The organism is Massilia sp. CMS3.1 (genome assembly GCF_051262535.1).
GTDB lineage: Bacteria > Pseudomonadota > Gammaproteobacteria > Burkholderiales > Burkholderiaceae_D > Telluria.
This window is the reverse complement of sequence record NZ_JBIMES010000004.1, coordinates 230,686-288,356: the sequence shown is the minus strand read 5'-3', so window position 1 is coordinate 288,356 and position 57,671 is coordinate 230,686. Positions and strand designations below refer to the sequence as shown.

General features: G+C 63.6%; 49 protein-coding genes (2 of these 49 only partly in view). 32 read left to right on the top strand and 17 right to left on the bottom strand.

All coding sequences use genetic code 11. The annotated features are described in order from the left end of the window. The 9 genes from xdhB to ACHAC9_RS08975 form a co-directional block, all read left to right on the top strand. On the top strand, nucleotides 1-2,154 hold the 3' portion of the coding sequence (gene xdhB, locus ACHAC9_RS09015; RefSeq protein WP_435759264.1) for a xanthine dehydrogenase molybdopterin binding subunit. 186 nt of this gene lie to the left of the window's left edge; the window shows 2,154 of its 2,340 coding nt (coding positions 187-2,340); the start codon falls outside the window, past its left edge; the stop codon is at nucleotides 2,152-2,154. After that, nucleotides 2,154-3,191: a xanthine dehydrogenase accessory protein XdhC gene (gene xdhC, locus ACHAC9_RS09010; RefSeq protein ID WP_435759262.1), complete on the top strand. Its 1,038-nt coding sequence runs from the start codon at nucleotides 2,154-2,156 to the stop codon at nucleotides 3,189-3,191. The genes xdhB and xdhC overlap by 1 nt, the downstream gene beginning before the upstream one ends. Then, on the top strand, nucleotides 3,191-4,501 hold the full coding sequence (gene guaD, locus ACHAC9_RS09005) for a guanine deaminase (protein WP_435759260.1): 1,311 nt from the start codon (nucleotides 3,191-3,193) through the stop codon (nucleotides 4,499-4,501). Before xdhC ends, guaD begins: the two co-directional genes overlap by 1 nt. A 96-nt stretch (nucleotides 4,502-4,597) precedes the next feature. Continuing rightward, a complete protein-coding gene (locus tag ACHAC9_RS09000) occupies nucleotides 4,598-6,112 on the top strand; it encodes an adenosine deaminase (RefSeq protein ID WP_435759258.1) in 1,515 nt (504 codons plus the stop codon). Between the two features lie 479 nt (nucleotides 6,113-6,591). Further along, complete coding sequence (locus ACHAC9_RS08995; RefSeq protein ID WP_435759256.1) at nucleotides 6,592-8,967, top strand: TonB-dependent receptor; 2,376 nt, start codon at nucleotides 6,592-6,594, stop codon at nucleotides 8,965-8,967. 182 nt (nucleotides 8,968-9,149) lie between these two features. Next, the gene (locus tag ACHAC9_RS08990) at nucleotides 9,150-10,871 is read left to right on the top strand and encodes a bifunctional metallophosphatase/5'-nucleotidase (protein WP_435759255.1); all 1,722 of its coding nucleotides are present in this window, start codon (nucleotides 9,150-9,152) and stop codon (nucleotides 10,869-10,871) included. A gap of 28 nt (nucleotides 10,872-10,899) precedes the next feature. Further along, on the top strand, nucleotides 10,900-11,952 hold the full coding sequence (locus tag ACHAC9_RS08985) for a S1/P1 nuclease (RefSeq protein WP_435759253.1): 1,053 nt from the start codon (nucleotides 10,900-10,902) through the stop codon (nucleotides 11,950-11,952). A 174-nt stretch (nucleotides 11,953-12,126) separates the two neighbouring features. After that, nucleotides 12,127-12,960 carry a MipA/OmpV family protein gene (locus tag ACHAC9_RS08980; RefSeq protein WP_435759251.1) on the top strand — a complete coding sequence of 278 codons (834 nt, stop codon included), beginning with the start codon at nucleotides 12,127-12,129 and terminating at the stop codon, nucleotides 12,958-12,960. Between the two features lie 102 nt (nucleotides 12,961-13,062). Next, nucleotides 13,063-14,445, top strand: coding sequence for a hypothetical protein (locus ACHAC9_RS08975; protein ID WP_435759249.1), 1,383 nt, complete (start codon nucleotides 13,063-13,065; stop codon nucleotides 14,443-14,445). Nucleotides 14,446-14,517: 72 nt separating this feature from the next. Here the strand turns inward: ACHAC9_RS08975 and ACHAC9_RS08970 are convergent, their stop codons facing one another. From ACHAC9_RS08970 to ACHAC9_RS08950, 5 genes are all read right to left on the bottom strand, one after another. Then, nucleotides 14,518-15,483, bottom strand: coding sequence for an ABC transporter permease (locus ACHAC9_RS08970; RefSeq protein WP_435759247.1), 966 nt, complete (start codon nucleotides 15,481-15,483; stop codon nucleotides 14,518-14,520). Between the two features lie 3 nt (nucleotides 15,484-15,486). After that, a complete protein-coding gene (locus tag ACHAC9_RS08965; RefSeq protein ID WP_435759470.1) occupies nucleotides 15,487-16,572 on the bottom strand; it encodes an ABC transporter permease in 1,086 nt (361 codons plus the stop codon). Between the two features lie 5 nt (nucleotides 16,573-16,577). Continuing rightward, nucleotides 16,578-18,107, bottom strand: a complete 1,530-nt coding sequence (locus tag ACHAC9_RS08960) for an ABC transporter ATP-binding protein (protein WP_435759245.1) — start codon at nucleotides 18,105-18,107, stop codon at nucleotides 16,578-16,580. 92 nt (nucleotides 18,108-18,199) lie between these two features. Next, on the bottom strand, nucleotides 18,200-19,219 hold the full coding sequence (locus ACHAC9_RS08955; protein ID WP_435759243.1) for a BMP family lipoprotein: 1,020 nt from the start codon (nucleotides 19,217-19,219) through the stop codon (nucleotides 18,200-18,202). Between the two features lie 389 nt (nucleotides 19,220-19,608). Beyond that, nucleotides 19,609-20,478 carry an alpha/beta hydrolase gene (locus ACHAC9_RS08950; protein WP_435759241.1) on the bottom strand — a complete coding sequence of 290 codons (870 nt, stop codon included), beginning with the start codon at nucleotides 20,476-20,478 and terminating at the stop codon, nucleotides 19,609-19,611. Between the two features lie 166 nt (nucleotides 20,479-20,644). On the opposite strand from ACHAC9_RS08950, the gene ACHAC9_RS08945 reads away from it, so the two are divergent. Next, nucleotides 20,645-20,947, top strand: a complete 303-nt coding sequence (locus tag ACHAC9_RS08945) for a YciI-like protein (protein WP_435759239.1) — start codon at nucleotides 20,645-20,647, stop codon at nucleotides 20,945-20,947. A 101-nt stretch (nucleotides 20,948-21,048) separates the two neighbouring features. Here ACHAC9_RS08945 and ACHAC9_RS08940 read toward each other — a convergent pair whose 3' ends face one another. Next, nucleotides 21,049-22,221, bottom strand: a complete 1,173-nt coding sequence (locus ACHAC9_RS08940) for an SMP-30/gluconolactonase/LRE family protein (RefSeq protein WP_435759238.1) — start codon at nucleotides 22,219-22,221, stop codon at nucleotides 21,049-21,051. Nucleotides 22,222-22,451: 230 nt separating this feature from the next. On the opposite strand from ACHAC9_RS08940, the gene ACHAC9_RS08935 reads away from it, so the two are divergent. From ACHAC9_RS08935 to pcp, 3 genes are read left to right on the top strand one after another with little or no spacing between them, the layout of a single operon-like run. Continuing rightward, nucleotides 22,452-23,144: a DUF969 domain-containing protein gene (locus ACHAC9_RS08935; RefSeq protein WP_435759236.1), complete on the top strand. Its 693-nt coding sequence runs from the start codon at nucleotides 22,452-22,454 to the stop codon at nucleotides 23,142-23,144. Continuing rightward, entirely contained in the window at nucleotides 23,141-24,097 is a 957-nt protein-coding gene (locus ACHAC9_RS08930; protein ID WP_435759234.1) for a DUF979 domain-containing protein, read from the top strand. Before ACHAC9_RS08935 ends, ACHAC9_RS08930 begins: the two co-directional genes overlap by 4 nt. Before the next feature lie 2 nt (nucleotides 24,098-24,099). Beyond that, a complete protein-coding gene (pcp, locus tag ACHAC9_RS08925; RefSeq protein WP_435759232.1) occupies nucleotides 24,100-24,744 on the top strand; it encodes a pyroglutamyl-peptidase I in 645 nt (214 codons plus the stop codon). 3 nt (nucleotides 24,745-24,747) lie between these two features. Here the strand turns inward: pcp and ACHAC9_RS08920 are convergent, their stop codons facing one another. From ACHAC9_RS08920 to ACHAC9_RS08910, 3 genes are read right to left on the bottom strand one after another with little or no spacing between them, the layout of a single operon-like run. Beyond that, the gene (locus ACHAC9_RS08920; RefSeq protein ID WP_435759230.1) at nucleotides 24,748-25,662 is read right to left on the bottom strand and encodes a LysR family transcriptional regulator; all 915 of its coding nucleotides are present in this window, start codon (nucleotides 25,660-25,662) and stop codon (nucleotides 24,748-24,750) included. Between the two features lie 10 nt (nucleotides 25,663-25,672). Beyond that, nucleotides 25,673-26,590, bottom strand: a complete 918-nt coding sequence (locus ACHAC9_RS08915) for a pseudouridine-5'-phosphate glycosidase (protein WP_435759228.1) — start codon at nucleotides 26,588-26,590, stop codon at nucleotides 25,673-25,675. An 11-nt stretch (nucleotides 26,591-26,601) separates the two neighbouring features. After that, nucleotides 26,602-27,699 carry a carbohydrate kinase gene (locus tag ACHAC9_RS08910; RefSeq protein WP_435759226.1) on the bottom strand — a complete coding sequence of 366 codons (1,098 nt, stop codon included), beginning with the start codon at nucleotides 27,697-27,699 and terminating at the stop codon, nucleotides 26,602-26,604. Nucleotides 27,700-27,969: 270 nt separating this feature from the next. On the opposite strand from ACHAC9_RS08910, the gene xapA reads away from it, so the two are divergent. The 9 genes from xapA to ACHAC9_RS08865 all read left to right on the top strand — a co-directional run bounded on the left by xapA (nucleotide 27,970) and on the right by ACHAC9_RS08865 (nucleotide 40,779). Beyond that, nucleotides 27,970-28,812, top strand: coding sequence for a xanthosine phosphorylase (gene xapA / locus ACHAC9_RS08905; protein ID WP_435759224.1), 843 nt, complete (start codon nucleotides 27,970-27,972; stop codon nucleotides 28,810-28,812). Between the two features lie 12 nt (nucleotides 28,813-28,824). Continuing rightward, on the top strand, nucleotides 28,825-30,018 hold the full coding sequence (locus ACHAC9_RS08900) for a phosphopentomutase (protein WP_435759222.1): 1,194 nt from the start codon (nucleotides 28,825-28,827) through the stop codon (nucleotides 30,016-30,018). After that, on the top strand, nucleotides 30,015-30,971 hold the full coding sequence (gene deoC / locus ACHAC9_RS08895; RefSeq protein ID WP_435759220.1) for a deoxyribose-phosphate aldolase: 957 nt from the start codon (nucleotides 30,015-30,017) through the stop codon (nucleotides 30,969-30,971). Before ACHAC9_RS08900 ends, deoC begins: the two co-directional genes overlap by 4 nt. Nucleotides 30,972-30,989: 18 nt before the next feature. Next, nucleotides 30,990-33,368, top strand: coding sequence for an aldehyde dehydrogenase family protein (locus tag ACHAC9_RS08890; RefSeq protein ID WP_435759218.1), 2,379 nt, complete (start codon nucleotides 30,990-30,992; stop codon nucleotides 33,366-33,368). A gap of 220 nt (nucleotides 33,369-33,588) precedes the next feature. Further along, nucleotides 33,589-34,914 (top strand): thymidine phosphorylase, encoded by a 1,326-nt coding sequence (gene deoA / locus ACHAC9_RS08885; protein ID WP_435759216.1) that lies wholly within the window; start codon nucleotides 33,589-33,591, stop codon nucleotides 34,912-34,914. Between the two features lie 20 nt (nucleotides 34,915-34,934). Next, nucleotides 34,935-35,339, top strand: coding sequence for a cytidine deaminase (locus ACHAC9_RS08880; protein ID WP_435759214.1), 405 nt, complete (start codon nucleotides 34,935-34,937; stop codon nucleotides 35,337-35,339). A 267-nt stretch (nucleotides 35,340-35,606) separates the two neighbouring features. Beyond that, the gene (locus ACHAC9_RS08875; protein ID WP_435759212.1) at nucleotides 35,607-38,513 is read left to right on the top strand and encodes a type VI secretion system Vgr family protein; all 2,907 of its coding nucleotides are present in this window, start codon (nucleotides 35,607-35,609) and stop codon (nucleotides 38,511-38,513) included. Nucleotides 38,514-38,695: 182 nt separating this feature from the next. Further along, the gene (locus ACHAC9_RS08870) at nucleotides 38,696-39,976 is read left to right on the top strand and encodes a hypothetical protein (protein ID WP_435759210.1); all 1,281 of its coding nucleotides are present in this window, start codon (nucleotides 38,696-38,698) and stop codon (nucleotides 39,974-39,976) included. After that, complete coding sequence (locus ACHAC9_RS08865; protein WP_435759208.1) at nucleotides 39,973-40,779, top strand: hypothetical protein; 807 nt, start codon at nucleotides 39,973-39,975, stop codon at nucleotides 40,777-40,779. Before ACHAC9_RS08870 ends, ACHAC9_RS08865 begins: the two co-directional genes overlap by 4 nt. Nucleotides 40,780-40,900: 121 nt before the next feature. Here the strand turns inward: ACHAC9_RS08865 and ACHAC9_RS08860 are convergent, their stop codons facing one another. The 6 genes from ACHAC9_RS08860 to ACHAC9_RS08835 form a co-directional block, all read right to left on the bottom strand. Then, on the bottom strand, nucleotides 40,901-41,287 hold the full coding sequence (locus ACHAC9_RS08860) for a VOC family protein (RefSeq protein WP_435759206.1): 387 nt from the start codon (nucleotides 41,285-41,287) through the stop codon (nucleotides 40,901-40,903). Nucleotides 41,288-41,350: 63 nt separating this feature from the next. Then, nucleotides 41,351-41,788, bottom strand: coding sequence for a VOC family protein (locus tag ACHAC9_RS08855; protein WP_435759204.1), 438 nt, complete (start codon nucleotides 41,786-41,788; stop codon nucleotides 41,351-41,353). Nucleotides 41,789-41,845: 57 nt separating this feature from the next. Further along, the gene (locus tag ACHAC9_RS08850; protein ID WP_435759202.1) at nucleotides 41,846-42,613 is read right to left on the bottom strand and encodes a LytR/AlgR family response regulator transcription factor; all 768 of its coding nucleotides are present in this window, start codon (nucleotides 42,611-42,613) and stop codon (nucleotides 41,846-41,848) included. Beyond that, nucleotides 42,610-43,500 carry a sensor histidine kinase gene (locus tag ACHAC9_RS08845; RefSeq protein WP_435759200.1) on the bottom strand — a complete coding sequence of 297 codons (891 nt, stop codon included), beginning with the start codon at nucleotides 43,498-43,500 and terminating at the stop codon, nucleotides 42,610-42,612. Before ACHAC9_RS08845 ends, ACHAC9_RS08850 begins: the two co-directional genes overlap by 4 nt. 2 nt (nucleotides 43,501-43,502) lie before the next feature. Then, a complete protein-coding gene (locus ACHAC9_RS08840) occupies nucleotides 43,503-43,754 on the bottom strand; it encodes a hypothetical protein (RefSeq protein WP_435759198.1) in 252 nt (83 codons plus the stop codon). Nucleotides 43,755-43,848: 94 nt separating this feature from the next. Further along, complete coding sequence (locus tag ACHAC9_RS08835; RefSeq protein ID WP_435759196.1) at nucleotides 43,849-44,436, bottom strand: GNAT family N-acetyltransferase; 588 nt, start codon at nucleotides 44,434-44,436, stop codon at nucleotides 43,849-43,851. A 326-nt stretch (nucleotides 44,437-44,762) separates the two neighbouring features. Here ACHAC9_RS08835 and ACHAC9_RS08830 point away from each other — a divergent pair, with 326 nt between their 5' ends. From ACHAC9_RS08830 to ACHAC9_RS08790, 9 genes are all read left to right on the top strand, one after another. Continuing rightward, nucleotides 44,763-46,079, top strand: a complete 1,317-nt coding sequence (locus tag ACHAC9_RS08830) for an aspartate aminotransferase family protein (RefSeq protein ID WP_435759194.1) — start codon at nucleotides 44,763-44,765, stop codon at nucleotides 46,077-46,079. A gap of 12 nt (nucleotides 46,080-46,091) precedes the next feature. Continuing rightward, nucleotides 46,092-47,594 (top strand): CoA-acylating methylmalonate-semialdehyde dehydrogenase, encoded by a 1,503-nt coding sequence (locus ACHAC9_RS08825; protein WP_435759192.1) that lies wholly within the window; start codon nucleotides 46,092-46,094, stop codon nucleotides 47,592-47,594. Between the two features lie 145 nt (nucleotides 47,595-47,739). Continuing rightward, entirely contained in the window at nucleotides 47,740-49,110 is a 1,371-nt protein-coding gene (locus ACHAC9_RS08820; RefSeq protein WP_435759190.1) for an NAD(P)-dependent oxidoreductase, read from the top strand. Further along, a complete protein-coding gene (gene preA, locus ACHAC9_RS08815; RefSeq protein WP_435759188.1) occupies nucleotides 49,098-50,417 on the top strand; it encodes an NAD-dependent dihydropyrimidine dehydrogenase subunit PreA in 1,320 nt (439 codons plus the stop codon). Before ACHAC9_RS08820 ends, preA begins: the two co-directional genes overlap by 13 nt. Nucleotides 50,418-50,513: 96 nt before the next feature. Continuing rightward, nucleotides 50,514-52,001 carry an NCS1 family nucleobase:cation symporter-1 gene (locus ACHAC9_RS08810; RefSeq protein ID WP_435759186.1) on the top strand — a complete coding sequence of 496 codons (1,488 nt, stop codon included), beginning with the start codon at nucleotides 50,514-50,516 and terminating at the stop codon, nucleotides 51,999-52,001. Between the two features lie 25 nt (nucleotides 52,002-52,026). Next, nucleotides 52,027-53,412, top strand: coding sequence for a dihydropyrimidinase (gene hydA, locus ACHAC9_RS08805; protein ID WP_435759184.1), 1,386 nt, complete (start codon nucleotides 52,027-52,029; stop codon nucleotides 53,410-53,412). A gap of 29 nt (nucleotides 53,413-53,441) precedes the next feature. Next, entirely contained in the window at nucleotides 53,442-54,683 is a 1,242-nt protein-coding gene (locus tag ACHAC9_RS08800) for a Zn-dependent hydrolase (RefSeq protein ID WP_435759182.1), read from the top strand. Nucleotides 54,684-54,698: 15 nt separating this feature from the next. After that, nucleotides 54,699-55,028, top strand: a complete 330-nt coding sequence (locus tag ACHAC9_RS08795; RefSeq protein WP_435759180.1) for a hypothetical protein — start codon at nucleotides 54,699-54,701, stop codon at nucleotides 55,026-55,028. Nucleotides 55,029-55,031: 3 nt separating this feature from the next. Further along, a complete protein-coding gene (locus tag ACHAC9_RS08790; RefSeq protein ID WP_435759178.1) occupies nucleotides 55,032-55,895 on the top strand; it encodes a DMT family transporter in 864 nt (287 codons plus the stop codon). Nucleotides 55,896-55,901: 6 nt separating this feature from the next. Here ACHAC9_RS08790 and ACHAC9_RS08785 read toward each other — a convergent pair whose 3' ends face one another. Further along, nucleotides 55,902-56,378, bottom strand: a complete 477-nt coding sequence (locus ACHAC9_RS08785; RefSeq protein WP_435759176.1) for a GNAT family N-acetyltransferase — start codon at nucleotides 56,376-56,378, stop codon at nucleotides 55,902-55,904. Between the two features lie 96 nt (nucleotides 56,379-56,474). Here ACHAC9_RS08785 and ACHAC9_RS08780 point away from each other — a divergent pair, with 96 nt between their 5' ends. Continuing rightward, complete coding sequence (locus ACHAC9_RS08780) at nucleotides 56,475-56,795, top strand: hypothetical protein (RefSeq protein WP_435759174.1); 321 nt, start codon at nucleotides 56,475-56,477, stop codon at nucleotides 56,793-56,795. On the opposite strand, the gene ACHAC9_RS08775 is transcribed toward ACHAC9_RS08780, so the two are convergent. Then, nucleotides 56,785-57,671: the 3' portion of an allantoate amidohydrolase gene (locus ACHAC9_RS08775; RefSeq protein ID WP_435759172.1), read on the bottom strand. The gene runs 868 nt beyond the window's last position; 887 of the gene's 1,755 nt are visible here — the last part of the coding sequence; its start codon lies off the right edge, out of view — the gene reads right to left on this strand; its stop codon occupies nucleotides 56,785-56,787. The two genes, ACHAC9_RS08780 and ACHAC9_RS08775, sit on opposite strands and share 11 nt — an antisense overlap.

Sequence of the window (57,671 nt, the reverse complement as noted above, 5' to 3'; positions counted from 1 at the left end):
TCGCTCGATCTCGCACCGGTGCGCGCCGCGCGCGGCGTGGTCGCGGTCCTGAGCGTCAAGGATATCCCGGGCACCAACGACTGCGGCCCGATCATCCATGACGACCCGATCCTGGCCGACGGTAAAGTCGAATACGTTGGCCAGCCGATCTTCATCGTCGTCGCCGATACCCACGACAACGCACGTCGCGCTGCGCGCCTGGGACGCGTCGAGTACGCAGAGCTGCCGGCCATCCTCACGCCGCAGGAAGCGCACGCCGCCAAATCGTATGTCGTGCCGCCGATGCGCCTGGCGCGCGGCGATGCCGAAACGGCGTTTGCGAATGCCCCGCACAAGGTCGCCGGCACACTGTATGTCGGCGGACAGGAACAGTTTTATCTGGAAGGCCAGATCGCCTACGCGATCCCCGGCGAGGACAATGGCATGATGGTGCAATGCTCGACCCAGCATCCGAGCGAGATGCAGCACGTGGTTGCGCATGCGCTGGGCCTCCATTCGCACCATGTGGTCGTCGAGTGCCGCCGCATGGGTGGGGGGTTTGGTGGCAAGGAGTCGCAGTCGGCCTTGTGGGCCGCCGCCGCGGCGATCGCAGCAAGGCAGCTCAAGCGTCCCGTGAAACTGCGCGCCGACCGCGACGACGACATGCTGGTGACCGGCAAGCGCCATTGCTTCTATTATGAATACCAAGTCGGCTACGACAACGATGGACGCGTGCTGGCCGCGAAAGTCGACATGGTCTCGCGCGCCGGCTTCTCGGCCGACCTGTCCGGCCCGGTCGCCACGCGCGCGGTCTGCCACTACGACAATGCGTATTATTTGTCGGATGTGGACATCCGCGCCGCCTGCGGCAAGACGAATACCCAGTCGAATACCGCCTTCCGCGGTTTCGGCGGGCCGCAGGGAGCCATCGCGATGGAATACGTGCTCGACGAAATCGCGCGTAACCTGGGCATGGACGCGCTCGACATCCGCAAGATCAATTTCTACGGCAAAACCGAGCGCAACGTCACGCCTTACGGCCAAGCGGTGGTCGACAACGTCATCCACGAATTGGTGGCCGAACTCGAAACATCGAGCCAATACCGCGCGCGCCGTGACGCCATCAGCGCGTTCAATGCCACCAGCCCGGTGCTGAAACGGGGCCTGGCGCTCACGCCGGTCAAATTCGGCATCGCCTTCAACGTCACCCACCTGAACCAGGCCGGCGCGCTGGTGCACGTGTATGTCGACGGCTCGATCATGGTCAACCATGGCGGCACCGAGATGGGGCAGGGCATCAACACCAAGGTGATGCAGGTGGTCGCCCACGAACTGGGCGTCGACATGGATCACGTGCGCGCCACCGCGACGAATACCAGCAAGGTCGCGAACACCTCGGCCACGGCGGCATCGACCGGGGCCGATTTGAACGGCAAGGCGGCGCAGGATGCGGCGCGCCAGATCAAGGAGCGACTCGCTGCCTTCGCCGCCGTTCAATACGGCGGCGCGGCGGGCGATGTGCGTTTTGCGGCCGATACCGTGTTCGTCAATGAGATGGAAGTGCCGTTCCCGGCGCTGGTGCAAAAGGCCTACCTGGCGCGGGTGCAGCTCTGGTCCGATGGTTTCTACGCCACCCCGGGTCTGTCCTGGGACGCGAAAACCATGAACGGCCGCCCGTTCTCCTACTTTGCCTACGGCGCGGCGGTGGCCGAAGTCGTGGTCGACACGCTGACCGGCGAGTGGAAGCTGCTGCGTGCGGACGCGCTGTATGACGCGGGCAATTCGCTGAACCCGGCGATCGACATCGGCCAGGTCGAAGGCGCCTTCATCCAGGGCATGGGCTGGCTGACCACCGAGGAACTCTGGTGGAACGGGGGCGGCAAACTCATGACGCATGCGCCGTCGACGTATAAAATCCCGGGCGTGTCGGACTGCCCGCAGGATTTTCGGGTGCGCCTGTTCGAGAACCGCAACGTCGAGGACAGCATCCACCGCTCGAAAGCGGTGGGCGAGCCGCCGCTGCTGCTGCCATTTTCCGTGTTCTTCGCGATCCGCGATGCGGTATCGAGCGTAGGCGGGCACAAGGTCAATCCGCCGCTGAATGCGCCGGCGACGAGCGAGGAAATCCTCGACGCCATTGGCGCCGTCGAAGCAGCAGTCAACCAGCACGCGTGATGGACGACTGGCTGCAAGCTGCGCTGCGGGCGCCGGCCGTGCTGGTCACGGTCGCCATCGTCGAAGGCTCGGTGCCGCGCGAGCCGGGGGCGAAGATGCTCGTTACGGCCGATGGCTTTGCCGGGACGATCGGCGGTGGGCACCTGGAGCATCGGGCGATCGACATCGCGCGCATCATGCTGAAAGAGGGCGGGGCGCCGAAGCTGGAGCGTTTTGCGCTCGGGCCGAGCCTGGGGCAGTGCTGCGGGGGGATTGCGCATCTGGCGTTCGAGGTGGCGGAGCGGGATCAGATGGTGTTGCTGGATGCGCGGCGCAAGGTCGATACCATCCGGGTGCTCGCATTGGACGACGCTTCGAATGCGCCGACCTCCGTTGAACGCGTGGGCGGGAAACCCGCCCACGCTACGTGGGCCTTGTTCGGGGCCGACGGCATACAGTTGGCTGGCGGCCCTGTGCCACCGTTTGACCCTACCCTGGGCACCCACGTCTTCCATGACGAACCCGGACGCCGTTGGCTGGCCGACGCCATCCTCGCCCCGCGCGCGCATGTGATGCTCTTTGGCGCCGGCCACGTCGGCGCGGCCATCGTGCGCGCGCTCGCCGACTTGCCATGCCGCGTCACCTGGGTCGACGAACGCGAGGACCTGTTCCCGCTTGACCTGCCATCGAACGTGACGATCGAGGCCACCGACACCCCAGAGGCGCTGGTCGAACAGGCCGCGCCAGGCACACCCTTCCTCGTGATGACACACAGTCATGCACTTGACCTGCGCCTGTCAATCGCGATACTGTCGCGTCCCGCAGCCAATTGGTTCGGTCTGATCGGGTCCGACACCAAGCGCCGCCAGTTCGAACACCGCCTGCGCGAGCGCGGCATCGACGAGGGCCGCATCGAGGCCATGGTCTGCCCGATCGGCCTGCCCGGCATTGCCGGCAAGGCGCCGGCCGTCATCGCCGCCTCAGTCGCGGCACAACTGCTCACCGTCTGGGAGGCCGAGGCCACCAGCCGCCCTGACGTTTCTTCGGAATTTAACTGATGTCCACCGCGCCACTTACCATGCAAGCCTACCGTGCGAGCTTGCTGCATTTTCACGCCGACCCGGCCTTTGCCGAGGATGCGTATTCCTGGTTCGAAGACGGCCTGCTCGTCGTCGAAGACGGCCGCATCAAGGCCGCCGGCGACTACGCCGGACTGGCCGCAACGCTGCCGCCCGGATTGACTCCGCATGATTACCGCGGCCAGATCATCACGCCCGGCTTCATCGACACCCACCTGCATTATCCGCAGACGGACATGATCGCCTCCCCCGCGCCAGGCCTGCTGCCCTGGCTGGAAACCTACACTTTTCCGACCGAGCGCCAGTTCGACGACCCGGTCCATGCGCGCGCCACTGCCGAGTTCTTTCTCGACGAGCTGGCCCGCTGCGGCACCACCACGGCGGTGGTCTATTGCACCGTGCACCGCGCATCGGTCGACGCCTTCTTTGAAGCGAGCGAAGCGCGCAAGCTGCGCATGGTGGCCGGCAAGGTGCTGATGGACCGGAATTGCCCGGACTTCCTGCGCGACCCGGAGGGCAGCATCGGCGAGAGCGAAGCGCTGATCAACAAGTGGCACAAGCATGCGCGCTCGCTGTACGCGATCACGCCGCGCTTCGCGCCGACCTCGAGCCCGACCCAGCTGGGTGCGATCGCCGAACTGGCGAAGGCCTATCCGGACACCTTCATCCAGACCCACGTCTCGGAAAACCAGGACGAAGTCAATTGGGTACGCGAACTGTACCCAAGCGCGCGCAGTTATCTCGGCGTGTACGACAGCTACGGCCTGATGCGCCCGCGCGCGCTGTTCGGCCACTGCATCTGGCTGGACGACGAGGACTTTGCGCGCATGGCGGCGACCGGCTCGGCCGCGGCGGTCTGCCCGACCTCGAACCTGTTCCTGGGGAGCGGCCTGTTCGATTTCGAAAAGGCAGACGGCGCCGGCGCCCTGGTCACGCTCGGTACCGACGTCGGCGCCGGCACCTCGTTCTCGATGCTGCAGACGATGAACGAAGCCTACAAGGTCGCGCGCCTGAAAGGCAGCTACCTGCCGGCGCTGCGCATGTTTTACCTGGCGACCCTGGGCGCGGCACGCTCGATGGATCTGGACGGCACGATCGGCAGTTTCGCGGTGGGCGCGGAAGCGGACTTTATTGTCCTCGATCCGAGGTCCACGCCGCTGCTGGCGCGCCGCAGCGCGCATTGCAATTCGCTGGAAGAGCAGCTGTTTGCGCTGGCGCTGTTGGGAGACGACCGGGCGATCCGGGCGACGTATGCGATGGGCGTGAAGGTGCACGAGCGGGGCGTGTAGGTTGTCACGCACGTCCCCCGCATCCCGTGCATTGCCAACATTGAACGAAGACGTTAGAGTTGCGCGGCCACGTCAACCCAACACGAAAGACCTTTCATGCAGAACATTCTTAGCCGCAGCCTGCTGGTCGCCCTGGCCGTCGCTGCCGTACCGGCGGCCATGGCGAAAGAGCCGGCCACCGCATCGCGCCAGGCCATGGAGGCGGCCACCGCCCGCCATTACGCCACGTTGATCGCCGGCGATGAGCCGAAGCTGGCGGAGCTGACCATGTTCTTCACGCAGATGCCCAAGGGCGGCGACCTGCACCACCATTACTCGGGCGCGATCTATGTCGAGCAATACCTCGACTTCCTCGACCGCCAGGGCCTGTGCGTGAACAAGCAAAGTTACCGCGTCGAGACCGACAAGACAGTCATCGCCAGCGAACGCGCCAAGCCGGCCAAGGAGCGCAACTGCCTGTCCAGCGCCGAAGTCTATGCCGACGACTACACCTGGCGCGAGCTGGTCCAGCGCTGGTCGAACAAGGACTTCGACAACCACGGCGCCCTCCAGCCGCCGCCGGACCGCCTGTTCTTCCAGACCTTCGGCTACTTCGGCCCGGTCTCGAACGCGAACTTCAAGGAAGGCCTGCAGGAGCTGAAAAAGCGCGCGATCGCGGAAAACGTCAGTTATATCGAGACCATGTTCAAGATGTCGCCGTTCGTGAGCAACCCCGAATTCGACGCGCGCGCCTGGCAACTGGCGAACGACGACGCCGCTCTGGACATCGAGCTGCGCCGCGCGATGGAAGGCCTGGAGCGCGATACGGTGTTCGCAAAATCGATCGCCGATTTCGTCGCGAAAATCGACGAGGCCGCCGAAGGCATCGACGACGAACGCTTCACGATGCGCTATCAGACCTATGTGCTGCGCCTGTTGAATCCATCGCAGGTGTTTTCCTCGATGGTCGCCGCGTTCAAATCGGCCTCTGGCGGTGGCAAGGTGGTCGGCGTCAACATCGTCGGCCAGGAAAGCACGCATGTCTCGATGCGCGACTACACGTTGCACATGAAGATGTTCGGCTTCCTGAAAAAGGTCTACCCGAACGTTAAGGTGGCGATGCATGCGGGCGAGCTGGCAATGGGCGAGGTGCCGCCGGAAGGCCTGAAGTTCCACATCGACCAGGCCTTGAGCGTGGCCCGGGCTGACCGCATCGGCCACGGTATCGACCTGGCGCACGAAGCGAATGCCCCTGGCATCCTGCGCAAAATGCGCGCGGAGGACATCCCGGTCGAGATCAACCTGACCTCGAACAGTTTTATCAGCGGCATCAAGGGCGAAAACCATCCGGTGACCCTGTACCGCAAGTATGGCGTGCCGTATGTGATCTCGACCGACGACGCCGGCGTCACGCGCCACACGCTGTCGCAGGAATACGTGCTGTTCGCGAGCCGCTACAAGCCGGACTACCTTGAGATGAAGAAAACCTCGTACAACAGCATCCGCTATGCCTTCCTGCCGGCAGCGGAAAAAACCCGCCTGACGCGTCAGCTCGACGCGCGTTTTGCCGCGTTTGAAACCGGGGTGGCGGCACTGGCGAAGACGGCTGCGGCACGCACCCGCAAGCGCTGATCAGTTAGTAAAAAAGCATTAATTTTATGGCAAGGTTAGCGGTTTGAAGAGCCGCGCCTTGCCATATTTTTTGGCAGCATGTGGTCTTCTTGCTACACAAATTGGCAGGCTTTCCCCGTTTTTCAAAAATAGTTGCCTGAATTATTTCCAGTCAGAATGCCTCCTTTATAATCGCCGCCGTAGCGTAGACGTCCGAAGGGCCGGATTTATTCGAGCAAGGTATCAATTCCTAACGGAAAGGATATTTGTCTTGAAAAAGGGAGGCGTGCATAGTTTCTTGGGTTGACAGGAAGGAAAGTCAATCTAGCAACTTCGCCGTCGTCCCAGTTGGGTTAGCGAGTTTGCCAGCTGTCATCAGCCTGACACATGGCGCCCTTACAGTACCGTGCCCGTGAAGCAGGAACCCGGTTCCCTACGTATGCCGTCATGCAGGTTCAAGCTTGCAGCTGAAAAAATTTTAAACACTCTAGGAGTTTTGAATGCCATCCGCTTTGATTCAACAACCGAAGTTGCGCCTGAGCCTGATCGCTCTGGCATGCCACGTGGCATGTGTCGGCGTCGTCCACGCTCAGGAAACTACGCCTTCGGCTGCCCTGCCGGCGAACCAGCAGGTGATCATCACCGGCAAGAAGATCGGCATGGGTCTGATGGTGGCCGAAGATGCGCCGAAAGCACGTTCGACGGTCACTTCGGAAGAGTTGGAAAAACAGCGTCCAACCGGCAATGCATACGAAGCCCTCGAGATGCTGCCTTCGGTGAACAGCTACAACCATGACGCAACCGGCCTGTTCGGCGGCGGCATGAGCATGCGCGGCTTCAACAGCGACCAGATTGGCGCCACCATCAACGGCGTGCCGGTGAACGACTCGGGTTCGTTCTCTGTCTTCCCGCAAGAATACGTCGACCAGGAAAACACCTGCAGCCAGTTCGTGACCCAGGGTTCGACCGACGTCGACTCGCCACAGGTCGGCGCGACCGGCGGCAACTTCGGCATTGTCACCTGCAACCCGGAAAACAACCGTCGCTTCCGCGTCATGCAGACCCTTGGTCAGCTCAACAGCTACAAGACCTTCATGCGTTACGACACCGGCCGCTTTGCCGACAACCGCTCGAAGTTCTTCATTTCGTACTCGCGCGCTGAAGCGGACAAGTGGAAGGGCAAGGGCCAGGCCAAGCGCGACCACGTCGACGCCGGCTTCAACTACGACTGGGACCGTTACAACTACATCCACGCCACCGTGCTGTGGAACGAAGCACTGAACAACAGCGTCAACAACCTGACCCTGACCGAAATCCGCAACAACGGCTACTTCTACGACACCAGCGACACCTTCGCCGGTCACCTGACCCCGGTGCGCGGCACCGCCCAGGTCGAGCCGACCCAGGTCCCTCTGTACCACGGCTTGTACATCAACCCGTTCAAGAACGCGATTGCTTCGGCAACGGCGAAATTCCGCCTGACCGAAAACCTCGACCTGAAGATTCTCCCGTATTTCTGGTACGGCTTTGGTAACGGTGGCCTGCAGCAGCGCGTCCAGCGCGAAAGCACCGGCTTCCTGAACCGCACCACCAACCGCACCACCGCGGCCCTGGACCTGAACGGCGACGGCGACACGCTCGACACCATCATCATGGCCAACGCCAGCGTGACCAACACCAAGCGTCCTGGTATCACCTCGTCGCTGACCTACAACCTGGGCGACCACCAGATCCTGGGCGGTTTCTGGGTCGAACGCGCACGTCATCGCCAGACCGGCACCATGGTGCCAGTGACGGACGACGGCCGGCCAGTCGACCCGTACCTGCAACACTTTGCAGTGCGCCGTGCGGATGGCTCGCTGTTCCAGAGCCGCGACTGGAATACGATCTCGACCGCTTACCAGGCCTTCATCCAGGACACGATCAGCATCCTGGACAACAAGGGCACGATCAACGTCGGTATCCGTACCCCGTTCATCAAGCGTGACTTCACGAACTTCTCGAGCGAAGGCAACCAGAACCCGACGTACAACGTCAAGCGTACGTACAAGGACATCCTGCCGCAGCTGGGCGCGCGCTATCGCCTCACCAATGACGACCAGCTGTTCGCCAGCGTCGCCAAGAACATGAAAGCGCCGCCGAACTTCGTGTTCAGCAACGTCGGTAGCAACGTGATCCTGACCAACGGCGTAGCTACCCTGCGCGGCGACGTCAAGGAAGAGACGTCGTACAACACCGACATCGGCTACCGTCACCAGGACAACAAGTACATCGCAACGGTGACCTTGTTCAACGTCGACTTCCGTAACCGCCAGGCGACCGCGTTCGACCCGATCACCAACACCAGCAGCTATACCAACGCTGGCCGCGTGAGCACCCGTGGTTTCGAACTCGAAGCAGGTAACACCCCGATCTACGGCTGGTCGTTCTATGGTTCGTTCGGCTACACCGACAGCGAGCTCAAGGACAACCTGCGCACCAGCGCAACGGCTTTCCTGCCGACCGCCGGCAAGCAAATGCCGTTGACCCCAAAGCTGAAGGCTGGCCTGTCGGCTGAGTACCAGACCGGGGCATTCTGGGCCCGCGTCAAAGCCAAGTCGACCAGCAAGCAGGCTGCGACCCTGGTCAACGACGAATGGGCACCTGGCTACACGACCTTCGGTTTCGATGCCGGCTACACCTTCGCCAACTTCGGTATCTTCAAGCGTCCGAAGCTGAACCTGAACGTGAGCAACATCACCGACAAGCAGTACCGCAATCCGTCGTCGCAGAGCGTCACGAACACCACGGTGTTCCCAGGCGTTACCGCCGGCACCCTGCGTTACTACCTGGGCGCACCACGTTTCGCGTCGGTGACCCTGTCGGTCGACATCTAAGTCGTACCGGGTCCGCCGCGCAGCTTGCGGCGGACTGCGGCGCATTCGAAAAACAGGTCTTCGGGCCTGTTTTTTTTACGCCGGGCGCTTTATCGGCCCCCTGTAAAGATGGCCGCGTTCGATCTCACGTGCAATAATTCGCCAGCGCCGCGGGCGCCCATATTCATCAGCAAAGGTCACCCATGTCCGTCTCCCCGCGCGCCCGCGCACCCCTCGCTTTCCTCGCGCTGGCCTTCGCCGCTGCCGGCTGCGCCACCCCGGCGCGCGACGCCGCTTCTTCAGCACCCGTCACCCTGAACCTGGTCGCGATCAACGACTTCCACGGCAACCTCGAGCCGAGCAAGTACACCTACACCAGCGCCGCGACCGGCAAGACCGAAACCCTGCGCGCCGGCGGCATCGAAGCCCTGAGCGGCGCACTGGCGGCCTGGCGCAAGGAGGACAAGGACCTGCTGTTCATCGGCGCGGGCGACCTGATCGGCGCCAGCCCGGCGCTGTCCGCGATGTGGGCCGACGAGCCGAGCATCGAGGCGATGAACCTGCTCGGGTTGCGCCTGTCTTCGGTCGGCAACCATGAATTCGACGCGGGCCGCAAGGAACTGCTGCGCCAGCAAGGCGGCGGCTGCGATTCGCCGCGCCCGGCCAAGGCCTGCAAACTGATGCCGAACTACCGCGGCGCGCGTTTTACTTACCTCGCGGCGAACGTGCTCGACAGCGCCACCGGCAAACCGTTCATGCCGGGTTACCGTGTCGAGAATGTGAAGGGCTTGAAAGTCGGCGTGGTGGGCGCGGTGCTGCAGGGCACGGCCTCGGTCGCGGTAGCTTCGGCAATTGCCGGCCTGGATTTTATCGACGAAGCCGACGCCATTAACAAAACCTTGCCGCAGATGCGCGCCGATGGCGCCAAGGTGTTCATCGCCCTGATCCACGAAGGTGGACGCACCGACGAGGCGCCGGACCAGCCGGGTTGCAAGGGCCTGACTGGCGGCGTGGTCGACATCGTGAAACGGCTCGACCCGGCGATCCGCCTGGTCATCACCGGCCACTCGCACCAGGGCTACCTGTGCAATGTCGACGGCCGCGTCGTGACGCAGGCCGATGCGGCCGGGCACCTGCTCTCGCGCATCGCACTGAAGGTCGACCCGGTGAGTGGCGCCGTTGCCGACATCGACGTGAAGAATGTCGTCATGAACCCGGAACTGTTCCCCGCCGACCCGAAAGTCACCGCCTACCTCGCCAGCGTGAAAGAACGCAGCCGCGCCATCCTGGCCCGTCCGCTCGGCAAACTCGGTCAGGCCAGCATCGCGCGCAAGGCTGGCGATGCCGGCGAGTCGCCCCTGGGCAACCTGATCGCCGACGCCGTGCTGGCTGCCACCCGTGCGCAAGGCGCACAGATCGGCTTCATGAACAATGGCGGCATCCGCAAGGACCTCGAGACCTCCGACGCTGCGCTGACGACCAACTTCGGCCATGCCCAGGCCGTGCTGCCGTTCGGGAATACGCTGGTCGTGATGGACCTCAGTGGTGCACAATTGCGCCGCCTGCTGGAGCAGCAATGGCAGCGTCCGGGCGCATCCGGCGCCACCATCCTGCAAGTCTCGCAGGGCTTGAGCTATACCTGGGACGCGGCGCGCCCAGGAGGACAGCGCCTGGTGCCGGGCAGCCTGAAGTTCAATGGCGCGCCGGTCGACGATAGCAAGACCTACCGCGTGGTCGCGAATAATTTCCTGGCCGAAGGCGGCGACAACTTCCCGGAATTTGCCAAGGGCACCAACCGGGTCGACACACAGATTATCGACCTCGACGCCCTGAGCGACTATATCGCCAAAAATCCTGGCGCCGGTGCCGCGAATGCCGGCATCGCCCCAGCGGTGCGTATCGACAAAGTACGGGCCAAACGATAATGCAGTACCGCCCAATAACGGAGAATCCATGAAAAAACTAGCCTGTGTCCTCGCGCTCGCCAGCGCCTTCACCTCAAGCGCTGCCCTGGCCTGGGGCGGCGACGGCCACCGTGCGGTCGGCGCCATCGCCGATAAACTGCTGAAGGGCACGAATGCCCAGAAGCAGATCGCCGCCTTGCTGTTGCCGGGCGAGTCGCTCGAATCGATCGCCAACTGGGCCGATTGCGTGAAGGGGACCTATTGCGGTCCACAGTCGCCGGAAATGGTCGACTACACGACGGCCAACCCGAAGCACAGCGAGTACCACTACACCGACGTACCGTTCCAGCTGCCGCATTACCATGACGGCGCGGTCGGCACGAGCGAAGTCGACATCGTCCAGACCCTGAAGCAGGCCATTGCCGTATTGCAGGGCAAGACCGACCCGGCCCTGAACCCGCACAAGTTCACCAAGCGCCAGGCGCTGATCCTGCTGACCCACATGACGGGCGACATCCACCAGCCCTTGCACGTGGGGGCGGCGTTTGTCAGCAAGGACGGCAAGTTCGTGGTGCCGAAAACCCATGCGGAAGTCGACGAAACCGCGATCTTCGATTCGCGCGGCGGCAACAACCTGCTGCTCGATGACGAAAAACTGACCCAACTCTCCGCCAACCTGATTCCACCGGGCGAGCCGAAGCCGATCCGGGAAGGCACACCAAAAGCGCTGACGAAACCCTTCCACTCGTACTGGGACAGCACCACGGTCGACTACGCGTTCCGCCGCATCCGCACCAAGACGCCGGACCAGTTCGCCCAGGTGGCAATCGACAGCAAACCAGCCATCAAGGCGAATAGCGGCGACCCGTCGACCTGGCCTTACCAGTGGGCCGACGATGCGCTGGTCGTCTCGAAATTTGCTTACGCCGACGTGGTGCCTGGCAAGATCACGCCGCAGACCAGCAAGAAAGGCGAGACCTATTACACCTTCTCGCTCGAAGTGCCGGCCAACTACCCGGTGCCGAGCTCGCAGATCGCCAAGGAACAGCTGATCAAGGGTGGCTACAAGCTGGCCGAAGTGCTGAAGGCGATTTACGGCTAAACGCCGGCGCGCCTTTGCGCTGGATCAGACGGGGGCAATACCCCGTCCCGGAATGGGGCCGCGGCGGATTCGTCGCCGGCTCCATTTTTTTCGCGCGTGATGTGCGGCTGGGCTGGGGCGGCAAACGCTAGAATGGCGATTCCGGCGCGCCGCGCCCACCTTTTTGGACACCGCATGAACCGTCACCTCCTTGCCAGCGTCGGCCTGGCCTGCCTGGCCGCGACCGCTGCCCACGCCCAGTCAACTGGCGCACCTGCCCAGCCGCTGTGGGAGCTGGGCCTGGCGGCCGGCGTGGTCAGCACACCCTCGTATCCCGGCGCGGACGACCGCGAGACGCGCGGCCTGGCGCTGCCGACCGTCATCTATCGCGGCAAGGTCTTTCGTGCCGACGGGGGCGGCATCGGTGCACGCGTGTTCAAGAGCGACACTGCCGAACTCGACATCGGCCTGGCGGCCTCGCTGCCGGCGCGTTCAGATGATGTCGCCGCACGGGCCGGCATGCCGGACCTGGGCGGACTGGCCGAATTCGGTCCGCGCCTGAAGCTGCGCCTGGCGCGCTTCGATGCGCAGAGCGGCCTGCGCGCGGACCTGCCCCTGCGCGCGGTGATGGAAGTACGCAGCGGCGTGCGCCACCAGGGCTATACCTTCGAGCCGCGCCTGGTCTACGAACGGCGCAGTGCTGACGGCAAATGGTTGTTCGATGCCCAGGTCGCCGCGGTCGTCGGCGACGGCAAGATCAACCGTTATTTCTACGAAGTGCGGCCCGAGTACGCGAACGCCACACGCGCGGCCTACAGCGCCGATGCCGGCCTGATCCTGGTGCGCGTCGGCGTGTTTGCCGCGCGCGTGATCAATCCGGATCTGCGCGTCTATGGCTTCCTGCGCGCCGAGAACTATGGCGTCGGCAGCAACCGCAGCAGCCCGCTGCACTTGCGCGACAATGGTCTGTCGGCAGGGTTCGGGCTGTCGTGGACGATCAAACGTTCCACCAGGCTGGCCAGCGACTGAGGCGCGGGCGACACGCTTCGAACGAGATCTTGTTCGAGCGCAATCCGCAAGGATTGCCGCAGGGAAGAATGTACTGTTTTCCCTTCCTCTCAAGGAACGAACATGCGCATTCGCACCCTGTATCTCTGCTATTGCCTGTCGGTGGTCGGCCTGCTGCTTGCACTGCCTGCGGCAGCTGCACCCCCCGACCCTTACCTCGACCATAACGGCCACACGCCGCCTCGTGCTGATTACGCCGGGCCGCTGTTCAAGCTCAGCCATGCCTATCCGTCCGGCTTGCCAACACCGGCCATGCCCTGGCGCACCGCGATCGGCAACCTGCCGCTCAGCACCGGGAATGCCGCCGCCTACACCCAGGCGCTGAAGGGCAGCGTCGCGCGCGACATGGTCGCGTTGCTGGCGAATGACGGCGAGTGGGATGCCGGCCGCCGTGGCTGGTACAACGATCCCTGGCTGGGAGCGCAGCGCGAGCCGATCAACGGCATGCTGCTCGGGAACGAGCGCATCGACGACAGCCTGTTTCCGAAGAGCGGCCTGAGCAAGCCGTTTACCACCTATGTCCTGACCTGGTATAACCGCACGGCGGCGCAGACCATCGGCGCCATCTGGCGCGACCCGCATGCGCCGCAGCTGGGCGGCGGGGCGACGCAGTACGCCGAGGGGTCGGTCACGATCAAACTTTCCTTTACGACGGCAGGTCCCGCCGAGTGGCCGGCGATGCGCGGCGCGCTCAGCTGGCCGATGATGATGACGGCGAACGCCACCACCGGCCACTTCAACCGTCCCACGCTGGGGGAGGGCTACCTGATGCAGGTCGACATCGTGGTAAAGGACACGCAATCGGCGCCGCAGACGGGCTGGGTGTTCACGACCCTGGTCTACGATCGCGCAACGCGTCCGGGCAGCCGCGGCGTGTGGGACCAGATGGTGCCGCTGGGGGCGCAATGGGGCAACGACCCGCGCGTCGATAGCGCCGCCAATCCCGGCGCGGCTTTGTTTGAAACCTGGATCAATCCGAACGCGCCGCTGTACGCGACCGAGACGCTGGGCTGGGGAGGGCGCTTGTCGGGACCGAACGACCATGGCGTGAACGACATCTCCATCGTGACCGGGGGGCGGCGCAGCCTGGTGCGGCGCGCCGCCAATTCGTCGTGCCTGAGCTGTCATGGCGCCTCGCAGTGGAATGCTGCCAATCCGGGGAAGGGCATGGCCTCGTTCCTGATGCCCTTGGCGCCGCCCGAGCCGGGCGGCGCAGCGAACGCCGGCGCCCCCTACCTGAATTCGCCCGCACCGGGTTCGAGCGCCTGGCTACGCTGGTTCCAGAACCGGCTTGGTGACGTACCGATGGATGCCGGCAGCGTCGCCGGCGACTATGACCTGGCGCTGACCTTCCGCGTGTTGCCGGCCTGGCATGAAGCGAAGAGCGGCAAGAAGCATGCGCTGCGCAAACTCGATGCCGGTGGCCAGGTGCTGCCGCGTGAATGACGCGAACGCATGCACTGCCGCGACAAAAAAGGGCGACCCACAGGCCGCCCTCGATTCAGTACGTTACGCCGATCAGCGCGACTTGACGAACGGTTTGCCCACCGCCTTCGGCGCCACCGACTTGGCCATCAAACCGGCCAGCACGATCACCGTCACGACATACGGAATCATCTGGATCAGCGAACCCGGGATGCGGCCCACGACCGGCAGGTCGACGCCTTCGATCTGGATCTGCACGGCTGAGAAGAAGCCGAACATCAGGCAGCCGAGCACGGTCTGCAGCGGGCGCCAGTTGCCGAACACGAGGGCAGTCAGCGCGAGGTAGCCGGCGCCCGCCGACATGTCGCGCAAGAAGAAGCCGCTCTGGACGATCGACAGGTAGGCGCCCGAGAACGAGCACAGCACGCCGGCGACCAGCATCGCCATGTAGCGCGTCTTCTCGACCGAAACGCCGGCCGCGTCGGCCGCGTGCGGATTCTCGCCGCAGGCGCGCAGGCGCAGGCCGAAGCGGCTGTGGTAGACCACCCAGTGCACGACCGGCAGCAGGGCAAAAGCGAGATACACCAGCGGCGAATGCCCGCCGATCACGTTCCCGTAGAACCAGCCGATGAACGGAATATCGGCCAGCGCCGCGGTGCCCGGCAGGACCACGTCCGACAGGCGCGCGGTCCCGAGGTCCGGCGTGCGGCCGCCCTGCTGGAAGATGTACTGGGCGACGACGAAGGTCAGGCCGCTCATGGCGATGTTGATCGCGATGCCGGCGACCAGCTGGTTGCCCTTCTGGGTGATCGAAACGAAAGCCTGCACCATGGCGAGCGCCACCGAGACGGCGATACCGGCGGCGATGCCGGCCCACGGGTTTTGCGTCGTGTAGCCGACGGCGGCCGAGACGAAGGCCGAGGCGAGGATCTTGCCCTCGAGGCCGATGTCGACCACGCCGCTTCGTTCGGCGAACAGGCCGGCCAACGCTGCGAACATCAGCACCGGCGCGTTGCGGATCGTCGAGACGACGATACTGGCGATATGGAAGTCTTCCATGGCTTAACCCTTACGTGTTGCGTTGATCAGTTTCAGGACTGCCGGAGCGTAGAAATTCTCCATCGCGCCGCAGAACAGGATGATCAGGCCCTGGATGAAGACGAAGGTCTCGACCGGGATGTTCGGTTTTTCCAGCGACAGGTCGAAGCCGCCCTGGATCAGCGCGCCGAACAGCACCGACGACAGGAAAATACCGACCGGATGCTGGCGCCCCATCAGGGCAATGGCGATACCGACGAAGCCGGCGCCGGCGGGGAAGTTCAGGCTCAGGTAATGGGTCGAGCCCATCACCGAGTTCACCGCTGCCAGGCCGGCCAGCGCGCCCGAGATCAGCATCGCGACGATGATCATGCGGCTGATGCGCACGCCCGCGTAATGGGCGGCGTGCTGGTTCAAACCGGTGGCGCGCAGTTGATAACCCCAGCTCGAACGCGAGACCATCACGCCATAAATGACGAGGGCGAGAATCGCGATCGGAAAGCCGATGTTCAGCGGCGTGTCGCCGAAGAACGGGAACCAGGTATTGAGCGTCGGCAGGGCGGCGCCATCGGCGAACACGCGGCTCGCCGGGTTTTGTTCGCCAGCGGGAATCAGGTATTTCACGATGATGAAGTTCATCAGGCTGGCGGCGATGAAGTTGAACATGATGGTCGTGACCACCACGTGGCTGCCGCGTTTCGCCTGCAGGTAGCCCGGCAGGAAAGCCCAGAGGGCGCCGAACAGCGCGCTCCCCAGCATCGCCAGCGGGATCAGGAGCCAGGGCGAGAGCGTGGCATCAAAACTCAGCACGGCCAGCGTCAGACCGAGGCCGCCGAAATACATCTGGCCTTCGGCGCCGATGTTGAACAGGCCCGCCTTCATGGCGACCGACACGGCCAGGCCCGTGAAGATGAAGGTGCTGGCGTAGAACAGGGTATACGCCAGGCCTTCCGGATTGATGACGGCCGAATCGATCAGGATCTTCATCGATTCGACCGGGCTTTCGCCCAGCAGGTGGATGACGAGCGCGGCGACGAGCAGCGCCGACAGCAAATTCAACAGCGGCAGGACGATGCCCGTGGCCCAGCGTGGCAGTTCGGTGGTTTTCATCTGTTTCATGACTTGTGCATCCCGCCCATCAACAGGCCGATGCGGGTGGTGTCGAATTCGTCGATATTCAGTTCGCCCGTGATGCGCCCGCCCGACATGACGACGATGCGGTCGGCGAGGGCCCGGACTTCTTCCAGTTCGACCGACACCAGCAGGATCGCCACGCCTTCATCGCGCAGGCGCAGCAACTGGGTGTGGATCGATTCGATGGTGCCGATGTCGACGCCGCGCGTCGGCTGGCCGACCAGCAGCAGTTTCGGCTGCGCCGAGACTTCGCGCGCGATCACGACCTTTTGCTGGTTGCCGCCCGAGAGCAGGCCAATGCGCAGGTCCGGATTATTCGGACGCACGTCGAAGGCCTGCAGCAGGTGCGCGCAGCGCTTGGCGATGGCGTCGAAGTCGAACAGGCCCCAGCGATTTTTTACGCGCTCCTGGTAGCCGAACACGGTGTTTTGCATCACCGAGAAATCCTTGATCACGCCGTCGCGCAGGCGGTCTTCCGGCACGTGGCCGATGCCCAGGTTGCGGAAGGTGGCCGGCAAACCGTCGGCATTCGTGCGCCGCCCAAAGGGCAGGGGCTTGCCTTCGAGTGCGACCTGGCCTGCCGTCGGCAGGCGCATGCCCGCCAGGATTTCCATCAGTTCGCTCTGGCCGTTGCCCGAGACGCCGGCAATGGCGACGATTTCGCCGGCACGCACGTTCAGGTCGATGTCGGCCAGCAGCCCGACGCCGTTCGCGTCTTTCAGCTGCAGCTTCGCCACTTGTAATACCGGCGCGCCCGGATTGAAGGGTTTGCGCGGCAGGTTGCCCTCGATCGGACGGCCCACCATCATGTTGGCCAGTTGCTCCTTCGAGGTCTCCACGGTCGTCACGGCGCCCGACACGCGGCCGGCGCGCAGCACCGTCACCTGGTCGGTGATGTCCATGATCTCCTGCAGCTTGTGGGTGATCAGGATGATGGTCTTGCCCTGCTCCTTGAACAGACGCAGGATCTCGAACAGCGAAGCCGTTTCCTGGGCGGTCAGGACAGCGGTGGGCTCGTCCAGAATCAAAATGTTGGCGCTGCGGTAGATCTGCTTGAGAATCTCGACGCGCTGCTGGGCGCCGACCGACAGGTCGTGGATGGTCGCGAGCGGATCGACGTCGAGGCGGTAGCGGGTGCAGATCTCGCGCAACTTCGCTTCGACTTCGGGGCGCTTGCCGGCGAGCTTGAAGCCGCCTTCGGCACCGAGCATCACGTTGTCGAGCACGGTCATGTTCTCGACCAGCATGAAGTGCTGGTGCACCATGCCGATGCCGAGACCGATGGCTTCCTGGCTGTTGCGGATCGAACGCGCCTGGCCGTCGATCAGGAGTTGGCCACTGTCGGCGTGGTAATAGCCATACAGGATGCTCATCAAGGTGGACTTGCCGGCGCCATTTTCCCCGATGACGCCATGGATGGAACCCTTGGCGATCGTGAAGCTGACGTCAGCGTTCGCTTGCACCGGCCCGAAGGCCTTGCTGATGTTGCGAAATTCTACGGCTGGCTGCATAGCGATGAGTATTAATAAAGTGAATGCATTCATTTAAAAGCGCGCCGGACCGGAAACCCGGTGCGGCGCGCTCTCATGTGGAACTAAAAATTTTAAACCGGGCAGCTGCTGCCTGCGCGGTAGTCGATGACCTTGATCTTGCCGTTGATGATATCGGCCTTCACGCCATTGACGCGCTTTTCGATCTCGGGCGAGACGACCTTGCGGTTGTCCTTGTCCAGCACCCAGTCGACGCCGCCTTCCTTCAGGCCCTTGTGGGTGACGCCGGCCTTCCAGGTGTTGTTCTTGACTTGCATGAACGAGTCGTACACCGCCAGGTCGACGCGCTTGACCATCGAGGTCAGCATCGAACCCGGGTGCAGGTAGTTCTGGTTCGAATCGACGCCGATCGCCAGCTTGCCTTTTTCCTTGGCCATCTGCAGTGCGCCCATGCCCGAGCCGCCGGCAACGGCGAACACGACGTCGGCGCCGCGGTCGAATTGCTGGCGTGCCAGCTCGCCGCCCTTGGCCGGGTCGTTCCAGGCGGCGCTGGTGGTGCCGACCATGTTCGACATGATCTCGACCTTCGGCAGCTGGGCCTTGGCGCCCTGGCTATAGCCGCAGGCGAAGGCGCGGATCAGCGGGATGTCCATGCCGCCGACGAAACCGATTTTCTTGGACTTCGAGGCCATGGCGGCGGCAACGCCGACCAGGTAGGAACCTTCCTGTTCCTTGAACATGATCGAGTTCACGTTCGCGCCGGGCGCGATCGAATCGATCAGGACGAATTTGACTTTCGGGAATTCCTTGGCAACCTTGGCCACGGCCTGGGTCTGCGAGAAGCCGATCGCGGCGATCATGTCGAGTTTTTTACGCGCGAGGCCGCGCATCACCTGCTCGGCTTGCGTGTCGCTATTCGCCTGGACTTCGATGTACGGGATGTTGGTCTCTTTCTTGAAGCGCTCGGCGCCTTCGAAAGCGGACTGGTTGAACGACTTGTCGAACTTGCCGCCCGCATCGTAGACGATGCCCAGCTTCAGTGCGCCCGCAGGGGCGCCTGCCGGCGAGGCCGCGAATGCGCTGCCGGCGACGAACAAAGCCGCGATCGTCATGCTGAGTTGCTTGAATTTCATGAATGAGCTCCTGGAATTTCGATATTGTACCCGCCGCAACGGCTGCGTTGGGAGGACCAACTTAGAGGCAAGGCTCGGCACGCCATCGCAGGTGGGTGCGGGCGCGGCGACGATGCCGTGCGGATTGTGTCAGGCCCGGACGTTTCATGTCGTTACGATTTGTATCGCCCCGCCTTTCCCAAAACGCTGCAGGCGCGAATTGTCGCGTCATCGCAACAGCAAATGGGGGAAAAGGGCTGCCATGCACTGCGGGGCGCGGGTAGCAACATCCTGCGCAGCTCAAGCTGCCAAATATGCATCAGCCTGCCAATGCAAGGCAAATACGATTTTACTTGGCAATTTATTCGCTGAAAATATAAATGCCTGTCACTTTCGGCATTTTTCTTCCTTCAAGCCACAATTTGGATGAGCTCAGGCGGGGGCAGGGGCTGGCTGAAGCGTTGCGCGAGGAAGCCGGCGATGCGGCTCTGCGTCGCTTCCAGGTAGGGGATGTTCATGTGGTCCGACCCCGGCACGACATCGTCGAGGATCAGGTTGGCCAGCTTGTTGCACAGCTGGTCGGTATGCGAGTGCGGCACGATGTCATCTACCTCCGCGCGCAGCACATAGGTCGGCACCTTCAGCGCCGGTGCATGCTTGATCGACTCGAAGCGGTGACGCAGCATGTACTCGATCGGCATCGCACGGAATTTTTTCTTGGCGATCGCCAGAATCGAATCGTAAGGCGTGATCAGGATCACCGAATGGGCGGCGCGCTCCTTGGCGACCTGCACCGCCACGCCGGAGCCAAGGCTGCGCCCGATGACGGCGATGCGGCGCGCGTCGACCTGGCCGAGGGCGGCAAGCCAGTCGAACAGCGTGCAGCCATCTTCGACAAGGAGGGTTTCGTCGGGAATGCCATGCGAATTGCCGTAGCCGCGGTAGTTCAGCGCCAGCACCGTCATGTTCGGGAACAAGGTGCCGGCATCGCGCACGACCCAGGAGACTTCTTCCGAGCGGCCGCCAAAATACAGCACGGCCGGACGCGGGCCAAGCGTGCGCGGCGTCATCAGCCAGCCGCACAGGCGGGTACCGTCGCGCGCGCGCAGCACGATCGGACGGGTTCGGTGAGCGCTGCTGCGCGGGCTGTTGACTTCAGGGGTGATGGTCGGATTGAACACGAGCCGGCGCTGGTTCGCGGCAACCGCGGCCGTGAGGCCCAGCCACAACACGCCGGCGAATCCCGCCATCCCCGCCGCCATTTTTTTCGATGTGTTCATGAGCACAGTCTACCTCGTCGATATCGAAAGTTCCGTGCGGCGCGAAAAAATGCATTGCAGCATGAACGTTTGTCGATAAGTAAGTCTGCTTTTCGCTACAGAACAGGGCGCGGCATCGGGTAACATGGATGGACTCTATTGCCAGTCCAACAATAAAGGAATTCCTGTGCATTTCCTGCTTACCTATGAGCTCGCGCCCGATTACTTGGAGCGCCGCGCCGAATTTCGCAATGCTCACCTGAAGCTGGCCTGGGAAGCCCAGGAGCGCGGAGAACTTGTGCTTGCCGGTGCGCTCGACGATCCCGCCGACCGCGCCTTGCTGGTGTTCAGCTGCGATTCGGCGCAGACGCCCCAGATGTTTGCCGCTACCGATCCGTATGTCACCAACGGCCTGGTGCGCGCTTTTCACGTGCGCCGCTGGAACACGGTGGTGGGCGCTCTCGCCGCAACGCCGGTCCGTCCTGACTAGAAGCGCCAAACAAATTCTCCCATGGCTGCGTTGCATCGTCTCGCCGTACTGGCGTACTGTCTTCGACGATGCGCCTTGCCCTGGGAGCTTTGTTAGACGCTCTAACGCGGACTCGGCACCAGCTTTAGCACCAGATTCTGCGAAGTGACCGCCAGCGCGCCCGCGCCGAACACCGTGATGCCGCGCGGCGCATTCAGCCCGCCCGGCAGGGGACCGAGCACGTTGTTCTGGGTGCCCGGCACGCCGATGACGGTGCTGACCGCATTCGAGATGTTGATGCGCCGGATCGTGCCGTTGCCGGTGTCGGCCACGAACAGGCTGCCGGCACCATCGAGTGCCAGTCCCGCCGGGCGGCACAGGCGCGCGTTGCCTTCCACGCCGTCGGCACTGCCGCATTGTCCCGGCGCGCCGGCGATCGTGCGCACTTCGCCTGCGGGGGAGATTTCGCGGATGGTCGAATTGGCCGTATCGGCGACGTACAGGTAGCCGGCGGAGTCGACCTCGATGTCCTGCGGCTCGCAAAAGCGCGCCGCGCCGCCGCGCCCGTCGTTGCTGCCGCAGGAACCGGCCACGCCGGCGATCGTGGTGACCACGTTCGCGCGGTCGATGCGGCGAATCGTGTGGTTCAGGGTATCGGCCACGTACAGGGTGCCCTGGCGGTCCATCGCAATGCCTTGCGGCGAACAAAAGCGTGCCGTGCGGGCGTCGCCGTCAAGGCTGCCGCACTGGCCCGCCGCGCCGGCGAGTGTGGTGACCGCGCCGGCCGCGCTGATCCTGCGGATCGTCGAGTTGCCGGTGTCCGTCACGTACAGGTTGCCGTCGGCATCGGCCTCGAGCCGGGTCGGCGCATTGAAGCGTGCACCGGTCCCGGCGCCGTCCGCGCTGCCAGTCGCGCCCACGCTGCCGGCGAATGTGACGGCGACGCCCTGTGGCGAGACCTTGCGGATCGTGGCGCTGTTCTTCTCGGTCAGATACAGGTTGCCATCGGGGGCGGTGACGATGCCTTCGGGAGCGTCGAAACGGGCGTTCGATCCGGAACCGTCGAGGGAGCCGCCGCAGGTGGGGCACAGGCCGCCGGCGATCAGGAAGATACCGGTTTCGCTGGCTGGGGGAGGCGGATTGTCCGGCTTGTGCGGGCGGTCGTGATCGTGGTCCGAAAAGCCGAAGCCGACCGAGACGCCACCGCCGCAGGCGGCCAGCGTGGCGCACAGGACGAGCGGGCCGATTCGTCGGGCGACGTGGTGCAAAGCATCCAGCAATTCAGGCAGGCGCATGGTATCTCTTTATGGATGGCAGGCTTCCTGCCCTTCGTGCCCCGAGATTAATGGTCGGTCGTGCATCACGTATGAGCCTGATCAAGCGTGCGCGGGTGCGCAAGCCGATGCGGGTGGACTGCGGCAGCGGCGCCACAAAATGCCCATCTTTCGAAGGCGCGTCGTCGCAGGACGGCTCGTCCACGCAAACTTGCTTCGGTTACACTCGCTCAGCTAAAAAGGAGAGTGCATTGCAAACCGCTGTCAACCTGTGGCCGCTGCTGGGCGTGGCCGTCATCGCTGCCGGCTTCCTGCTGCGGGCGAATCCCGTGCTGGTGGTCGTGGCCGCCTGCGGCGTCACCGGTGCCGCCGCCGCCATGCCGGTCATGGCGGTGCTCGAGTCGCTCGGCACCGCCTTCCTGAAAACGCGCAACCTGCCGCTGGTGCTGCTGCTGCCATTGGCGGCGATCGGCTTGCTCGAGCGCTTCGGCCTGAAAGAACACGCGATGACGAGCATCGCGAAGATCCGCTCGGCGACTTCCGGGCGCCTCCTTATCGTCTACCTGTTCCTGCGCGAGACCTCGGCCGCCGCAGGTCTTACCAGCCTGGGCGGGCAAGCATCGATGGTGCGTCCGCTGGTTGCGCCCCTGGCCGAAGGCGCGGCCGAGGCGCGCAACGGCACACTGTCCGACGCCCTGCGTTACCGCATCCGCGCGATGGCCGCGGCAACCGACAACGTCGGCCTGTTTTTTGGCGAAGACATCTTTGTCGCTTTCGGGGCGATTGTCCTGATGCAGACCATCCTGCGCGCCGAAGGCATCGAAGTCGATCCGCTGCACATGGCGCTGTGGGGCATACCGACGGCGGTATGCGCCTTCGTGATCCATAGCTGGAACCTGCGCCGGCTCGACGTCGCGATCCGGCGCGAAGGGGAGGGCAAGTGATCTTTTCGCTCGATTTGCTGTACCTGCTGGTCGGCCTGCTGCTGGCATTCGTTGCACTATTGACGGCGCTGGATCGCGCCCATCCACGGCGCTTCACGAGCGCCCTGTTCTGGGGACTGTACGCGGCCGTCTATTTAGTGGGCGACTTCATGGCGCCGGCCCTGGCCGGGGCCGTCATGATCGCGATGGCCTTGCTGGCCGGCTGCGGTCTCGTCAAACCCGGCAAGCACGGCACGCTGGAGGGGGGCGAACGCAGTGCCAGCGCTGCGCGTCTGGGCCATCGCCTGTTCCTGCCGGCGATGGTGATTCCATTGGTGACGGTGCTGGGCGCGACGTTGCTGAAAGACGTCCACATCGGCCAGTTCGCGCTGTTCGACAAGGCCCACCTGACGCTGGCCAGCCTCGGCCTGGGTGCGCTGCTGGCGCTGGGCGCTGCCTGCTGGCTGACGCGCGCCAGTCCCGTGCAGGGCCTGCGCGAGGCGCGGCGCCTGATCGATGCAATGAGCTGGGCGGTGACGCTGCCGCACATGCTGGCGGTGCTGGGCCTGTTGTTCGCCGAGGCCGGCGTCGGCAAGGCGGTGGCCCAGGTGACGACTGCCTGGTTCGCGGTCGATTCACGCTTTGCGGCGGTGGCACTGTATTGCATCGGCATGGCCCTGTTTACTATCATCATGGGCAATGGCTTCGCGGCCTTCCCGGTGATTGCGGGCGGCATCGGCGTACCCGTGCTGGTTGGACAATACGATGCGAATCCTGCTGTCATGGCTGCCATCGGAATGTTCAGTGCGTATTGCGGCACATTAATGACGCCGATGGCGGCGAACTTTAATATCGTCCCGGCAGCCTTGCTGGAGTTGCCTGATAAAAACGCGGTGATCAAGGCGCAAATCCCGACGGCGCTGCCTTTGCTGGCGGCGAACATCTTCCTCCTCTACTTCCTGATGAATCGATAGCCATGAAAAAAACTGTGCTGCTGACGGGTTTTGAGCCGTTCAACGGAGCGACGATCAACCCGGCCTGGGAGGCGGTGCGTTCGTTCAAGGGGTGGGTGGGCGAGGACTACATCGTCGAGATCCTGCAACTGCCCTGCGTGTTCGGTTTGGCCAACCGGGTGCTGTGCGGCGCGGTCGACGAAATCAAGCCCGACATCGTACTGTGTGTCGGCCAGGCAGGCGGGCGGGCCGACCTGAGCGTCGAGCGCGTCGCGATCAATGTCGACGATGCGCCGATGTTTGACAACGACGGCCAGCAGCCGATCGATGCGCCCATCGCCCTTGATGGGCCGGCGGCCTATTTCGCGACGCTGCCCGTGAAGGCGATCGTCGGCGCGCTGCGCGAACGCGATGTAAGGGCCTCGGTGTCGCAGACGGCGGGGACCTTCGTGTGCAATCACGTGATGTATGGGTTGCTGCATCACCTGCAGGGACGCGCTGTGATCGGTGGTTTCGTGCACGTGCCGTATCTGCCGGAGCAGGCGGCGGCGTTCGACGGAGCGCCGTCGATGCCGCTGGCGCGGATCGTCGAGGGATTGAAGGTGGCGATGGACGTGGCGGTGTGGGGTGGTGATCGCCAGGTTGAGGTAACCGGCGCTACCCACTGACCGCTACGTTGCGCCGGCATCTCCGTCGGGCTTCAGGATTTTGAGGAAGGCCCTGACCACCGGCGCATCGTCCTGGCTGGTATACGTGATGTACAAATTCGCCGACGGCGCATTCTCCCGGATCGGCACGAATACCACGCCCGGCCAGCCAATCCGGCTGGTCGTCTCCGGCATCAAGGCCACCCCCAGGCCCGCACCGACCATCGCCAGCAAGGTCTGCGGCTCGGCCGCTTCCTGGAAGATGGTCGGCTGGAAGCCGGCGTTGATGCAGCACTGGACCATGTAGCGCGGCTCGGCCGACTGGCTCAGGTGCAGGGTCAGCATCGGCTCGCTGGCGATCTCGAACAGGTCGATCGCATCGCGCCCGGCGAGGGCGTGACCCTTGTGCACGGCCACGCACACGTTTTCGCGGAAGCACAGCTCCTGGTGCAGGTGCGCTCCCTTCAGTGCTTCCTCTTCCAGGCGCGGCTCGCGCCAGAAACCGACGTCGATCTGTTTCGAACGCAGCGCCTCGAGCTGCTCGTCGGGACCGAGTTCGTGAATCGTCCAGGTCACCTTCGGGAAGGTGCTCTGGAAGCGTTCCAGCAGACTTGGAATCGGCCCCCACATCGCCGAGCCGACGATCCCGACGCGCAGGCGGCCGACTTCGCCGCGGTCGATCTGGCGGATGGTGTCGATCGTCATGCGCATCCGGCCCAGCAGGTCGGACGCTTCCGCCATCAGCGCCTTGCCGGCGACCGTCAGTTCGAAGCTGCGCGTGGTGCGCGCAAACAGGCGCACGCCAAGCTCGGCTTCGAGCTTCATGATCTGCTGGGAGAGCGGCGGCTGCGAGATGTGCAGGCGCTCGGCGGCGCGGCTGAAGCTTTTTTCCTCGGCCACGGCGAGGAAGTATTTCAGCTGTTTCAGGTCGATCGACATGGTGGAGGATTTACGCCGCGTGTACGTTCAGTGCCACGGCCAGGCGCGCGCCGACCAGGGCGTTGTGCTCGACCAGGGCGATGTTCGTCGCCAGGCTGCGCCCTTCGGTCAGCTCCTTGATGCGCGCCAGCAGGAAGGGGGTGACCTTCTTGCCGGTCACGCCTTGCTGGCTCGCTTCATGTAAGGCCTGATCGGTGATGCGGTCGATTTCTTCCTTCGGCATCGCACATTGTGGCGGCACCGGATTGCTGACGACGACGCCGCCGTTCAAACCCAGTTGCCACTTGGTGCGGATGAAGTTGGCCTGCTGCTCGGGGCTGTCGAGCTGGAAGTCGGCCGTAAAACCGCTCTCGCGCGTGAAAAAGGCCGGGAAGCCGGGCTGGCCGACACTGACCACCGGCACGCCATGCGTTTCCAGGTATTCGAGCGTGAGGCCGATGTCGAGGATCGATTTCACGCCGGCGCAGACCACCGCGACGTTGGTATTGGCCAGCTCCTGCAGGTCGGCCGAGATGTCGAAGCTGGTCTCCGCGCCGCGGTGCACGCCGCCGATGCCGCCGGTGACGAACACTTCGATGCCTGCCAGCTGCGCGCAAATCATGGTTGCCGCCACCGTGGTCGCGCCCAGCAGGCGCTGCGACAGCACATAGGCCAGGTCGCGCCGGCTGACCTTGATGGCGTCCGGTGCGGTGCCGAGCACCTCCAACTGCTCGTCGGACAGGCCGATGCAGATCTTGCCGTCCATGATGGCGATCGTGGCCGGCACGGCGCCCGCATCGCGGATGATCTGCTCGACCTTGCGTGCGGTTTCTACGTTCTGCGGATACGGCATGCCGTGCGAGATGATGGTCGACTCGAGCGCGACGACAGGCAGGCCGGCGTTGCGGGCGGCGGCGATTTCGGGGGAGAGCAGCAGGAAAGAGTGCATGGTAAGTCCAGTTAAGCTTGAATGAGGGCGCCAAAGGACTCGGGCGCCAATTGCGGGCAGACGGTATCAACGCAGGCCACCGTCAACGCCGCCAGTTGCAGGCCGCGGCGGCAGGCCAGCGCGAGCTCGGAGCCGCCCTGCAGCGACAGGCAGACGGCGGCGGAAAAAGCGTCGCCGGCGCCGGTCACGTCGACCACCTCGGCAGGCGGCGCCTCCAGGCGTTCGATGCCGCCGCCCGGGCTGGTGAACAGCAGGCCGCGTGCACCGAGCGTGACGATGACATCCTGCGCGCCCTGCGCCTGCAGTTCGGCACAGGCGGCGCCCAGTTCTTCTTCGCTGTGTAGAACGCGTTTCATGCGCGCAGCCAGCTCGCCTTCGTTCAGGATCAAGAGGCGCACGCCTTGTAAAGACGCCGGCAGCCGCTCCATCTTCGGTTCCGACACCGCGACGATGACGAGGTCGACGCCGTCGCGCGCCGCGTCCTGCTGCAGCGTTTGAATCGCCTCGATGCCCAGGTTCAGGTCGGCCACGATCAGCGAGCTTGTTGCGCGCTGCTGCTGGCGCAGGCCGAGGAAGGCCGGGTTGATGCGGTCGTAGAGTGCCATGTCGGCCAGGGCCACGACCATCTGGCCATCCTTGTCCAGTACTGCGGTGTAGGTGCCGCTGCCGGCATCGTCGAGTTTCAAGGCGCCGCGCGTGTCGATGCCGAGTTCTTCAGCATGGTCAAGCAGGGCGCGTCCCGAGGAGTCAGTGCCGACTGCCGTGATCAGGGCGACCGTCGCGCCGAGGCGCGCCAGGTTCTCGGCAATGTTGCGCGCCACGCCGCCGAAGGATTCAATGGCGCTGGCCGGGTTCGAGGTGCCCATCGCCAGCGTGCCCGAGGCGCGCAGCTTGCGGTCCAGGTTGGCCGCGCCGATGCACAGGATCGGCCGGTTGTCGGGCAAGACGTAGGCGCGTCCGAGCAGGCGCCGTTCTCGTACCAGGCTGGCGATATAGCCGGCCACCGCCGAGCGCGACAGCTTGAGTTCGGCGGCGATCTCCTGCTGCGCGATGAAAGGATTCGCACGGATCAGCGCGTACAACTGTTCTTTTTTGGAGAGTTCTGTCACGGTCGAGGCACTATTCAACAAATGTTTGCCAATGCTAGACAAATGTTTGAATCGAGTCAACCGCATTATTTGCTGATGCAGACTCAATGCACGCCGATTTATTCGCGTCTCATATAAATGGGCAAGAGAAATGGTATTTGCCATACATATCCCGATAATGCATAGTTCTCATAATCGTTAGCTTTGCGCGCCCCTCCGCGGCGCCGGGCCGCTCCTGCGCCAGCCCGCACGACTGCCTCCCACTTTTCAGATTCACGACAAGGAAACCTCATGTCCAGCAATACTCCATTCGAAGCCGCCGAGATCATTCGCGCCCGCAAACCAGGGTTCGCGCCGCGTGTGGCGATGATCCTCGGTTCCGGCCTCGGCGTGCTCGCCGAACAGATGCTGGACGCGGTCTCGATCAGCTATTCGGAACTGCCGGGCTTCCCGATCAGTACCGTGCACGGCCACGCCGGCGAACTGGTGCTGGGCACCCTGGCCGGCGTGCCGGTCGTCTGCATGAAGGGCCGCGGCCACTTCTACGAAGGCTATGGCGCCAACGTCATGACCTCGGCCGTACGCACCTTCAAACTGCTCGGCTGCGAGATGCTCTTGGTGACGAATGCCGCCGGCTCGCTGCGCGCCGAAGTCGATGCCGGCAGTGTCGTCGTCCTGACGGACCACATCAACATGCTGCCGGGCAGCCCGATGGCCGGCCCGAACGACGACCGTTTCGGCCCGCGTTTCTTCAGCTTGGCCAACGCCTACGATAGCGAACTGCGCGAGCTGGTGAAAGCGACCGCCGTCGAGAAGAACATCACCATCGCCGAAGGCGTCTACCTGGCCGCACCTGGCCCGAACTTCGAGACCGCCGCCGAAATCCGCGCCTTCCGCACGCTCGGCGCCGACGTCGTCGGCATGTCGGTGGTGCCGGAAGTGATCTCGGCGCGCCACTGCGGCCTGAAAGTGGTCGGCATCTCGGCGATCACGAACCTGGCCGAAGGCCTGTCGCCGTTCGCGCTGTCGCACGAGCAGACCCTGAAGTACGCGGCGATTGCCGCCAAGGACCTGGTCACCCTGATCCATTCGTTCACCGAGCGCCTGGGTGCCATCCCACGCGCTGCTCAATAATCGAGGACTGCCATGTCACGCGCATTCATTCTCCTGCTTGACTCCTTCGGCCTGGGCGCGCTGCCCGACGCCGACCAATACGGCGACACGGGCGCCAATACCTTTGGCCACATCGCCGAGTGGGCCGCGAAAGAGGGCAAGCCGATGTCGCTGCCGAACCTGGAGCGCCTGGGTCTGGCTGCCGCCGCGCACAAGGCGAGCGGCGAATGGGCCGCCGGTTTTGAAAAGCGCGACGGTTTTACCGGCGCCTGGGGCGCCGCGCGCGAGCAGTCGACCGGCAAGGACACGCAGAGCGGCCACTGGGAAATCGCCGGCGTGCCGGTGCTGTTCGACTGGGGTTACTTTCCAAAGACGGTACCGTCGTTCCCGCAAGAGCTGACGGATAAACTGCAAGAGCTGACCGGCGTTCCCGGCTGGCTCGGCAACTGCCACGCCTCGGGCACCACGATCATCGACGACCTCGGCGACGAGCACGTCGCCAGCGGTAAACCAATCCTGTACACCTCGGCCGACTCGGTGCTGCAGATCGCCGCGCACGAAGAGCATTTTGGTCTCGATCGCCTGTTCGAGGTCTGCGAAGCGGCCTATGAACTGGTCAAGCCGTACAATATCGGCCGCGTGATCGCGCGTCCTTTCCTGGGCGCGAACGGCAAGTACAAGCGCACCAGTAATCGCCACGACTACGCCGTGCCGCCGACCGCGCCGACGCTGCTCGACCATGTCGCCAACGAAGGCGGCGAAGTCATCGCCCTCGGCAAAATCAGCGACATCTTCGCGGCGCAAGGCGTCACCCGCCTGATCAAGGGCGTCGACAACATGGCGCTGTTCGACCGCCTGCTGGAAGTGGCCGATGAAGCGCCCACCAAGTCGCTGTCGTTCGTGAATTTCGTCGACTTCGACATGCACTTCGGCCACCGCCGCGACGTCGCCGGTTATTCGAACGCGCTGCACGAGCTGGATGCGCGTCTGCCGGAGTTCATCGCTAAACTGAAGGATGGCGACCTGGTCGTCATCACCGCCGACCACGGCTGCGATCCGACCGCGCCGGGCTCGGACCACACGCGCGAACACATCCCGATGATCTTCTTCGGCCCGAACGTCGCGCCGCAGGAACTGCCGATCGCGCCTACCTTCTCCGACATCGGCGCCACGCTGGCAAAACACCTCGGCGTCAAACCTCTTTCCAACGGAACCGCACTGCTATGACCCAGAACCTGGACTTCAAACGTAATACCGCCGTCGGCCTCGACCTCGGCTGGGTAAACAGTATCAAGGTCAACCGCAATGCGGCCGACCGCCGCGCCGCCAGCCTGGCCAATCGCCGTACGGTGAAGAAGGAATACCAGGCCGCCTGGCTGATCCGCGCCGTGCAGTGCATGGACCTGACCACCCTCGGCGGTGACGATACGCCTGGCCGCGTCGAGCGCCTGTGCATGAAGGCGATGCGCCCGCTGCGCGCCGACCTGATGCAGGCCCTGGGCCTCGAATCCCTGACCACCGGCGCCGTCTGCGTCTATCACGAGATGATCGGGCCGGCCGTCAAGGTGCTGCAAGGCCGCTTGCCGATCGCCGCCGTGTCGACCGCATTCCCGGCCGGCCTGTCGAGCCTGGAAACCAAGATCCGCGAAATCGAGTTGAGTGTCGCCGCCGGCGCGACCGAGATCGACATCGTCATCACGCGTCAGCATGTGTTGACCGGTAACTGGCAGGCGCTGTACGACGAAATGCTGGCTTACCGCCAGGCTTGCGGCGAGGCCCACGTGAAAGCCATTCTCGCCACCGGCGACCTGGTCACGCTGGACAACGTGGCCAAGGCTTCGTGGGTCTGCATGATGGCCGGCGCCGACTTCATCAAGACCTCGACCGGCAAGGAAGGCGTCAACGCCACCATCCCGGTGTCGCTGGTGATGACCCGCGCGATCCGCGAATACTACGAGCAGACCGGCTTCCAGGTCGGCTACAAGCCGGCCGGCGGCGTGTCCACGGCTAAATCCGCGCTCCAGTACCTGACCGTCATGAAGGAAGAGCTGGGCAACGACTGGCTGCAGCCGCACCTGTTCCGCATCGGCGCATCCAGCCTGATGACCGACATCGAGCGCCAGCTCGAGCACTACGTGACCGGCGCCTATTCGGCCGCACATCGCCACGCGCAACCTTAAATACCGAACGGATTCGTCATGCCAACAATTAACGAGATTTTGCAAACTATGGATTACGGCCCCGCACCTGAAAGCACCAAAGAAGCACAGGCGTGGCTGGACCAGCATGGACGCCGCTTCGGCCTCTTTATCGACAACGCGTGGAGCGAAGGCCTTGACACCTTCGCCACCAACAACCCGGCCGACGGCGTCGAGCTGGCACAGGTAACGCAGGCGAGCTCGCAGGACGTCGACCGCGCCGTGCAAGCCGCGCGCCGCGCGCAGCCGGGCTGGGTCGCGATGGGCGGCCACGGCCGCGCCAAGATCATGTACGCGATCGCACGCCTGCTGCAAAAGCACGCACGCCTGTTTGCAGTGCTCGAGACGCTCGACAACGGCAAGACCATCCGCGAAACGCGCGATGCGGATTTGCCCCTGTCCGCACGCCACTTCTACCACCACGCCGGCTGGGCCCAATTGCAGTCGGAAGAATTCGTCGACTACCGCGCCGTCGGCGTCGTCGGCCAGATCGTCCCCTGGAACTTCCCGGTCCTGATGCTGGCCTGGAAAATCGCACCGGCCATGGCCGCCGGTAACACCATCGTCTTCAAGCCGGCCGAGTACACGTCCCTGACCGCGCTGCTGTTTGCCGAGATCTGCCAGCAGGCCGGCGTGCCTGCCGGCGTCGTCAACGTCGTCACCGGCGACGGCCGCGTGGGCGAAGCGATCGTGAACCACCCTGGCATCGACAAGATCGCCTTTACCGGTTCGACCGAAGTCGGCCGCATCATCAGGAAGAGCACCGCCGGCAGCGGCAAGAAGCTCTCCCTGGAGTTGGGCGGCAAATCGCCCTTCATCGTCTTCGACGACGCCGACCTCGACGCGGCCGTCGAAGGCCTGGTCGACTCGATCTGGTTCAACCAGGGGCAAGTCTGCTGCGCCGGTTCGCGCCTCCTGGTGCAGGAATCGGTCTACGACCGCTTCATCGCCAAGATCAAGACCCGCATGCAAAACCTGCGCGTGGGCTCGCCGCTGGACAAATCGAACGACATCGGCGCTTTGGTCGATCCGGTGCAGCAGCAGCGCATCCACGGCCTGGTCGAAGCCGCCCGTGCCGAGGGTTGCGAAATCTGGCAGCCGGCTTGCGAAGCGCCTGTTGCCGGCTCGTGGTACCTGCCGACCCTGATCACCGGCGCCTCGACCTCGGCCGCCGTGTCGCAGACCGAGATTTTTGGTCCGGTGCTGGTCGCCATGAGCTTCCGCACCCCGGGTGAAGCGGTTCAACTCGCGAACAACACCGTGTACGGCCTGGCCGCTTGCGTGTGGTCGGAATCGATCAGCCTCGCCCTGGACGTCGCGCCGCAGATCAAGGCCGGCGTCGTGTGGATCAACACCGCCAACCAGTTCGACGCAGCCTGCGGCTTCGGCGGCTACAAGGAATCGGGCTTCGGCCGCGAAGGCGGCAAAGAGGGCATGTACGAGTACCTGACGCCGCTGTCGGAGGATGCGCGTCCAAGTGCGCCGATCGTCGCCGAAAAAGTTAAAGCGCGTCAGGCCGAGGGCGGCAACCCGTTCGCGGTCGACCGCACCGCCAAGCTGTACATCGGCGGCAAGCAGGCTCGCCCTGACGGCGCCTACAGCCGCGCGATCAATGGCGCGAACGGCGATTTCCTGGCCGATGTCGGAGAAGGCAACCGCAAGGACATCCGCAACGCCGTCGAAGCCGCGCACAAGGCCGCCGGCTGGTCGAAAGCCACCGCGCACAACCGCGCGCAAGTGCTGTACTACATCGCCGAAAACCTGGCCATCCGCGCCGAGGAATTTGCAGCCCGCCTTGGCGCCATGACCGGCGTGCGCGACCCGCAGCGCGAAGTGGCCGCCTCGATCGAACGCCTGTTCTACTGGGCCGCATGGGCCGACAAGTACGACGGCCAGGCCCACCAGCCGCCAATGCACGGCATCACCGTCGCGCTGAACGAGCCGGTCGGCGTGATCGGCGTGATCTGCCCGAACGAGAACCCGCTGCTGGGCTTCATCTCGCTCGTCGCGCCTGCGCTGGCGCTCGGCAACCGCGTCGTCGCCGTGCCGTCGGAAGCGCATCCGCTGGCTGCGACCGACCTGTATCAGGTGCTGGACACCTCCGACCTGCCGGGCGGCGCGCTCAACATCGTCACCGGTTCGGCCGACGAGCTGGCACGCACGCTGGCCACGCACGGCGACGTCGATGCGCTGTGGCGTCATGACGGTTCGCTCGAGGGCTGCGCCGAAGTCGAGCGCCTGTCATCGGAAACGCTCAAGCGCACCTGGGTCGGCGGCGGCAAGGGCCGTGACTGGTTCGATGCCAAGCAGGCCTGCGGCCGTGTCGTGCTGCAGCACGCAAGCCAGGTCAAGAACGTCTGGATCCCCTACGGCGTGTAGTGGAACCTCGGTAAACCTACTGCGCGTCGGATTGTCTGCCTGCGATGCTCGCTGTACGCCTGTACAGCTCCGCTTCTCGGCAAACACTCCTTCCGCTCTCTACGGTTTCTCGAGATCCTGTTGCGTTCGTATGTGAAAACGGTCACGTCAAAAACTGTGACGGTAGGGTGAACGGGTATCCCGTTCACCCTGCGTCGTTTTATTTTTCAAGAGAGCTTTCATGTTCCTCCCCCAAGAAATCATCCGCAAAAAGCGCGACGGCGGCACGCTCAGCGCCGAAGAAATCCAGTTCTTCGTACGCGGCATCCCTGACAATTCCGTCACCGAGGGCCAGATCGCAGCCCTCGCCATGGCCGTCTATTTCAACGACATGACCATGGATGAACGCGTCGCCTTCACGCTGGCGATGCGCGATTCCGGCCAGGTCCTGGAATGGAAATCGATGAACCTGCCAGGCCCGGTGGTCGACAAGCACTCGACCGGCGGCGTCGGCGACGTCGTCTCGCTGATGCTCGGACCGATGATCGCCGCCTGCGGCGGTTTCGTGCCGATGATCTCGGGCCGGGGTCTTGGCCACACCGGCGGCACGCTCGACAAGTTTGACTCGATCCCCGGCTACAGCACCGTCCCCGATCCCGAGCTGTTTCGCAAAGTCGTCAAAGAGGTCGGCGTGGCCATCATCGGCCAGACCGCCCAACTGGCGCCGGCCGACAAGCGCTTCTACAGCATCCGCGACACCACCGCGACCGTCGAATCGGTGGCGATGATCACCGGCTCGATCCTCTCCAAAAAACTCTCCGCCGGCCTCGACGCGCTGGTGATGGACGTGAAAGTCGGCAGCGGCGCCTTCATGCCAAGCTACGATAAATCGGTCGAACTGGCCGAGAGCATCGTCAGCGTCGGTAACGGCGCCGGCACCCGCACCTCGGCCATCCTGACCGGCATGGACGAGTCGCTCTGCCACGCCGCCGGCAACGCAGTGGAGGTGCGCGTCGCGATCGACTACCTGACCGGTAAAGCGCGCCCGGCACGCCTGCACGAAGTGACGATGGCGCTGTGCGCCGAGATGCTCGTCATCTCGGGCCTGGCTGCCGACGACGCCGCAGCACGCGCCAGGCTGCAGGCTGCCCTCGATTCGGGCGAGGCGGCAGAACGCTTCGCACGCATGGTCGCGGCCCTCGGCGGCCCGGCTGACCTGATGGACAAGCCGGACGCCTATCTCGAAACCGCACCCGTCATCGTGCCGGTGCCAAGCCTGCAGGCCGGTTACGCGACGAGCGTCGACACCCGTGGCCTGGGTCTGGCCGTGGTCGCACTGGGTGGTGGCCGCGTGCGTCCGCAAGACACGATCGACTTCGCCGTCGGTCTGACTGGCCTGGTCGAACTGGGCGACGAGATCGCCGTCGGCGAGCCGCTGGCGACCGTCCACGCGCGCACCCAGGAAGCTGCCGAGCAGGCCGTGCGCCAGGTGCAGGCCGCCTACCAGATCGGTCTTGAGAAAGCCGCCGCTGCACCAATGATCCATCGCACCATCCGTCCCGCATAAGCAAACGCGAAGGAACAAACATGAGCTACGAAAAACTGATCGACGAAGCACGCGCCGCGCGCGAACTGGCCTACACGCCGTACTCGAAATTCCAGGTCGGCGCCGCCCTCGAATGCAAGGACGGCCGCATCTTCCGCGGCTGTAACATCGAGAACGCCTCCTATGGCCTGTGCAACTGCGCCGAGCGTACCGCCTTCTTCAGCGCGATTGCCCACGGCTACAAGCCAGGCGATTTCAAGGCCCTGGCCGTGATCGGCCAGACCGACGACCCGATCGCCCCGTGCGGCGCCTGCCGCCAGGTCATCCTCGAACTTGGCGGCAACGAGCTGCCGGTCGTGCTGACCAACCTGAAGGGCGACATCTTCGAGACGACCGCCGCGGGCCAGCTGCCGAACGCATTTGGTGGGCGGGATCTGAACAAGTAATTGCTGTATCGCTCGACACTCGGAAGCGCTGCACGGAAACGTGGCAGCGCTTTTTATTTTGAAAATCGGATCTTTCCGAACTAATACCTTCCTTCCTGCTGAACGCGATGTGGCGCCCACGTCGCACTGCATGCTTCCCGGCAAACCGCCTGATCTTCCTCAATAGCAAAACCCCACTCTCGACATGTAATCGCTGGGTTCGGTTTTGTATGCGCTCACAATTCGTTGGCATAAGGGTTGATGCGCGATGCATTCATAGGGGAAAAAATGTCAGAGCAGGCACGCGCCGTCGAACTCCTCCGGTCATTTGCCCGTTTTACGCAGAACACGCGTCTGCTCAGGTTGTCGACGCCGGCCGGTGCGGACCTGCTGGCCGAATGCGTGCGCGGGGAAGAAGCCCTCAGCCGGGGCTATACCTTCCGCATCGATGCCTTGTCGCCCGATGCGCATATCCCCCTGAAAAGCCTGCTTGGCCAGCCTGCGCTGCTGCAATTGTTGACAGTGGACGGCTTGCGACCTTTTCACGGCCACATTACCGCTGCGGAAATAACGGGCGCGAACGGCGGTTTCGCCCGCTATGTGCTGACGCTCGAACCCTGGAGCCGTTTCCTTTCACTTGGCCGTGACAGCCGCATTTTCCAGGACATGACGGTGCTCGATATCCTCGATGTCGTGTTTCGTAGCTATGCACGAGGCACCCTGACGCCTGCATGGCGCTTCGAGGTGGCCGACCGCAGCGTGTATCCGAAGCGCAGCTTGAGCACGCAGTACCAGGAAAGCGACCTCGCGTTTGCCGAGCGCCTGATGTTCGAGGAAGGCTTGTTTTATTTCTTCGAGCATAGCGGCGCGCCGAACAGCCCGTCGCTCGGCAGCCACACGCTGGTGATCGCCGACCACAACCGCGCCTTCGCGCCGAATGCCCAGGCCACGGTCGAATTCACGCAGCCCGGCGCCGTGATGCGCGCCGACAGCATCGACCGCTGGCGCGTCGAGACACGCCTGGCGACCAATGCAATCGAACTCGGCAGCTGGGACTACCGCACGGTGCGCCAGCGCCAGGCCAGCATCGGCGCCGCCAGTTCCGATGCGCCGCCCCTCGCCAGCCGCGACGCGCCGGGCGTGTATGCCTGGCCGACCCGCGAACACGCCGAGCGCATTGCGCGCAACCAGGTGCAGGCGCTGGAGGCGGGGCAGCAGGTGCATGTTGCTGCCGGTACAGTGCGCACCTTCACTCCAGGCACCACGTTCACCGTGCATGGCCACGCGAAGTGTGATGAGTTGGACCGTGATGACGCGCGTACGTTCGCGATCGTGCGCACCGTCCACCTGATGCACAACAACCTGAGTGCCGACTTTCTCGGCAGCGTGGCGAAGCTGCTGGGCAAAGGTGCCGTCGCGTTGGCTGCTGCAGACGAACCCGGCCTGCGTGCAGCACGCTCATCCGGCGAGGACCGGCCCCTGTACCGCAACCGCATCGACGCCATCCCAGCCAGCACGCCTTACCGCAGCAGCGGTGCCGACGAGCACGGCCGCCTGCTGCATCCGCGTCCGACCGTGCGTGGCCAGCAGACGGCCATCGTTGTCGGGCCGCCCGGTGCGGTGATCCACACCGATCGCGATCACCGCATCAAAGTGCAGTTTCACTGGCAACGTGGCGCCGCCAGCCACAGCCGCGCGACGCATCCGCATCCCGAGGGGCATACCGGTGCGCCGGGCAAGGACACCGCCGGCACCTGGGTCCGGGTCGCCACGCCGATCGCCGGGGCGAACTGGGGCAGCCACATGGTGCCGCGCATCGGCCAGGAGGTGCTGGTCGACTTCCTCGAAGGCGACATCGACCGGCCCGTCGTCATCGGCAGCCTCTACAACGGCCGTGGCCAGCCCGATGCACAGCACAACCAGTTCGCGCATGGCGGCGGTGCGGCGACAGGCAACGCATCACCGTGGTTCCCCGGTGAGAGTGCGGGCAACGCGCACCCGGCAGTGCTGTCCGGGATCAAGACCCAAGCCATGCAGTCGAGCCAGGACGGCACTGGCGCCTACAGTCAGCTGGTTTTCGACGACAGCCCGGGCAAGGCGCGCCTGGCCTTGCAACGGCATACGAAGCCGCACGACGGCGCCGCCGAACTGAACCTGGGGCAGCTGAGGCATCAAAGCGACAACGCGCTGTTGGGCGTGGCCGGCTTCGGCGCGGAATTGAAGACGGCGCAGAGCGTAGCGCTGCGGGCAGGGCAGGGATTGCTGCTGTCGGCCGATGCGCGCAATGGCGGTAGCGGCAGCCAGCTCGACTCGCGCGAGGCGGTGTCGCAGATTGGAGAGAGCCTGCAATTGCAGACAGACCTGGCGACGCAGGCGCACAAGCATAACGCCAGGCTGAAGAACGAGCCCGAGCCGGCCGAGCTCCTGGCAATCAAGCAGATGAGCCACAGCGCTGAGGTCGTCAATGCGGTCGATGACGGTGAACAGGGGAAGGTCGCTGCCTATAGCGAGCCGCATTTGCAGTTGTCGAGTCCGGCTGGCATTGTTGCCGGCACGTCTGCGGATGTCGTTCTCTCTGCTGGGACGACGGGCAGTATCGGTGCGGGTCAGGACATCAATTTCGCGGCGCAAGGCGCTTCCTCCACGCTCGTCGTTGGCGGCATCAGTCTGTTCACCTACGGGAAAGCCTCGAACAAAACGAAGCCGAATCAGGAAGTGGGGCTCAAGCTGCATGCGGCCAGTGGCAAGGTCAGCAGCCAAAGCCAGTCCGGTACGACATCGCTGACTGCGGACAAAACGTTGACGGTTGGGAGCGTCAACAAGACGGTGGCGATATCCGCACCGAAGAAGCATGTGCTGCTGACGGCGCAGGGGGCTTATATCAAGCTCGAGGGCGGGAATATTGAGGTGCATGCGCCGGGGAAGGTGGACTTTAAGGCGACCAGAAAGGAGCTGACCTCGCCAGTCAGTGTGCCCGGCGTAGATATTGCCATGAAAATTTCTGAGCTCAATATGAAACGCGATTTGGAAATCGAATACGTCGACGCGGACGGCAATGTTCTTGCCAATGAACCTGTTGCTTTGAAATTTTCAAACAACGGAGAAAAAAAGGTGACGCTCGATGGAAGTGGCAAGGCAACTATCAAGAACGCTCCGCTGGGCCCGTTTGGAGCGAAACAACCGAGGCGCAAGTAATCGAGTGTGTACACGCCTATCCATTTTATGGATAAAGTATCAAACCTCATACACCACAATCTTAGTTAGAAAGGGCCCGCGTTATGATTAAGGGAACAACGCAGTCTGGTTCCGCTGAACCTCAGAGATTTTGTATTGATCTACCTGGCGAGCAAGTCGCGTGCTGGCGTTCTAGCGATAAAGTGAAAATCATTCTGCGAAAGCACCGAGACGTTATTTTTGAGATAAAACTCGGTCAACAACGGAATTATACAGTTGAGTCTAACGGATCAGACTTTTATAATGCCGATGAGAAGAAATTGGTGCCAGGAAAAAGCGCGCGGTGCGTTTCCTTTAATGATGGAGATCGTCTTCATCTTTGGATTGCTCGTGATTTTAATGGGGCGCTGCTGTTAAAGTCTGGTGGAAAGCTTGTTTTGAAGATTGAGCCAGCTAAGCTCGACGTCCGGCAATATAATTCCGACCCCAAGACTAAGCCGGATCCTATCATCGTTGCATTTGGCGCCGATTCTCATTCATCCAGTCGTGCAGTACAAAACAAGAATACTCTTAAATTTAATACATCTCAGAGCGTCCGCCATTCCATGGACGTTCGACCGATAGCGGCCCCAGTCGAAGAGGACTGTGCATTGGTCTGTGTTGTAGATGGTGACGTGAAAGGAATTCCGAGTGATGTATGGAATGCATTGAAAGGCGGTGGCGGACAATCTGGATGGGCAGATATCGATCCAAACAATATTGCAACACGTAACTGGCTCCTCGGACAACTCAGTGGTGCTGGTGCATACGTGGGTGATAACTGGGAGTGGCTCAGAGCAAGCATCGATGGTAAAAGGCACGATGGTCTTAAGCTTGTCAAAGCCAAAATTCATTACGTGAAAGGAAAGGCGAAATTCTATTTTTCTGGATATAGCAAGCATAACAAGGTTTTTGGACCCGGAGGATTTGGATCCGGACATGACCGCATCATGAGCATTTTCGGTGGTGCTGGTAAGGCAGGCAGCACACTTAAGTCAACTGTCAACGGAGTAGCTGGAACGTTTAAGGGGAATGCACTGGTCAGTTTTATTTTTGGAAGTGCTGCAGCATTGGCAGAATGGCAGGGCGATGTCTCAAAGGATGGTTACGATCTCGCCGCCTCGTTGTTGACAACTGTTATAAAGTCTCTATTTAGCGCTGCGGTAACAGTACTCATTGTCACTTGCTTAGTGTTACTTGTCATGTTTTTTCTTGGCACGAGTTTGTCTGTTATCGCTGTGGGCGCGATAACGATAGGGGTAGGTGTTGCGGTGAACTACGGGGTCGATGCTCTTGATAAAAAATTGGGAAGGATGGTTGTTGGTGAATCGCATCAAGATGGCCTGTCTGCTGTGCTAGCTGAACGCATGAGGCAAAGTGTTCAGTACCATTGGGATTATTTGAGGAAAAAGTTGCTCTGGAGTGAAGAGGAGGTTGTATTGTGAGAAATTTGGATGCCATCAACCCAGCATTATTGAAGCCATCAAAGTTTGCAAGTCTTAACGCTGGAACCTTGCTTGCCTTGGTCATTATCAGTGCTCCGTTAGCTTGGGGCGCAGCTCCGGAAATTCCACTGAGAAAAAATCCCATTGTGCTTTTTATTGGCTTGATCCTGGCGATCTCACTGGTTTTGGCTTTAATCTCGGCAATTTTTCGATGGGGGTGGAAAGCTAAATATTATGGAATATCGCTGTTAGGTGTTGCAGGTATTTCGTTTCTGGCTGTCGTTCCGTTCGCGGCAGCGGTTATTTATGGAAAAGCACCTTATTGGGTAAGAGTAGCTATCTTTTTGATTTATGGCTTAACACATTTCTTCTGGTGTCGAAAATTCATGGTTTTGTACAAAAATGTGTTTAGTGATGAGGTTTTGCGGGCGGTAATTTATGAGGAGGAGTCAGACGCGGTCTATTACATGCGTCGTGGCGATGATTATATTCTTAGTAAATATTATAAATTTTCGCAAACACCGCGAGACCGCTATTTTGTTCTATTTATTTTTATCGCTTTGCTAATGATTCCGATTATGAGTCAGGTCTGTAAATTTATTGGAATTCCATTTGTACACATCTTCTTGATGGTAGCAATGCTTCCGGTCAGTTGGCTCAGTATTGGACTTGCTGTACGAGCATATCTGATATTTTACCTCTATCCTGGGCGAATCAAGAGAACAACCGGCAAGGAGGTTTACGTGGATTTGGTCAGCAAACATCGACCGCTGGGGAGACGGTCGAACAAGGTGGCGGCATAAGTATCGTTATGTTGAGGGAGATTTGTGCGGAATGCATGCGGTAAGCAGTGGCGAATTGCTCGGTAAATCAGTGTCTGCGCTCGGTTCGGGATGGCATCTGGACGCGCTGTGAACACCACCCTCAAGCTGCTCCTGCATCCATCTGCATCATCCCAAAGATATTCCCATCCGGATCCTTCACGTACGCCAGCCACCCAACTCCAGGGATCGCCATCTTCGGCACGCACAACAATCCCCCGCCACCCTGCGCCCTGGATAGCGACGCGTCCAGCTCATCGACATCGACCGTAATCACAAACGCATTCGGCGACGCCATCGGTCCCGGCGCCGGTCCTGGACGTGGCAGCAAGCCGCCATTGATGCCCGGCTGGCTGTCCGGTCCCGTGCTAATCATCCAATATTCCCCAACCGGGAACTTGCTGAACGACCAGCCGAACAAACCCGAATAAAAATCGATCAGCGCCTGAGGATTGGTAGCATGGATTTCGAAATGCACTGCACGAGACATGACGGCTCCTTTCGACAATAAAGTTTGCTTTTCTATTCGCAATTCGGAAGTAGTTCAAGCACGTCACTCACCCGCCTGCCACGCATCATACGTCCCGATACTCCAGATATGCCCGCCCGGATCGCGGCAGGTAAACCCGCGCCCGCCATACTCTTCGTCCGTCAGTGCGACGATGATCGCCGCACCCGCCCGTACCGCACGTTCATGTACGGCATCGGCGTCGTTCACGGTGAGGTAAATGGTCTGGGTCTGGCGCCCGCCGATCTCGTCCGGCTGGGCGAGCAGGGCGCCGTAGGCGGAGTCAAGGCGGACCGAGCCGAGCATGATCATGCCGTTACCGAACGACAGCTGGGCGTGGGCGACCGTGTCGTTGTCGCCTTCGACAACCAGGTGCCGCTCGAAGCCGAATACCTCGCACAACCAGTCGATCGCGGCGTAGGCGTTGCGGTAGCACAGGCACGGAGTAACGGTGGCAATGGTGTTCTTGGGTGTCGACGACATCAAGATCCTCCGGTAACCAATAGTTAACGAATCGTACACCCGCACGGCCGCAAAAGATCACATTTGCTGAAACAGGTGCGAATGATTCCGGCTTACCTCCAGCTCGTGCGGATAGTTTCGCACCCGTAGCATCTGGCGTCCGCGGATGTCGCGCGCCACTTCGGCGATCGCATCCACCCGCACCAGGGTCGAGCGGTGGATGCGCCAGAATTCGTCTGGGTCGAGTTCGTCGGCCAGTTCTTTGAGCGTTTTGCGGATCAGAAGTTCGGCAGTCGCTGTTTGCACTCGCGTGTATTTTTCATCGGATTGGAAAAACAGGATCTCGCGCGTGCTGACCATGCGCAGGCTGCCGCCCACCTGCGCCTGGATCCAGCGCAGGTAAGAGCGCTTCTGCGTCGTGCCCTGCTGCTGGAGCAGGCTGCCCAGTTGGGCGAGCTGGGCGCCGATGTCTTGTGGCGCTTGCGGCAGGCGCCGGTGCAGGCGTTCGCAGGTGGTGGCGAGGCGCTCGGCCGTCACGGGTTTGAGCAGGTAGTCGATCGCGCCCTGCTCGAAGGCGTCGAGCGCGTACTGGTCGTAGGCAGTGGCGAAGACGATGTGACAGCGGTCGTAGAGCTGGCGCGCCGCCTCGATGCCACCCATGCCGGGCATGCGGATATCGAGGAAGGCGATCTGCGGCTGGTGGCGTGCGGCCAGTTCCACGGCTTCGATGCCGTTCGAGGCGACCGCCACCACATCGAGTTCGGGCCAGACTTGCGCCAGGCGCGCGCGCAGCTGCTCGCGCATCGGGGCTTCGTCGTCGGCGATCAGGGCGGTCGCGCGCATCATGCGCCCTCCATCATCTGGTAGGGAATGCGCACCGAGGCGCAGGCACCGCCGCCCGGTGGGGCCTCGATCACCAGCTCGGCCCGGGTGCCGTACAGCAGGTGCAGGCGTTCGCGGATGTTGGCCAGGCCCACGCCGTCGTCGGCGTGCAGGTCGATGCCGATGCCGTCGTCGCAGACATCCACGATCAGGATGGCGCCGTCGACCCGGGCTCGCACCGTGATGGTGCCGCCTTCGATCTTCGGTTCGAGGCCGTGCTTGATCGCGTTTTCGATCAGGGTTTGCAGCATCATCGGCGGGAAGGGTGCGCTGCCGAGGAAGTCCGGCACCTCGAAGCGCAGCGCGAGGCGCTCTTTCATGCGTGCCTGCATGATCGCGAGATAGGCACGCGACAGTTCCAGCTGCTTGCCGAGCGTGGCGCCGCCGGAGGAGCGCATCTGCGGCAGGCTCGAACGCAGGTAGGAGATCAGGTAGGCGTGCACCCTGGCCGCTTCCGGCGGATCGGTCTCGATCAGGCGGCCGATCAGGGCCAACGTGTTGAACAGGAAGTGCGGTTCGACCTGGGCCTGCAAGGCCGCCATTTGCGCTTCGGTCAGGCGCCGCTCGAGCGTGGCGACTTCGGCTTTCAAGGTCGCGTCTTTTGCCACCAGCTCGGCGCGGCGCTTGCCGCCGGCCAGTACCTTGATGCCGAACGAGAGGAAGAAATACCAGACCGCCGGCTCCGGCGTGTTCATCATGCCGAAGAAGACGAACGCGAGCAGCCAGGTGAGGGCCAGCTTGCGCCAGTCGACCACCGCGACCCAGTCGAAAAACGCCCACCACAGCTTGCTCGCTTCGGTGAGGGCTTCGCGCATGAAATCGAGGGCCCGGTTGATCTGGCTGGCTTGCATGGTCAGTCCTCGATCGGCGTCGTCTTGTCGCCGTTGATCGCCAGCACTGCGTACTTGACGGCCAGGAAGATCGCGAACAACATCAGGGCCGTCGGGATCACCGCAATCGCGCAGGCGACCAGCACCGCCGCCAGCAGCAGGGCCGGCCAGGGCAGGGCCGAGAAAGTGCGCAGGCCGCCGCGCAGAATGCGCAGGCAGCGTTCGGCGGCGTCTTCGAGCTCGGCGGCGAAGGATCGGAAGGTAGTCGTTTTCATGCGTGTGCTCCTCGTGTTGAAGGTTGGTGGAGCCACTTTAACCCTGCCCGGATACGCCGGCGAGCCGGCTGCGACGAAGCGCCGGTTTGGGGGGCTAACCGGCAGCGTCGGGCGACGAACGGGACAGCGCGCGCTCGTCCCAGTAGCGCTTGAGCAAGCCATAGAACGCGGTATCGGCCTTTTCGCCATGGACGATCCAGCGTTCCGGCATGGTGCCCTCCTGGCGAAAGCCGAGGCGTTCCAGCAAGCGTGCCGAGGCATCGTTGCGCGGATCGATGTCGGCTTCGATGCGGTTCATGTCGAGCGCGGAGAATGCATGGCCGAGCAGGGCTTCGAGTGCCTCGAAGGCATAGCCGCGGCCCCAGTGGGCGCTGCCAAGTGCATAGCCGAGTTCGCAGCGGCGGTTCTGTTCGAAGAATCCGCGCAGGTTGCAGATGCCGATCAGCTCGCCGGTGTCCGCCAGCGTGATGGCATAGCGGCAGAGGCCCCCTTCCTGGTAGCCGGCCATCGCTTCCTCGATCATCGCTTCCGCCTGGACGATCTCGGTCCAGGCCCCGGCCGACCAGAAGCGGACCACCTCGTCGTCGGAAAAGATGCGAAACAAGGGCGCCGCGTCGCCTTCCGTGAATGGACGCAGCGTCAGGCGCGCAGTGGTCAGGACGGTTGGCAAGTTCTCAAGCATGGGCGGTCCTTGGAAAGCATCACGATCCCGTACCCGCGATGGTTGAGTTTGCGTTGAATCAAAGGCGTTGACATTGTCACACTGGCAGCTTGCCGCGTGATTTAGCATCTTTGTTTATCGCTGTTGACTTCGCATATACGCAAATCGATATGACGGCATCACGGCGCGCGTTTATATTACCGGATCGGCAGATTCTTTTGCATTTTTGCAACGACCCATATGTGGGCCGGCCGGCTTGGGACTTTACATTCTCAGCTCCGGCGTGCACATTGTTATGATTGCCTCATCGTTTTGTCATTCAGACCAAAAAATCAGGGGGAGCCTGCATGAACGAATCCAGACCCGAATCGATGTCCGCCTTCTGGATGCCATTCACCAACAACCGCGACTTCAAGGCCAATCCGCGCCTCCTGGTCTCGGCCGAAGGCATGTACTACAAGGACGTGGACGGCAACCAGATCCTCGACGGTACGGCCGGCCTGTGGTGCGTGCCTTGCGGCCATGCCCAGCCGAAGATCGTCAGCGCGGTGCGCGAGATGATCGGCCAGCTCGATTTCGCGCCCACCTTCCAGATGGGCCACCCGGCCGCATTCGATCTGGCCGAAAAGCTGATGGACTACACCGGACACAAGTTCGGCCACGTCTTCTACACCAATTCCGGTTCCGAGGCGGTCGATACCGCCCTGAAAATTGCGCTGGCCTACCACAAAGCGCGCGGCGAGGGCGGGCGTACCCGCCTGATCGGGCGCGAGCGCGGCTATCACGGCGTCGGTTTCGGCGGCCTGTCGGTCGGCGGTATCGGCCCTAACCGCAAGCATTTCGGTCCGCTGCTCACCGGCGTGGATCACCTGCCGCACACGCACAACCTGCTGAAGAATGCCTTCTCGCGCGGCGAGCCGGACTTCGGCGCCGAGCTGGCGGACGAACTCGAACGCCTGGTCACGCTGCACGACGCTTCCACGATTGCCGCCGTCATCGTCGAGCCCGTCGCCGGCTCCACCGGGGTGCTGGTGCCGCCGAAAGGCTATTTGAAACGCCTGCGCGACATCTGCACCAAGCACGGCATCCTGCTTATTTTCGACGAAGTCATCACCGGCTTCGGACGCCTCACCACGCCGTTCGCCGCCGACTATTTCGAGGTCGAACCGGACATGATGACGACCGCCAAGGGCTTGACCAACGGCGTGATCCCAATGGGTGCGGTGTTCAGTAAAAAATTCATCCACGATGCCTTCATGGAAGCGCCCGTGGGCATCGAGCTCTTTCACGGCTATACCTATTCCGGCCACCCGGTCGCCTGCGCCGCCGCGCTGGCCACCCTCGACGTCTTCAAGGATCAGCAGGTGCTGGAACACGCGAAGGGCATCCAGGCGTACTGGGAAGACGCGGTCCACGCATTGAAAGGCTTGCCGCACGTGATCGACCTGCGTACGATCGGCCTGATCGCCGGCATCGAGCTCGAACCGATTCCCGGCAAGCCTGGCGTGCGCGCCTTCCAGGCTTTCAAGAAGGCGTTTGCCGACGGCCTCCTGATCCGCACCACGGGCGACATCATCGCGCTGTCGCCACCCCTCATCCTCGAGAAACAGCATATCGACGAATTGTTCGGCAAGCTGGCCACCGTATTGAAAAACCTGGACTAGAAGAGACAACACATGAATCAACTTGATATCATCGGCCACTTCATCGGCGGCCATGTCGTCGACACCGCGAGCGAGCGCTACGCCGACGTCTTCAACCCGGCGCTCGGCGAGCCTTGTGCGCGCGTGCCGCTGGCAAGCGTCGACGAAGTCAACGCCGCCGTCTTCGCCGCCTCTGCCGCCTTTCCGGCCTGGTCGGCCACGCCACCGTTGGGACGCGCGCGCATCCTCTTCAAGTACCTGCAGTTGTGCCAGCAGCACATCGATGAATTCGCGGCGATGATCACGCGCGAACACGGCAAGACCTTCAGCGACGCGCAAGGGGAAGTGGCGCGCGGAATCGAGGTCGTCGAATTCGCCTGCGGCATTCCGCAACTGCTCAAGGGCGAGTTCACCGACCAGATCGCGCGCGGCATCGACGCCTGGTCGATGCGCCAGCCGCTGGGCGTGGTGGCCGGCATCACGCCATTCAACTTCCCCGTCATGGTGCCGATGTGGATGTTCCCGGTGGCGATCGCCTGCGGTAACACCTTCGTGCTGAAACCGTCGGAGCGCGATCCGTCGCCATCGCTGCTGCACGCGCGCCTGCTGAAGCAAGCCGGGCTGCCGGACGGCGTCTTCAACGTGGTGCACGGCGACAAGGTGGCGGTCGATGCGCTGCTCGACAACCCCGCAGTGCAGGCGATCAGCTTCGTCGGATCGACCCCGATCGCCGAATACATCTACGCACGCGGCAGCGCCAACGGCAAGCGCGTGCAGGCACTCGGCGGCGCCAAGAACCACATGGTCGTCATGCCCGACGCCGACATGGGCATGGCGGTCGACGCCCTGATCGGCGCGGCCTACGGTTCGGCCGGAGAACGCTGCATGGCGATCTCGGTGGTCGTCGCCATCGGCGACGCCGGCGACAAGCTGGTGGCCGCGCTGGCCGAACGTACGGCGAATCTGAAAGTCGGCGACGGCATGAGCGACGGTGCCGAAATGGGTCCGGTCGTCACGCAAGCGGCGCGCCAGCGCATCGAACGCCTGATCGGCGAAGGCGTGGAGCAGGGCGCGACGCTGGTCGTCGATGGCCGCAACTTCACGGTCGAAGGCCGCGAGAACGGCTTCTTTGTCGGCGGCACGCTGTTTGACCACGTCACCCCGGAAATGAGCATCTACCAGGAAGAGATCTTCGGCCCGGTGCTGTGCGTGGTGCGCCTGCCGGACGTCGGCAGCGCGGTCGAGCTGATCAACGCCAACGAATACGGTAATGGCGTTGCCGTGTTCACGCGCGACGGTGGCGTGGCCCGCGAATTCGTGCGCCAGATCCAGGTCGGCATGGTGGGCGTGAACGTCCCGCTGCCGGTCCCGATGGCCTTCAACAGCTTCGGCGGCTGGAAGCGCAGCATGTTCGGCGACCACCATGCCTACGGACCCGAGGGCGTGCGTTTCTACACGCGCCACAAGGCGGTGATGCAGCGCTGGCCGAATACGGCGAGTGCCGGCGTCGAGTTCGCGTTCCCGCAGATGAAATAACCAACGCCGCCAGTGAGGTAACGTGGACGGTTCCCCCGTCCACGCGTCGATAGTTGCAGCAAGATCAGTCGCACGAAAAACAAAGCACCCAGCACCAGGTACGAAGCAGTCGAACACCAGCACTCCAACAAAACCAGGGATGCACATGATCGAGACTCTCCAGCACCTGCCGCCGGCAGCCGACTCGCACGGCGCGCTCGCGGCGCAGTTCACGGACCTGGCGCCGCCATTGACAAGCCGCCAGGCAGCCATCGAAGCGGCGCGCTGCCTCTATTGTTACGACGCCCCCTGCATGCGCGCCTGCCCGACCGGCATCGACGTCGCCAGCTTCATCCGCAACATCCACGACCAGAACATCAACGGCGCCGCCATCGGCATCCTCAAGCAGAACATCTTTGGGGGTAGCTGCGCGCGTGTCTGTCCAACTGAAATCCTGTGCGAGGACGCCTGCGTGCGCAACCACTACGCCGAACGCGAGCCCGTGAAAATCGGCCTGCTGCAGCGCCACGCCGTCGACAACGCGCGCTTCACCGGCCATCCGTTCGCACGTAGCCCCTCGACCGGCAAGACCATCGCCGTGGTCGGCGCCGGCCCCGCGGGCCTGTCCTGTGCACACCGCCTCGCCATGCTCGGGCACGACGTGGTCGTGTTCGAAGCCAAATCGAAGGCCGGCGGCCTGAACGAGTACGGCATCGCGAAATATAAACTGCCCGGCGAATTCGCCCGGCAGGAAGTCGATTTCCTGCTCTCGATTGGCGGCATCGATATCCAGTACGGCCAGGCGCTCGGCGACGACCTGCAGTTGCACGACCTGCATGCGCGCTTCGACGCCGTCTTCCTGGGCCTCGGCCTGGGCGCCAGCCGCCGCCTCGGCCTGACCGGCGAAGACGCACCGGGCCTGCTGGCGGCCACCGATTACATCGCCGCCCTGCGCCAGGCCAGCGACCTGTCAACCCTGCCGGTGCCGCGCCGCGCCATCGTCATCGGGGCCGGCAACACGGCTATCGACATGGCCGTGCAGCTCAAGCGCCTGGGTGCCGAGGAAGTGACCCTGGTCTACCGCCGCGGCTTCGACGCCATGAGCGCGACCGGCCACGAGATAGAAATCGCCAAGCTTCACTTCGTGCGCATCAAGACCTGGGCCTTGCCGCTGGAGGTGCTGTTCGACGGCGCCGGTCGCGTCGCCGGCATGCGTTTCGAGGAAACCCGCATGAATGATGCCTGTCTGACCCGCACCGGCGCCTTCATCGAGATTGCGGCCGATGCCGTCTTCAAGGCAATCGGCCAGGCGATGGCACCGCCGTCGGAACTCGATACGCTGGCCCAGGGCCTGTGGCGGGACGGCGAAAGGATTGTCGTCGATTGCGCGCTGCGCACCAAAGTGCCCGGCATCTACGCCGGCGGCGATTGCGTCGCGCCCGGCCAGGACCTGACGGTGCAGGCGGTCCAGCACGGCAAGCTGGCCGCGCTGGCGATCCACAACGACATCGCAGCGGAGGCAGCATGGCCGACCTGAGCATCGATTTCTGCGGCATCAAATCCCCGAATCCGTTCTGGCTGGCCTCCGCGCCGCCAACCGACAAGGCGTATAACGTGGTGCGCGCCTTCGAGGCCGGCTGGGGCGGCGTGGTGTGGAAGACGCTGGGCGAAGATCCGCCGGCGGTGAACGTCTCCTCGCGCTACTCGGCCCATTACGGCAAGAACCGCGAGGTCATCGGCTTCAATAACATCGAGCTCATTACCGACCGCAGCCTGGACATCAATCTGCGCGAGATCACGGCCGTGAAAAAAGCATGGCCCGACCGCGCGATGATCGTGTCCTTGATGCTGCCGTGCGAGGAGGCGCCATGGGCGGCGATCCTGCCGCTGGTGGAAGCGACCGGCGCCGATGGTATCGAGCTGAACTTCGGCTGCCCGCACGGCATGCCCGAGCGCGGCATGGGCGCGGCGGTGGGACAGGTGCCGGACTACGTGCAGATGGTCACGCTCTGGTGCAAGAAGCACACGCGCCTGCCGGTCATCGTGAAACTCACGCCGAACATCACCGATGTGCGCGCCCCGGCACGCGCCGCGCTGGCCGGCGGCGCCGATGCAGTTTCGCTGATCAACACGATCAACTCGATCACCCACCTCGATCTCGACCGCATGATCGCGTTTCCGGCAGTAGGAAATGCCAGCACCCACGGCGGCTATTGCGGTTCGGCCGTGAAGCCGATCGCGCTGAACATGGTGGCCGAAATCGCGCGCGACCCGGCGACGCGCAACCTGCCCATTTCCGGCATCGGCGGCATCGGCAACTGGCGCGACGCAGCGGAATTCATCGCACTCGGCGCCGGCTCGGTGCAGGTATGCACGGCGGCGATGCTGCATGGCTTCCGGATCGTCGAGGAGATGAAGGACGGCCTGTCGCGCTGGATGGACGAAAAAGGGTATGCCAACATTGCCGCCTTCTCGCGCAAGGCCGTGCCGAACACCACCGACTGGAAATACCTGGACATGAATTTCCAGACGATCGCGCATATCGACCAGGACAAGTGCATCGGCTGCGGAAAATGTTTTGTGGCCTGCGAAGACACCTCGCACCAGGCGGTCGCGCAGTTGGTCCTCGATAACGGCGCGCGCCGCTACGAGGTGATCCGGGACGAGTGCGTCGGCTGCAACCTGTGCGAGATCACCTGTCCCGTCGAGACCTGCATCACGATGGTGCCGCAGGAAACCGGCAAGCCTTACATGAACTGGACGCAGGATCCGCGCAACCCGCGTGCGGAGATTGCGCCGGTGCCGACCATTGCGGGAGCGACGGCGGCAATCGAAACCGCCTGAGCCGACAAGGCGGGCGGGGCAGCTTTCTCGCTCGCGTTTGCATAATTGTTTGCGCTACACTGGGTCGCAACAGTAACCCGTTTGGAGAGACCTATCGTGACGCAACACCCTGTCAGCAACGAACTCTGGAATCACGACCTGGCGCCCACCAGCGCCGCGCAGCGCACCTGGCGCTGGTACCACTTCGGCGCGCTGTGGGTCGGGATGGTGATCAGCATTCCCGCCTACATGCTCGCGTCGAGCCTGATCGAAAGCGGCATGTCGGCCTGGCAGGCAGTCGTGACCGTGTTCCTCGCGAACGTGATCGTGCTGCTGCCGATGCTCCTGATCGGCCACGCCGGCACCAAGTACGGCATTCCCTACGCGGTGCTGGCCCGCGCTTCCTTCGGCACGCGCGGCGCACGCCTGCCGGCGCTCATGCGCGCGATCGTCGCCTGCGGCTGGTACGGCATCCAGACCTGGTTCGGCGGCAGCATGATCTACACGCTGCTGGGCGTGCTGCTCGGCAGCCCGATCAGTGGCGACGCGCTCCCTGGCCTGGGCATCAACGCCGGCCAGCTGGCCTGCTTCCTGGCCTTCTGGGCGATCCAGATGTACTTCGTCGTGCATGGCATGGAGTCGATCCGCAAACTCGAAACCTATACCGCGCCCCTGAAGATCGCAATCTGCTTCGTCTTGCTCGGCTGGGTATACGGCCAGGTCGGCGGCTTCGGACCGCTGCTCGACCAGCCGTCGCAGTTTGTCGAAGGCGGCCCGAAAGCGGGCATGTTCTGGAGCGTCTTCTGGCCGTCGCTGACCGCCATGATCGGCTACTGGGCCACGCTGGCGCTGAACATCCCGGACTTCACGCGCTTCGCCAAGACCCAGCGTGACCAGGTCATCGGCCAGTCGCTCGGCCTGCCGCTGCCGATGGCATTGCTGGCGGCGCTGGCGGTCACCGTCACCTCGGCCACGATTGTCCTGTATGGCAAGGCGCTGTGGGACCCGGTCGATGTCGCCAGCCGCATGACGGGTGTGGCGGTGCTGGTCGCCCTGTTGATCCTGCTGATCGATACCGCCAGCGTCAACCTGGCCGCGAACCTGGTCGGGCCGGCCTACGATTTTTCCGCGCTGTCGCCCCAGCGGATCTCGTACCGTGTCGGCGGCTACATCACGGCCGGCTTCGCGCTGGTGATGATGCCGTGGAAAATCCTCGAGACGACGCAGAACTACATCTTCATCTGGCTGACCGGATATTCGGCCCTGCTCGGACCGATCGCCGGCATCATGATCATCGACTACTACTTCATCCGCAAGACCGTACTCGACGTCGACCAGCTGTACCGCGACCAGGGCGAATATACCTATCGTGGCGGCTGGAACATCGCCGCGCTCGTCGCCTTTACGGCTGGCGTGCTGCCGAACCTGCCGGGCTTCCTGAATGCGGCCCTGCCGGCCTCGTTTCCCAATGTGGACGAGACCTTCAAGTCGATCTATACGTATGCCTGGTTCATCGGCGTCGTCATTGCCGCCATCGTGTATGGCCTCATGATGAAGGGCCGCACGGCCCCGGCACCGCGCACGGCGGCCAAGGTTTCTACCTGATTCCCTACCTGACAAGGAAATGTCCATGACGACGATTATCCGCGGCGGTACCATCGTGAACGCCGACCGCGCCTTTCGCGGCGACGTGCTCTGTTTCGGCGACAAGATCGTGGCCGTCGGCGAGCATCTGGACGCACCTGCCAACGCCACCGTCATCGACGCGGGCGGCCAATATGTGATGCCGGGCGGGATCGACACCCATACCCACATGCAGCTGCCCTTCATGGGCACGGTCACCGCGGACGACTTCTTTACCGGTACCGCGGCCGGTCTGGCCGGCGGCACGACGACGATCATGGATTTCGTCATCCCCGATCCGAAGCAGTCGCTGATGGAGGCTTACCGCACCTGGCGCGGCTGGGCGAGGAAATCCGCCGGCGACTACACCTTCCACGTGGCGGTGACCTGGTGGGACGACTCGGTACACGCCGACATGGGAACATTGGTGCGCGAGCATGGCGTGAACAGTTTTAAACACTTCATGGCGTACAAGAACGCGATCATGGCCGACGACGAGACGCTGGTGAAAAGCTTCCGGCGCGCGCTCGAGCTGGGCGCGATCCCGACCGTGCATGCGGAGAACGGCGAGCTGGTCTATCAACTGCAGCAGGAACTGCTGCAAAAGGGCATCACCGGCGCCCGGGCCCACCCGTTGTCGCGCCCGCCCGAAGTCGAGGCCGAGGCGGCGAATCGCGCGATCGCGATCGCCAGCGTGCTCGGCACCCCGGTGTATATCGTGCACGTGTCTTGCGCCGAATCGCTCGAGGCCATCACCCGTGCCCGCGCCAAGGGCCAGCGCGTGTATGGCGAGGCGCTGGCCGGCCACCTGGTGATCGACGACAGCGTGTATGCCAGCGAAGACGAGGATTTCGCGCGCGCCCACGTGATGAGCCCGCCGTTTCGCAGCCCGCACCACCAGCAGGCGCTGTGGCAGGGCCTGCGTGGCGGTAACCTGCACACGACGGCGACCGACCACTGCACCTTCTGCGCCGAGCAGAAGGCGGCAGGCGCCGACAACTTCACGCGCATCCCGAACGGCTGCGGCGGGGTCGAAGAGCGCATGGCCGTGGTCTGGGACGCGGGCGTTAATTCGGGCACCTTGACGCCTTCGGAATTCGTGCGCGTCACCTCGACCAATGCGGCGCAGATTTTCAATATGTACCCGAGGAAGGGCGTGATCGCGGCCGGCGCGGACGCCGACATCGTTGTCTGGGACCCGAACGGCACGCGAACCATCTCAAGCAAGACCCAGTTCGCGAAAGGCGGCTTCAACGTCTTCGAAGGGCGCACCGTGCGCGGCATCCCGACCCACACGGTCCATGCCGGCAAACTCGTTTTCGAGCGCGGCGATTTGCGCGCCGAAGAGGGCGCCGGCCGCCACATCGACCGTCCCGCGTTCGCGCCCTTGTAAACCCCTACCTCGACACCCGGAAAACGACCATGCCCGACACCCTGCGCATCAACGGCGAACGCCTGTGGAACTCCCTGATGGAACTGGCCCGGATCGGCGCCACCCCGAAAGGCGGGGTCAAGCGCCTCACCCTGACCGATCTCGACCGCCAGGGCCGCGACCTGGTGGTCCGCTGGGGAACGGACGCGGGAATGTCGGTCACGGTCGACAAGATCGGCAACGTCTTCATGCGCCGCCCGGGCCGCAACAAGGCCTTGCCCCCGATCGTCACCGGGAGCCATGTCGACACCCAGCCCACCGGCGGCAAGTTCGACGGCAACTACGGCGTACTGGCCGGCATCGAGGTGGTGCGCACCCTGAACGATCACGATATCGTCACCGAAGCGCCGCTCGAGGTCGCCATCTGGACCAACGAGGAAGGCTCGCGCTTCGTGCCGGTGATGATGGGCTCCGGCGTCTTTTGCGGCGCCTTCAGCCTCGCGACCGCCTACGCGGCGAAGGACGTCGACGGCAAAAGCGTGCGCGAGGAACTGGAACGTATCGGCTACCTCGGCGACGAGGAACCGGGCCAGCATCCAATCGGCGCCTACTTCGAAGCCCACATCGAGCAGGGGCCGGTGCTGGAAGACGCCGACAAGGTGATCGGCGTGGTGCCGGCCGTGATGGGCCTGTCCTGGTACGACTGCACGGTCAGCGGCATGGAAGCGCATGCGGGACCGACGCCGATGGGCCTGCGCCGCGACGCGCTGCAGGTGGCCACCACCATCATGCAGGAAGTCGTGGCGATTGCGAACCGCTATCCGCCCTACGGACGCGGAACGGTCGGCATGGTGCAGGTGTTCCCGAACAGCCGCAACGTCATCCCGGGCCAGGTGAAATTCAGCATCGACCTGCGTAACGTGAACGACGAGCTGCTGAACACGATGCATGAGGAGATGCTGGCGTTCGTCACGCAGAAACGCAGCGAGACGGGTCTCGGCATCGAGATCGAACGCGTCTCCTACTATCCACCTTGCCCCTTTCACCCGGATTGCGTGACTGCGGTGCGCGCCGCGACCGAGAAGCTCGGCTATTCGACGATGGACGTGGTCTCCGGCGCCGGTCACGACGCCATCTACACGGCGCGGGTGGCGCCGTCGGGCATGATCTTCGTACCCTGCAAGGACGGCATCAGCCACAACGAGATCGAGGATGCGCAGCCGGCACACCTGGAGGCGGGCTGCAACGTGCTGCTGCATGCGATGCTGGAGCGGGCCGGAACGGCGGACTGAGGCTAAAATGCCCGCATGCCGAGCAAATCCCCTACCTTTCCCGGTCCGCTGACCGCGCGTGGCGCCGTGCTGGCGGTGCTGCTGTCCGACGAAGACCAGACCGGCACCGAACCGCTGCGCGGCCGCGTCACGCTGGCGGCCATCGTGCGTACCTTGAAACGCAAGTACAACTGGCCGATCGAGACCAGCAGTTTTCCCTCGAACGGGGCGGATGGTCGCGCGACCTGGGCGACGGTGTACAGCCTGCCGCCGGCGGTCGTGACCCGGGCCCTGAATGCGGGCGGACGCGACTGGCTCAAAAGCCGCAGCAGCGCCAGGCGCGCGCCGCCGCGCGAATTCGAGTAAGCGATGCGTGAGCCTGCCGGCGATACGCCGCGCCGGGCCACGCTCGCGTTGACGGCGGCGGCGATGCTCGCCTTTGCCGCCAACTCGCTGCTGTGCCGGCTGGCGCTGGCCGGCGGCGGCATCGATCCGGCCAGCTTCGGCGCGGTGCGCGTGGTGTCGGGGGCGTTCGCCCTGGCCCTGATCGTGCGCTGGCGCGCGGGGACCTGCGTGGGGACAGGCGGCGACTGGATGTCGGCGGCGATGCTGTTCGCCTATGTCGCCTTCTTTTCCTTTGCCTACCTCAGCCTCCCTGCGGGAACCGGCGCCCTGATCCTGTTCGGCGCCGTCCAGCTGACCATGTTCGGCTGGGCGCTGCGGGGCGGCGAGCGCTTCCCGGCGCCGGCCTGGTGCGGGCTGGGGCTGGCGGCGGCCGGACTGGTGTATCTGGTGCTGCCGGGCGTCAGTGCGCCGCCGTTGTTTGGCGCGGCGTCGATGGCGCTGGCGGGAGCGGCCTGGGGCGTGTATTCGCTGCGCGGACGCGGCGGCGCCGACCCGCTGCTTGCCACTGCCGGCAATTTCCTGCGCGCGGCGCCGCTCGCGCTCGCGCTGTGGCTGCCGTTTGCAGGCGTGGCGCATGCGGATACCACCGGCATCGTGCTTGCGATTGTCTCGGGCGCGGTCACCTCCGGCGTCGGCTATGCGTTGTGGTACACGGCGCTGCGTGGGTTGACGGCGATGCGGGCGGCGACGGTGCAGTTGTCGGTGCCCTTGATGACAGCGTTTGGTGCGGTGCTGTTGCTGGCCGAGCCGTTGACGCTGCGGCTGGTACTGGCGTCGGTGGCGATCCTGGGCGGGATCGCGCTGGTGCTGGCGCGACGTACAAAATAAATCGTACTACAAGCCGTCGAGCTGCTTTTCCATGAAGACCGATGGAATCCCGATGCCCGAGCGGTGCGGATACATCTCCTCGCGCACCGCGACGAAGCCTGCTCGCCCGTAAAAGGGCACCGCGTTCAGCGAGGCAGACAGGAACAGACGCGCGCAGCCGGCGGCGCGCGCCGCGCTCTCGATGGCGTTCATCAGCATCGCCCCAATCCCGCGTCCATGCTGCGCCGGTTCGACGAACAGCCCATCGACCTCGCCGCTGGCCGCGTTCCACACGGCGTAACCAAGCATCCTGATGTCCTCGATGGCGACCATGCCGCCGCCGTCGGCGAACAGTCCTCGCAAGGAATCGGGCACCGGCGAGGCGAGCCATACCGCCAGCACGGCCTCGCTGTAATGCGCTGCGCATGCATGGGCGACTGCGCGTGTGCGCAGTTCCCACAGCAGGTCGAGGTCGTCGCAGGTGGCCGGGCGCAATTCGATCATTCGTTTTCCTTGACATGGACGCCGCTGGCCTTAAGCTGGCAATGACAGCAATCCTTCGCATTACATCACCTCGACTGCCACCGATAGAGGAGCGACATGGAAATGGTCTATTGCCCGGGCTGTGCCAGCGATCTGCATGACAGCACGGGGGCCTGTCCCGTGTGCGGCGTACCCCGCGCCATGCCGCTTGCCCCGACTCCAAAGCGCAACCCATTCAAGCTGATCGCGCTCTGCGTTCTGTACGCCGTCGCGATCTGGTTGACCGCACTGTTCGTGATCGGCGGCCTTGTCGCGTCCGATGCTGCAATGGGCCAGAGCGAAGGCGGGCCGCTCCTGCTGGCGTCCATCGGGGTATCGATCGCGCTGACGGTGCGCGGCAAACTTCCCGGTACCGCCAGTCCTGGTCCTACTCCCTGACTTCGAAGCGGCGCAGGAAATCGAGCAGCACCTGGGCTGCGAGCTCGGCATCGTCGGCCGTCATCGTCTCCAGCCGATTGTGGCTGATGCCGCCATTCCCGCAGCGCGTGAACAGCATCGCCACCTGCGTGAGCTGCGCCATCTGCATCGCATCGTGGCCGGCGCCGGAGAGCAGGTCGAAACGCGGCACGCCCTGGCGTTCGATTGCCGCGCCCAGCGCATCCATCAGGCGCGGGGAGCAGGGCGCCGCCTCGGCTTCGACGATCTTCCACAGCTTTTCCTCGATCCCGCGCCGCGCGCAGATCTGCTTGACCCCGGCCAGGATATCCTCCACTGCCGCCAGGCGCACCGCATCATCGGCCGCGCGAATATCGAGCGACAGGCGGCAGGCGCCGGGAATCACGTTGACCGAGCCGTTCGGCACTTCCAGCTGGCCGACCGTGCCGACCAGTGAAGCGACGCCGCTGCAACGGGTTTCGACCAGCAGCACAATGTCTGCTGCGGCCGCCGCCGCATCGCGCCGCATGCCCATGGGCGTGGTGCCGGCATGGCTGGCCACACCAAGCAGCTCGACCATGTAGCGTGAGCTGCCGGCAATCGCCGTCACCACGCCAAGCGGCAGGCCACGTTCGAGCAACACCGGTCCCTGTTCGATATGCACCTCGACGAAGCCGAGCAGGTCGTCGCTGTTGCGGGCCATGGCGGCAATTGCGGCCGGATCGTGGCCCGCGCCGACGATCGCCTCGCGCAGCAGGACCCCGTCGGCATCGACGGCATCGAGCAGCGCCGCATCGAACTGCCCGGTGATCGCGCTGCTGCCGAGGAAAGTGCTTTGATATCGCACGCCTTCTTCTTCGGCGAAGCCGACCACGTCCA

Excerpts from the sequence above, each read along its gene's own strand:
- xdhC (WP_435759262.1), top strand. The coding sequence starts at position 2,154 with ATGGACGACTGGCTGCAAGCTGCGCTGCGGGCGCCGGCCGTGCTGGTC.
- guaD (WP_435759260.1), top strand. The coding sequence starts at position 3,191 with ATGTCCACCGCGCCACTTACCATGCAAGCCTACCGTGCGAGCTTGCTG.
- ACHAC9_RS09000 (WP_435759258.1), top strand. The coding sequence starts at position 4,598 with ATGCAGAACATTCTTAGCCGCAGCCTGCTGGTCGCCCTGGCCGTCGCT.
- ACHAC9_RS08995 (WP_435759256.1), top strand. The coding sequence starts at position 6,592 with ATGCCATCCGCTTTGATTCAACAACCGAAGTTGCGCCTGAGCCTGATC.
- ACHAC9_RS08990 (WP_435759255.1), top strand. The coding sequence starts at position 9,150 with ATGTCCGTCTCCCCGCGCGCCCGCGCACCCCTCGCTTTCCTCGCGCTG.
- ACHAC9_RS08985 (WP_435759253.1), top strand. The coding sequence starts at position 10,900 with ATGAAAAAACTAGCCTGTGTCCTCGCGCTCGCCAGCGCCTTCACCTCA.
- ACHAC9_RS08980 (WP_435759251.1), top strand. The coding sequence starts at position 12,127 with ATGAACCGTCACCTCCTTGCCAGCGTCGGCCTGGCCTGCCTGGCCGCG.
- ACHAC9_RS08975 (WP_435759249.1), top strand. The coding sequence starts at position 13,063 with ATGCGCATTCGCACCCTGTATCTCTGCTATTGCCTGTCGGTGGTCGGC.
- ACHAC9_RS08970 (WP_435759247.1), bottom strand. The coding sequence starts at position 15,483 with ATGGAAGACTTCCATATCGCCAGTATCGTCGTCTCGACGATCCGCAAC.
- ACHAC9_RS08965 (WP_435759470.1), bottom strand. The coding sequence starts at position 16,572 with ATGAAAACCACCGAACTGCCACGCTGGGCCACGGGCATCGTCCTGCCG.
- ACHAC9_RS08960 (WP_435759245.1), bottom strand. The coding sequence starts at position 18,107 with ATGCAGCCAGCCGTAGAATTTCGCAACATCAGCAAGGCCTTCGGGCCG.
- ACHAC9_RS08955 (WP_435759243.1), bottom strand. The coding sequence starts at position 19,219 with ATGAAATTCAAGCAACTCAGCATGACGATCGCGGCTTTGTTCGTCGCC.
- ACHAC9_RS08950 (WP_435759241.1), bottom strand. The coding sequence starts at position 20,478 with ATGAACACATCGAAAAAAATGGCGGCGGGGATGGCGGGATTCGCCGGC.
- ACHAC9_RS08940 (WP_435759238.1), bottom strand. The coding sequence starts at position 22,221 with ATGCGCCTGCCTGAATTGCTGGATGCTTTGCACCACGTCGCCCGACGA.
- pcp (WP_435759232.1), top strand. The coding sequence starts at position 24,100 with ATGAAAAAAACTGTGCTGCTGACGGGTTTTGAGCCGTTCAACGGAGCG.
- ACHAC9_RS08920 (WP_435759230.1), bottom strand. The coding sequence starts at position 25,662 with ATGTCGATCGACCTGAAACAGCTGAAATACTTCCTCGCCGTGGCCGAG.
- ACHAC9_RS08915 (WP_435759228.1), bottom strand. The coding sequence starts at position 26,590 with ATGCACTCTTTCCTGCTGCTCTCCCCCGAAATCGCCGCCGCCCGCAAC.
- xapA (WP_435759224.1), top strand. The coding sequence starts at position 27,970 with ATGTCCAGCAATACTCCATTCGAAGCCGCCGAGATCATTCGCGCCCGC.
- ACHAC9_RS08900 (WP_435759222.1), top strand. The coding sequence starts at position 28,825 with ATGTCACGCGCATTCATTCTCCTGCTTGACTCCTTCGGCCTGGGCGCG.
- deoC (WP_435759220.1), top strand. The coding sequence starts at position 30,015 with ATGACCCAGAACCTGGACTTCAAACGTAATACCGCCGTCGGCCTCGAC.
- ACHAC9_RS08890 (WP_435759218.1), top strand. The coding sequence starts at position 30,990 with ATGCCAACAATTAACGAGATTTTGCAAACTATGGATTACGGCCCCGCA.
- deoA (WP_435759216.1), top strand. The coding sequence starts at position 33,589 with ATGTTCCTCCCCCAAGAAATCATCCGCAAAAAGCGCGACGGCGGCACG.
- ACHAC9_RS08880 (WP_435759214.1), top strand. The coding sequence starts at position 34,935 with ATGAGCTACGAAAAACTGATCGACGAAGCACGCGCCGCGCGCGAACTG.
- ACHAC9_RS08875 (WP_435759212.1), top strand. The coding sequence starts at position 35,607 with ATGTCAGAGCAGGCACGCGCCGTCGAACTCCTCCGGTCATTTGCCCGT.
- ACHAC9_RS08860 (WP_435759206.1), bottom strand. The coding sequence starts at position 41,287 with ATGTCTCGTGCAGTGCATTTCGAAATCCATGCTACCAATCCTCAGGCG.
- ACHAC9_RS08855 (WP_435759204.1), bottom strand. The coding sequence starts at position 41,788 with ATGTCGTCGACACCCAAGAACACCATTGCCACCGTTACTCCGTGCCTG.
- ACHAC9_RS08850 (WP_435759202.1), bottom strand. The coding sequence starts at position 42,613 with ATGATGCGCGCGACCGCCCTGATCGCCGACGACGAAGCCCCGATGCGC.
- ACHAC9_RS08845 (WP_435759200.1), bottom strand. The coding sequence starts at position 43,500 with ATGCAAGCCAGCCAGATCAACCGGGCCCTCGATTTCATGCGCGAAGCC.
- ACHAC9_RS08840 (WP_435759198.1), bottom strand. The coding sequence starts at position 43,754 with ATGAAAACGACTACCTTCCGATCCTTCGCCGCCGAGCTCGAAGACGCC.
- ACHAC9_RS08835 (WP_435759196.1), bottom strand. The coding sequence starts at position 44,436 with ATGCTTGAGAACTTGCCAACCGTCCTGACCACTGCGCGCCTGACGCTG.
- ACHAC9_RS08830 (WP_435759194.1), top strand. The coding sequence starts at position 44,763 with ATGAACGAATCCAGACCCGAATCGATGTCCGCCTTCTGGATGCCATTC.
- ACHAC9_RS08825 (WP_435759192.1), top strand. The coding sequence starts at position 46,092 with ATGAATCAACTTGATATCATCGGCCACTTCATCGGCGGCCATGTCGTC.
- ACHAC9_RS08820 (WP_435759190.1), top strand. The coding sequence starts at position 47,740 with ATGATCGAGACTCTCCAGCACCTGCCGCCGGCAGCCGACTCGCACGGC.
- preA (WP_435759188.1), top strand. The coding sequence starts at position 49,098 with ATGGCCGACCTGAGCATCGATTTCTGCGGCATCAAATCCCCGAATCCG.
- hydA (WP_435759184.1), top strand. The coding sequence starts at position 52,027 with ATGACGACGATTATCCGCGGCGGTACCATCGTGAACGCCGACCGCGCC.
- ACHAC9_RS08800 (WP_435759182.1), top strand. The coding sequence starts at position 53,442 with ATGCCCGACACCCTGCGCATCAACGGCGAACGCCTGTGGAACTCCCTG.
- ACHAC9_RS08795 (WP_435759180.1), top strand. The coding sequence starts at position 54,699 with ATGCCGAGCAAATCCCCTACCTTTCCCGGTCCGCTGACCGCGCGTGGC.
- ACHAC9_RS08790 (WP_435759178.1), top strand. The coding sequence starts at position 55,032 with ATGCGTGAGCCTGCCGGCGATACGCCGCGCCGGGCCACGCTCGCGTTG.
- ACHAC9_RS08785 (WP_435759176.1), bottom strand. The coding sequence starts at position 56,378 with ATGATCGAATTGCGCCCGGCCACCTGCGACGACCTCGACCTGCTGTGG.
- ACHAC9_RS08780 (WP_435759174.1), top strand. The coding sequence starts at position 56,475 with ATGGAAATGGTCTATTGCCCGGGCTGTGCCAGCGATCTGCATGACAGC.